The sequence below is a fragment of the Candidatus Accumulibacter contiguus genome (assembly GCF_012940005.1).
GTDB lineage: Bacteria > Pseudomonadota > Gammaproteobacteria > Burkholderiales > Rhodocyclaceae > Accumulibacter > Accumulibacter contiguus.
This window is the reverse complement of sequence record NZ_SPMX01000022.1, coordinates 57672-114438: the sequence shown is the minus strand read 5'-3', so window position 1 is coordinate 114438 and position 56767 is coordinate 57672. Positions and strand designations below refer to the sequence as shown.

Genomic DNA, 56767 nt, shown 5'->3' with positions numbered 1-56767 from the left:
CGCGGCCTGCCGGGATCGCGATTGCTATCGATTACGCTGCAGTAATAAAGGAGAGAAAAATTGAAGATCCTCGTACCAGTCAAACGGGTGGTGGATTACAACGTCAAGGTGCGCGTCAAGGCGGACGCGAGCGACGTCGATCTGGCCAACGTCAAGATGTCGATGAATCCCTTCGATGAAATTGCCGTCGAAGAGGCGGTGCGCCTCAGGGAAGCCGGTATCGCCACGGAGGTGGTGGTGGTTTCAGCGGGGGTGGCCAATTGCCAGGAAACCCTGCGCACGGCGATGGCCATCGGCGCCGACCGCGGCATTCTCGTTCAGAGTGATGGGGAATTGCAGCCATTGGCCGTTGCCAAACTGCTCAAGGCGGTGTGCGCGAACGAACAGCCGCAGATGGTCCTGTGCGGCAAGCAGGCGATCGACGACGACGCCAACCAGACCGGGCAGATGCTGGCCGGTCTGATGAACTGGCCGCAAGCGACCTTTGCCTCGAAGATCGTCGTCGCTGCCGGGCAGGCAACGGTCACGCGCGAAATCGACGGCGGTCTGGAAACCGTCGAAGTGCCGCTGCCTGCCGTGCTGACGGTCGACCTGCGCCTCAACGAGCCGCGCTACGCGACCCTGCCGAACATCATGAAAGCCAAACGGAAGCCGCTCGCGACGACCAACCCGGCGGCGCTCGGCGTCGATGTCACGCCGCGCCTGAAGACACTGAAGGTCGCCGAACCACCGAAACGCACGGCGGGTATCAAGGTGGCCGATGCCGCCGATCTGGTGATGAAACTCAAGACTGAAGCAAAGGTGATCTGACCATGGCCATTCTCGTTATTGCTGAGCACGACAATACCTCGATCAAGGCGGCAACGCTCCATGCCGTCACTGCCGCGACCCGGATCGGTGGCGACATCCACCTGCTGGTCGCCGGCAGCGCCTGTGCAGCCGCAGCCGGGTCGGCGGCGCGGATCAGCGGGGTGAGCAAGGTGCTGGTCGCCGACGCTGCCGCCTACGCCGAACAGTCGCCCGAGAATCTTGCTGCGCTGGTCGTGGCTCAGGCTGCGGCCTATTCTCACCTGCTGGCTGCTGCGACCACCAGCGGCAAGAACTTCCTGCCACGCGTCGCCGCCCTGCTCGACGTGGCGCAGATCTCCGAGATCATCGCCGTCGTCTCCGCCGACACTTTCCAGCGCCCGATCTATGCCGGTAACGTCGTCGCTACCGTCCAGTCGGCCGACCCGATCAAGGTCATCAGCGTGCGTGCGACGGCTTTCGAAGCGGCTGGCGAGGAGGGCAAGGCCAGCGTCGAGAATCTCGCTGCCGGCCCCGAACTGGCCCAGAGCAGGCTCATCGGCCGCGAGTTGACCAGGTCCGAGCGTCCTGAACTCACCGCCGCCAAGGTCATCGTCTCGGGTGGTCGCGGCATGGGCAGCAACGAGAATTTCCACAAATTGCTCGAACCCCTGGCCGACAAGCTCGCTGCTGCCGTCGGTGCTTCGCGTGCTGCGGTCGATGCCGGTTATGCTCCGAATGACTATCAGGTCGGTCAGACGGGCAAGATCGTAGCGCCACAGCTCTACATCGCGGTCGGCATTTCGGGTGCCATCCAGCATCTGGCCGGAATGAAGGACAGCAAGGTGATTGTGGCCATCAACAAGGACCCTGAAGCACCGATCTTTCAGGTCGCCGATTACGGGCTGGTCGGCGACCTCTTCGAAGTCCTGCCGGCACTGCAGGCAGCCCTCGGCTGAACCTTGCCGGAGACTGAGGCTGCGCGGTCAGCATGAACCTGCCGGACGGACTGCTCGACGGTCGCTGGACCTTGCTGGCCTGGCTGCTGTTCGCCGCATTCGCCTGGCTGGCAGCGAGGCGGGCGCCGTGGCGGGTGCTGGCCGATAGTACCCGTCTGCACGCCTTTCTGGCGATGATCGTCGCGCTGACCCTGCTCTGGCATCTGCAGGCCGGGGTCAAACCCGGCCTTTCGCTGCACCTGCTTGGCGCGACGCTGTTTACCTTGTGTTTCGGATGGCCGCTGGCGTTCATCGGCCTCTGCCTGGTCCTGGCCGGGGTGAGTCTGAACGGCACCGCCGGCGGCGAGGTTTTTGCGGTCAACGCCCTGCTCATGGCAGGGGTCGGCGTGGCCGTCAGCGAGGGGCTGCACCGACTGGTCGAGCGGTTGCTGCCGCGCCACATGTTTGTCTATATCTTTTGCAAGGGCTTCTTCGCTGCGGCGCTGGCCGTCATGGCTGTGGGTGTGGTCTCGTGCCTGCTGCTGACGCTGGCCGGAGCCTATACCAGCGACTATCTGATCGATGAGTATCTCCCGTATTTTGTTCTGCTCGGCTTTTCCGAAGCCTGGTTGTCGGGAATGTTCACCACCCTGTTTACCGTCTATCGGCCGGATTTGCTGGCAGATTTTGAGGATGCGTAGTTTCCCGAAAGAAAATGACTTCTCCACGTCAATCCTCTGCACACCACGGTGCTCTTTCCTGATGGCACCGCCAATCTCCGGCTTCCGGCCGGGCCTCTTGTCGGTGATCTGCGCCCTGCTCCTGCTGCTGGCGGTGCCCGATGCACCGGCACAGCAGCGGGCAGCGGGCCCCGCAGTGGCAGCGCAGCGAGAGCCGGACCCGCGGCCGGGAATCAGACAGCGCGTGCTACCGGAAGCCTCCAGCAGCGTCCAGGCGGAAACGATGATGCCCTTGCTCCTCAGCGAAGAGCTGTCTGCTCCGCCCGCGCCGAGCGACCTTGGCCGCCAGTTGTTGCGCCTCGAACAGCGAACGATCGAGATCCTCCGTGATCCGAACACCGACCAGCAGGCGTTGAGCGAAAAGCTGGCCTGGCTCGAAGCCAATGTGGCCGAACTGAGAAGGGCAGAAGTTCGCCTCGAAGGTCTGGCGGTAGCGATCCCTGCACCTGCTGCAGCCCGTCCTGCCGCCGCTGCGGCGGCCTTGCCGGAGGCAACGCCAGGAACTGCGCCGCCGCCTGCGGCCACGCCGGCTGCTGCAGGTGCGCTCGAACAAGGGATCCTGTATGCCGGAGTCGCCGCTTTGGTGGTGGTGCTGGTCTTGCTGTTCCGTCGTCCCGCTGTGCCAGAAGTTCTTCCGGGCAGCCGGAATGCTTCGTCGACACCGGAGCAAGGCGAGTCCGCTTTGTCGAGTCCGCCAAGGGCCGCAGCCGCACCGATCGGACTGCCACGTGAGACGCGTGCGGCAAGAGCGGCGGCAGCAACACCGGCAACACCCCCCACGTCACCACCGGTAGTGCCCTCACCCGCAGCAATCCCGGTGGTGGCGCCAGCCTTGTCGATTGCGCCCGAGATTGCAGGATCGGCGCCGATACTCGAACTGGCCGAGGTCATGCTGTCCTTCGGTCGCGTCAGCAATGCCACCAAAACCCTTGAGGAATATCTCGCGGCGCAGCCACAGGAGTCCTTGCGGCCCTGGATCCGCCTGCTGCAGATTTACCAGCGCAATGGCATGCGCGATGAATTCGAGGCATTGACCTTGCGGTTGAACCGGACTTTCAATGTCGAAGTGATTCGTTGGGATGCCGACGAGGCGCGCAAGCAGCTCCATCTGGTGGCACCCGATGCGCCCCGTGAAAAGGCAAGCACGCTGGAAGATCTGCCGCACATTCGCGATCAACTCATCGCACTCTGGGGAAAGCCGGAATGTTCCGGCTATCTGGAGAAGCTGCTGCGCGACCATCGTGATGGACAGCGCAGTGGTTTCACCTTGCCGGTCGTCGAGGAAATATTGTTCCTGATCGATCTCATGGCGGCCTGCGAAGCCGCCCAGCCGTCCACACAGCAACCATAAAAGGAGAAACACATGAGTGAATATTATGCCCCGATCCGTGACATGCAGTTCGTGCTCAAGGAGCTTGCCGGACTGGAACAGGTGGCGCAATTGCCAGGTTATGAAGAAGCGTCGCCCGAACTGGTCGATGCAGTTCTCGAAGAGGCCGCCAGGTTCGCTGCGGAAATCCTGTCGCCGCTCAACTGGCCGGGAGACCAGGAAGGCGCCCACTGGCACGACAAGACGGTGACCATGCCAGCGGGTTTCAAGGATGCGTACCAGTTGTTCGCCGACAGCGGTTGGCCGGCACTGGCCTGCGAACCGGAGTGGGGAGGACAGGGACTGCCGAAGCTGGTCGCTGCCGCCGTCGCCGAGATGTGGAAATCGGCCAATCATTCCTTCTCGCTGTGTCCGCTGCTCACTGCCGGCGCCATCGAGGCACTGGTGCTCACTGGCTCCGAGCAGTTGAAGACGACCTACCTCGAAAAAATGGTCAGCGGCCAATGGGCCGGAACGATGAACCTCACCGAGCCGAGCGCCGGTTCCGACCTGGCGGCCGTGCGCACGCGTGCTGAACCGCAGGCCGACGGCAGCTTCCTGATTTTCGGGCAGAAGATTTTCATCACCTACGGTGAGCACGACATGACGGAGAACATCATCCACCTCGTGCTGGCGCGGACGCCGACCGCGCCCGAAGGCGTCAAGGGAATTTCGCTGTTCGTCGTGCCGAAGTTCATGGTCAATGAAGACGGCAGCCTCGGCGAGCGTAACGATGCCTATTGTGTATCGATCGAGCACAAGCTCGGCATTCATGCCAGCCCAACCGCGATCATGGCCTTTGGTGACCACCGCGGTGCCGTCGGCTACCTGGTCGGCGAGGAGAATCGCGGTCTCGAGTATATGTTCATCATGATGAATGCCGCGCGTTTCGGCGTCGGCCTCGAAGGCGTCGCTGCTTGCGAGCGCGCTTACCAGCGAGCGCGCGACTACGCGCGCGAGCGCGTGCAGTGCACCGATATCGGCGTACGCGGTGGTCCGAAAGTGGCGATCATCAAGCATCCCGACGTACGCCGCATGCTGATGACCATGCGCTCGCACGCCGAAGCCACGCGCGCACTGGCCTACGTAGTAGCGGCTGCACACGACACCGCGCTCCGCCATCCGGACGCCGCCGAGCGCAAGCGCAAGCAGGCTTTCGTTGATCTGATGATCCCGGTAGTCAAGGGCTGGAGCACCGAGTCCGGTGTCCGCATCGCCTCGATCGGCGTGCAGGTGCATGGCGGCATGGGGTATGTCGAAGAAACCGGTGCCGCGCAGCACCTGCGTGATGCGCAGATCTCGACGATCTACGAGGGTACCACCGGCATTCAGGCCAACGACCTGATCGGCCGCAAGATGGCACGCGAGGGAGGCGCCACCCTGAAGGCGGTGATCGAGGAGATGCGCGCACTCGACGGCGATCTCGCTAGCCAGGCGGGCAGCCACTTCGCTGCCCTGCACAGCCGCTTGACGGCGGGCATCGACGCACTGGCAGCCGCCGGCGATTGGCTGGTAGCCACCTACGGGGTCGACATTCGTGCCGCATCGGCCGGCGCGGTACCGTTCCTGAAGCTGCTCGGGATCGTTGCCGGTGGTTGGCAGATGGCGCGTGCGGCACTGATTGCGCAAGCGAAGATCGACGCCGGCGAAAGTGATCCCTTCTATGCCGCGAAGATCATCACCGCGCGCTTCTATGCCGACCACGTGCTGTCACAGGCCGCCGGCCTGGCGAGCAGCATCTCCGACGGTGCCGAAGGCGTAAACGCCTTGCCTGAAGACATGTTCTGAGAGCGCTGACCGGCGCTGACATCTTCGTGTGGTCGGCAGGGTGCGAATATCCGTGATTCGCACCCGGCATCGCCCTCCGACCCGACCAAGGAATTGCCATGACACACCCACGCAAACTCGTCCAGACCAGCCTGATTCCGATTCGCTGGGGCGATATGGACGCCTACGGCCACGTCAACAACACCATCTATTTCCGTTACATGGAGCAGGTGCGCGTCGAGTATCTCGAAAAACTCGGCTTCCGGGTGATGCCGCGCGGCTCGGCGCCGGTGATCATCAACGCCAGTTGTACCTTCCTGGTCCCGCTCAACTACCCTGGCCTCGTCGAAGTCCGGATGTTCTGCGGACATCCTGGCCGCAGCAGCGTGCCGACGCATTACGAAATCCGCCTGCAAGGAGATGACACCCTTTACGCGACCGGCGAATCCAAGATCGTCTGGATGGATGTGGCGACCGGCAAGTCGGTGCCGATTCCGGAGCACCTGCGTGCCGAACTGCCGCCGTTCTGAGGACTCGGGGATGAACCCTGCAGCTCTCTGGCGCCCGAGCGCCGAACGTATCGCGGCGGCCAGGCTGAGCGCTTTCATCGCCGCAATCCACAGCCGCTGGCAGTTCGACTGCGCGGATTATGCGAGCCTCTGGCGCTGGTCGGTGGCACAGCCCGAGGCCTTCTGGACTTCGCTATGGGAGCAATGCGGCGTGCTCGGCGAGCGCGGCCCGACGGTGCTCGAAAACGGCGAATGGATGCCCGGTGCCCACTGGTTTCCGCAAGCCCGGCTGAACTACGCGGAGAACCTGTTGCGCCACCATGCCGCCAGGCCCGACACCGACGCGCTGGTATTCTGGGGCGAGGACAAGTGCCGGCGTCGCCTCTCGCACGCCGAGCTTTACGCGCAGGTCTCGCGCTGCGCGCAAGCCTTGCAGGCCGCTGGTATCGGCCAGGGCGATCGTGTCGCCGCTTACCTGCCGAACCTGCCCGAGGCGCTGATCGCGATGCTCGCCACCACTTCGCTCGGTGCGATCTGGTCGTCGGCTTCGCCCGACTTCGGTGTCCAGGGCGTTCTCGACCGTTTCGGGCAGATCGAACCCAAGGTCCTGCTCTGCGTTGACGGCTACTGGTACAACGGCAAACCGGTCGATTGCATGGCCAAAAACGCCGAAGTCGCCGCACAGATCGCCAGCGTCGCCAGGACGGTAGTCGTCTCCTACCTCGACGATTCTCCTGCGGTAGCGGCGATCCGCAATGGCGTGCGCTACGCCGACTTCATCGCACCCTTTGCCGCCATGGACATCGAATTCGCGCCGCTGCCTTTCGCGCATCCGCTGTTCATCATGTATTCCTCGGGCACCACCGGCGTTCCCAAGTGCATCGTGCACGGTCACGGCGGCGCCCTGCTGCAACATCTCAAGGAACACCAGTTGCACGGTGACGTCAAGCAAGACGACCGCCTCTTCTATTTCACCACCTGCGGCTGGATGATGTGGAACTGGCTGGTTTCCGGCCTTGCTTCGGGCGCGACGCTGCTGCTCTACGACGGCTCCCCGTTCATTGCGGCGCGCGGCGGCCAGCCGGGAGCGATCCTCTTCGATTACGCCGACGCCGAACGCATGACACACTTCGGCACCTCGGCAAAATTCATCGATGCGCTTGCCAAGACCGGTCTCAAGCCACGCGAGACGCATCGCCTCGAAGCCCTGCGGACGATCTTCTCGACCGGCAGCCCGCTGGCTCCGGAAAGCTTCGATTACGTCTATCGTGACATCAAGGCCGACCTGTTGCTGGCGTCGATTTCCGGTGGAACCGACATCCTCTCTTGTTTCGCGCTCGGCAATCCGATTCTGCCGGTGTACCGCGGTGAGCTGCAATGCCGCGGCCTGGGAATGGCCGTCGCGGTCTTCGACGACGACGGCCAGCCGATTCCGGCCGGCCGCGGCGAGCGCGGCGAACTGGTATGCACCGCGCCTTTTCCGGCAATGCCGATCGGCTTCTGGAACGACCCCGACGGCGCCAAATACCATGCCGCGTATTTCGATCGCTTCCCGAACGTCTGGTGCCATGGCGACTTCGTCGAACTCACTGCCAACGAAGGCATGATCATCTACGGTCGCTCCGACGCCGTTCTCAACCCCGGCGGCGTGCGCATCGGCACCGCCGAGATCTATCGCCAGGTCGAGCAACTGCCGGAAGTCGTCGAATCACTGGTGATCGGCCAGGACTGGCAGCACGACGTGCGCATCGTACTGTTCGTCAAGCTGCGCGAAGGACTGCTCCTCGAAGAAACGCTGCTCGACCGCATCAAGCAGCAAATCCGCCGCAATACCACGCCGCGCCATGTTCCGGCCAAGGTTTTGCAGGTCGCCGACATCCCGCGCACCAAGAGCGGCAAGATCGTCGAACTCGCGGTGCGCAATGTCGTGCATGGCCGGCCGATAAAGAACGTCGAAGCACTGGCCAACCCCGAGGCGCTGGAGTACTTTCGCGAGCGCGTCGAACTGCAGAGCTGAAACGCGATCGGCGGTGCGCGGGCAAGCAGCTGCGGGTGATGGTTACCCTGAGCCGGAACGGGACCCTGGCGTCGCCTGCCCTCCACTGCCTGCTCATCGGCCACTCCTTCCCGACGGTTGCCACGCGTGAAAATTCAGCAGGTCCTCCCAGACCTCGCGCTCTTGGTCATGTACGGGCTGTCCCGGCGTGTCGGGCGTGGCGGGGAGCGGGTGCTCGTCGAGCAGTGTCACCAGAACTCTCGTCGCTTCGGTGATCCGCAGCGGCTCATCGAAGGAGACGACTCCCGAGGGAAAAAGGGTGGCGCGCAGGGTGTTCAGCATAACGTGTTCTCCTCAGGGTTTGACCAGACAATGGGTGAGCCAGGCATCGTGAGTCGCATACGCGGCTTTCACATTAAGCAGGAGACCGATCCTCCACCAGAGTGTTCTGATCGGCAAGCATCGCAAGCCATTCGCCTGCCTCCTTGAATGGCCGCGGCGAGCGCTCCGCCCTGCAGCGGACGTAGGCACCTTCGATGGCCGTCAGGAGCAGCCCCGCAAAGGACTGGCTACGGTCAGCATCACCGAAATCGAGGTGGCTGGCGATCAGCGCCAGCCATTCGGAAAACGTTGCACCCAGAAATGCCTGGAGCCCTTGGAGATCGGCGTCGAGATCCAGGCTGACGGTGCCCACTGCGCAACTCTGGTAGAAATCGCCCTCTTCGACGCGCCGGGCAAATGCGCTGAACAGGGCCTTCACTTTGGCGCCCGGCTGGCGCTTGCTCGCCAGGGACTGATCGATGAAAGCCATCACCCGAGTGGAATAGACGGCCAGGGCTTCCGTAGTGATCTGCAACTTTCCCTGCGGAAAGAAGTGGTAGACCGATCCCTTCGGGGAGCCACTGACGCGGACGATCTCGTTGATTCCCGCGCCGCCGAGTCCGGAACCGCGCATCAGCGTGATCGCCGCTTCGATCATTCTTTCCCGGCTACCGAGTTGCGAATTGCCATCCATTCGTGTTGACTCTCTACCTAGACCAGTCTATATAATACAGCATGATTTCAGTGAAAGGAGCCGCCGTGAACGATACTGCCCCCGAAATCCATTCGCAGGTGAGCGAAGCGGAATGGTTACGGCGCGTGGACCTTGCTGCGTGTTATCGCCTCGTCGCCATGTTCGGATGGGATGATCTGATCTTCACCCATATCTCGGCCCGCGTGCCTGGTCCGGAACATCATTTCCTGATCAATCCGTACGGATTGATGTTCAGCGAGATCACTGCCTCCAGTCTGATCAAGGTCGATCTGCACGGCAACAAGGTAGGCGACAGCGCCTACGAGGTCAATCCGGCTGGGTTCACCATTCACAGCGCCGTTCATGCCGCCCGCGAGGATGTGCAGTGCGTGCTGCACGTGCACAGCATCAATGGCGTCGCAGTGTCGGCGCAGGCAGGGGGTGTGCTGCCCTTGTCGCAGCACTCGATATTCGTGCTTTCGTCGCTCGCCTACCACGACTACGAAGGCGTCGCTCTGGATGAAGACGAAAAGCCGCGGCTGGTACGCGACCTCGGCGACAAGCGCTTCCTCATGCTGCGCAATCACGGCTTGTTGACGGTCGGACGATCGGTAGCCGAAGCCTTTGTGGCGATGTATTTCTTCGAGGTCACCTGCATGATTCAGGTGCGTGCGATGAGCGGTGGGCAGCCACTGCGGCATATCAGCCAGCACATCGTCGACAGCGCCCAGACACAATGGGAACAGGTGACTCGCGGGGCGGGTGGGGGTCTGGCGTGGCCCGCGCTGCTGCGTAAACTCGACCGCGCCGATCCAGGTTATCGCACTTGAACACAAGGCACCGATTTCGCCTCAATCTGATAGGCGTTCTGGTCTTGGTTCTTGGTTTGACGGTTTCCGTCTGGGTCTTTCTGACCGGCACGGATGAGCGCAGCGATGTGATCGGCTACGAAATGGTCGACGGGAAAGCCTATCCAATCACCACCAGTGATTCCAAGCGCTATCGTCACGACCTGGAACGTTTTGGCGGAAAGTCGGCCGTTTTCGCCGATGATCTGGCCCGCTGGTTTACCAGTCTTTGGCATGGTAAACGCTTGGCGCTTACCCTGGCCGTGCTCACGGTTGGCATCGCCTTTGCGTGCTTTCGTGCTGCCGAGCGGATGCCGGCCGACCCAGGCGGCGAGGGCAAGAACAGTACTCAAGACTAGCCGCCGAGTACCGCCTGATTGCGTCCCTGCTCTTTGGCACGGTACATGGCCATGTCTGCGGCCGCCACCAGAATATCTGGCGCACCCTTGACTTCCGGAACGATAGACGCAACACCAACGCTGGCAGTCACGCATCCGAACCCGGACATTGCATGTGGCAATTCCAGATCCTGAAGTGCCTGGCAGACTTTCCGGGCCATGCTCAATGCCTGCTCAGCATCGGTCGCAGGCGCAATGAATACGAATTCTTCGCCCCCATAGCGCGCCACCAGATCTCCGGTACGGCATATTTTGGAAGACAAGACACTGGCCACCTGGCGCAGGCATTCGTCACCCGCCTGATGACCGTAGCGATCGTTATATGCCTTGAACCAGTCCACATCGAGCAATCCGAGAGCCAGGGGTTGACCGATGCGTGCTGCACGACTCCATTCACTTGCCAGCACTTCGTCGAAGCGGCGACGATTGGCGAGACCGGTCAAGGCATCGGTTGTGCTCAGGGCGGCCAGCTTGTTGTTGGCCTCTTCCAGTTCGAGAGTACGCTCGGAAACCTTTCCTTCCAGCATGGCATACGATTTCTGCAACTGTTCGGCCATTCGATTAAAGCCATTGGCCAGATCTTCGAGTTCGTCACCCGTGCGAACCGTAATGCGGTGGTCGAGAACTCCGCGGCCAATCAGCGTTGCGCCATCCTGCAGGGCATGGATGGGTTTGACCACCCTGCGCACCAGTGCCACGCAGGCAAACACGGTCAACAGCATGCCGATGAGCACCAGCGATCCGCTGCGAATGGCCTGGGCATACAAAGGGCGGTAGGCTTCGGCCAGTGGTTCCTCGACAAAAACGAACCAGCCAAGTTGTGGAATCGTTCCAAAGGCAGTCAAGACCGGCTCACCGTCATGATTGCGCGCTTGCGCAGATGCCTCTCCACCCTGCGCCTGGCCCTTGATCGCCGCTTGCACCTGCGGCAGTGCAGCCATGCTGGTGTTTCTCAGCACCAGGCCGATATCGGGATGAGCAATCAAGCGGCCTTCGGAGTCGACTGCATAGGCGTGGCCGGAGTCACCGACCTTGACGCGCGTGATTCCGTCGAGCAGAAATTCGAGGTCGACTTCAGCGACGGTGATCCCGGCTTCCTCTGGGCCGACGGCCATCGCTATGGTCATGTACAGACTTCCGTCGCGGAAGTAGATCGGGCTGCGGTAGGAACGGCCTGATTTGACTTGACGAAAAAATTCGGTGGTCGAAAGATCGCGCTTGCTGCCTACGATGTCTGCAGTGCGGCGGGATGTCCGTAGATATTCCTTGCCCTGATTGTCGAGCAGCAGAATTTCATGGATCGCCGCAGTACGCCGCAAGATCTGAATGTCGGCACTTCGTTGTTCCAGAGCGGAAACGCCGCGTTTTGGCATTGCCGCCACAGCGATCCTCTGTTCGATTCCAAAAAGGTATTCACCCAACCGGGTAGCTGCCGCTTCTGCTTTTTCACGCTGCAGTTTGATGACCGAAAGCTGGCTTTCCTGATAGGCAAAACTGATACCAAGCAGACCACTGAGAAGTAGCGAACCGCCGGTCAGCCCGCCAAAAATCAGGGTATATTTCCTGAAAAGGGTCGACCTTATCGGCATCGAGTAGCAGGGAATTGCGCGTCAGCGTACAGGCGGGAACTCAATCAAATGCTTTGTCGTTCGGATTCTTGTAGAGTTCGATCATCATCTCGCTGATCGGAAAGTTCAGATTGACGCCCTTCGGTGGTATCGGCGACAACAGCCATTTCCGGTAAAGCGCTTCCGCCTCCCCAGATTTCATGATCCTCGCAATTTCCTGATCCACGACCCTCTTAAAGGCAGGGTCATCCTTGCGCAGGATGCAGCCATAGGCTTCATAGGATTGAGGCCTGCCGGTCACGACCCATTCATCCGGCCGCCAGGCTTCCCGGATGGTGGCGTAGAGCAGGACATCATCCATCATGTATGCATCGGCCTGCCCGGCCTGCAGTACCGACAAGGGTGTGTCGCCGCGATCAAAGGTAGACACGATGTTGATGTGGAGGCCATGCTCGCTGTTCATCCTGCGCAACATCTTTTCGGAAGTCGAAGCCGCGAAGGTCACGACAGTCTTTCCTGCCAGATCCGGAAAATCCTTGATGCCGGAATTCTTTCGCGTCATCAGGCGTGATCCGGCGACGAAGATGGTATTGGAAAAGGCAACCATCTTTTGCCGTTCGGTGGTATTGGTCGTCGCGCCGCACGAGAGGTCGGAGACACCATTCTGGACGATCGGAAAACGGCTTTGCGTAGTAAAAGGGATCTGCTTGATCTGCAGCGCCGGCAATTTCAGCTCACGCTTCACGGCCTCGGCGATCTTCAGCGCGATGTCGTAAGAGTAACCCATGACGGTTCCATCACCAGTCATATACGTAAATGGCGATGTCGATTCATGGAAGCCGATCGCAATCGTTCTGGTATGGGCAATCTTCTGCAGTGTCCCGGATCTTTCTCCGGGAGCCGCATCGACGATGACGGGAAGGATGGTCAGCAGCACCGCAATCAGGGTATTTTTCACAGGCATCCTGCATCAAATTGTTGCGGACTTTGCGCAGACCGAGCTTGTTCCGAAACCACATGCGACCCGAATCGGCCAATGGAACCGGGATCTGCTCCGGAGCGGATGGACCACTGCCTACGCTCGGTCGTTGGTGTATCGCTTGAGCGTGAGTTGCGGAATATACCGTGTTTTTCTGCATGCGTCGCCGCAGCAGCGTCCAATGCCGACCGGGGGGTGATCACGGAACATCTCGACACCCCGGAATTGATCGAGCGGAGTTGCCTATCGTCGATGCATCGGGTTCTGAAAAGCTGCTCGGCACCCCGATTCAGGCCTACAATAAATGACCACCACCAAGGACAAATATATGGCTGGCTTTGAAGATTACGATCGAGGAACCCAAGAGATTGAACTCGAAATCGAGCGCAAGGGGATAGTTCTCGGCATCGACTGGTCGGATGAGGTGCAGGTACGCACCCTGGCCAGAGAGGCGCTCGATCACATGAAAGAAGACGTGAAGCTTGCGGCTTCGAGCCATGTGGATCGCCAACTGATGGCCAGAGTCGACCTTTTTGGCCTGGCGGCTCTGATGTTAAAAACCATGGCGGAAAGCGCCGACCAGGGCATCGAGAGTCACGGAGGCAGCGCGTGGAAAGCCTTCGCCAAGGCACTCTGGGCTGAAGCAGCACTTCGCAAGCAGCAATAAGGGACTTCGGACTTCGGCAGCGCCGGGCTACCGCCATTCGCCCCGCAAGCCGGCGACAACCTCCTGCAGGCGCTCGGGAGTTGCCGCTTCGGGGGCAACCGCCGCACCGACGACCAGCGCGATCTTCGAGAACAGGCCACGGCGCAGTGGCTTGCTCATCGCCGGTCCGTCCTTGCGGCTGAAGAAGCTGCCCCACAGACCCTGCAGCGCCATCGGAATGACCGGCACCGGCGTGCGTCCGACGATGCGCTGCACGCCTGGGCGGAATGGATAGAGCTCGCCACTATCGGTGATCCGGCCTTCCGGGAAAATGGCCACCAGTTCGCCCGCCGCAAGGGCTCTCGCCACCTCTTCGAAAGCCGCTTCCATCATCGCTGCGTCGTCCCTGGCCGGGGCAATCGGAATGGCGGACATGTGGCGAAAAACGAAATTGATGATCGGTGTGCGGTAAATGCGGTAATCCATGACGAAACGGATCGGCCGCCGGCTCGCGGCCGCGATGACGATCGGGTCCACGAAGCTGACGTGATTGCATACCAGCACGGCAGCGCCCTCCTCCGGGATGTTCTCCAGCCCATGCTGCCGCAGGCGGTACACCGAGTGCACCAGCAGCCAGGCAATGAAGCGCAGCATGAACTCGGGCACCAGGCTGTAGATGTAGACCGCCACCACCGCATTGCACAGCGCGGCAACGCCGAACAGTGCGGGAATCGAAAGCCCATCGCCGAGCAGGCCGGCGGCGGCCAGCGCGCCACAGACCATGAACAGCGCGTTCAGGATGTTGTTCGCGGCAATGATCCGCGCGCGCTGTGCAGGCGCACTGCGCAACTGGATCAGGGCATACAAGGGGACGATGAAGAACCCTCCGAACAGGCCGAGGGCAAACAGGTCGAAGAGCACCCGCCAGATATGGTGCAGGGCGAGCAGGCTGGCGAGCGGCAGCGGCGTCACGACCGGCAGCGGTGTCGGTGAAGCGAAAGCCAGGTCGATGCCGAAGAGCGTCAGACCAATCGAACCAAAAGGCACCAGACCGATTTCGACGTGCCCGGCCGACAAACGCTCGCAGAGCAGCGAACCGAAGCCGATGCCGATCGTGAATACCGCCAGCAACAAGGTCACCGAGGTCTCGTTGCCACCGAGCACGTTCTTTGCATAGGGCGGAAACTGCGCCAGAAACAGTGCGCCGTACAGCCAGAACCAGGAAATCCCGAGAATCGACAGAAAGACCGTCCGGTTCTGGCGTGCAAAGCCAATGTTGCGCCAGGTCTCGGAGAACGGATTGAGGCTGACCACCAACTCCGGGACGGGTGCCGGTGCTGCCGGGATGCCGCGGCTGCACAGGTACCCCAGTACCGCAAGCACCATTCCGGCGATGGCCACCCAGCCCGGATGCCCAGCTGTACCGGCGAGCAGGCCACCGGCCAGCGTGCCGATCAGGATGGCGACGAAAGTGCCGGCCTCGACCAGCGCGTTGCCGCCGACGAGTTCGTCTTCGCGCAGATGCTGCGGCAGGATCGCATATTTGACCGGCCCGAACAGTGTGGAATGCAGGCCAAGCAGGAACAATGCACTCAACAGCACTGCCAGGTTGTGTGTCGAGAAGCCAAGCAGGGCGACGCCCATGATGACGATTTCGAGCAGCTTCACCAGCCGCGCCAGCTTTGCCTTGTCGTACTTGTCGGCGAGTTGCCCGGCGGTAGCCGAAAACAGGAAGAACGGCAGGATGAAGATGCCGGCAGCGAGATTGGTCAACACCTCCGGCGCCAGCGTCGTCCAGTTCACCGCCTGAAAGGTGAGCAACACGATCAGGGCATTCTTGAACAGATTGTCGTTGAATGCCCCGAGAAACTGCGTAGCGAAAAAAAGGAGCAAAGCGGCGGGTGTTGAGCAGAGCAAACTGGGAACTCATGCATTCTTCCTGAAGTTGGTGAAGCGAATTCTAGCGTCAAAGCTTGCAGTGGGGGGTTTCCGCAAGCCCTGGGCAAGCGATCTCCCTGTTTCCTGATTTGCCTGTTCCTACAATTTCGTCGCAAGCATGACAATTCCAGCACCCAGATTATTCGCAAGCATATAATTTATATAGTATTTAAACCTGGCAAGGAATTTGCTTTTCATTTCCTGACTGCCATGCCCCACATATCCCCAACTTACATCCTCATCAACGACACGACCCTGCGCGACGGAGAGCAATCGGCGGGAGTCGCGTTCAGTCTCGACGAAAAGATCGATATCGCCTGTCGCCTCGACGCATTGGGAGTTCCCGAGTTGGAAATCGGGATCCCCGCGATGGGCGACGCCGAGCGCGCAAGCATCCGGGCAGTCGCTTCCCTGGGACTGAATGCAGGTCTGATGGTGTGGAGCCGGATGAATCGCAAGGACATCGTGCTGGCGGCAAATCTGGGTGCGGACCTGATCGATATTTCGGTGCCCGCGTCCGATCAACACCTGCATTCGAAACTGCAGCGCGATCGCAACTGGCTTCTCACCGAGATCGGCGAGCATGTACGGCTGGCGCGCGACCTTGGTTTCGGCGTCGGAGTCGGTGCCGAAGACGCCTCGCGCGGCGATCCGGATTTGCTGGCGGCAATTGCCGAAGCCGCGCAGACCGCTGGTGCTCGGCGCATTCGCTTTGCCGACACACTGGGCGTGCTGGATCCCTTTGCGACCTTCGAGCGAATCCGCCATCTGCGTTCGCTGTGCGATCTGGAAATCGAGATGCATGCCCACGACGATCTGGGAATGGCAACGGCGAACACTCTGGCGGCCGCCCGTGCCGGTGCGACCCACCTCAACACGACGGTCAACGGCCTCGGTGAACGTTCGGGCAATGCGCCACTCGAAGAAGTCGTGCTCGGGTTGCATTTATGCCACGGCGTCGAGACCGGTATCGATCTGGCGAAATTTCCCGACATTTCGCATCGCGTCGCTGTCGCTTCCGGGCGCCCCCTGTCCTGGCAGAAGAGTATCGTTGGCGAAGGAGCGTTCACCCATGAGGCAGGAATCCATGTCGATGGTCTACTCAAGGATCCGGCCAATTACCAGGGCTTCGATCCGGTACTGGTCGGGCGCCAACATCGAGTCGTTCTCGGCAAGCATTCCGGACCACGCGCAGTACAACGGATCATGGCGGGACTCGGCCATTACTTGTCGGAGATTGCGGCAGGCACCTTGCTGGAGCGCGTACGCTCTTTCATCGTCGAGAAAAAGCGCCTGCCTTCCGAGACCGACCTGTTGACGCTGCTGGAACGTATCGAAACTTTGGAAATCGAAGCGCGCGCTGCACGTGGCTTGCCCGATGTGCTGAGCACGGCGAGTTGCCAGGTCTGTTCCGCCACTGAGATGTGCTGCAGGGAACATGGCCATGGCCAATAGACTCGAGTTGCTGGAACTCGGCAACGACGCGCTGTATTTTGACGAGCCTTGCCCGCCCGCGGTGGCCGCGCAGATCGACTCGGCAGCGCGCCACTACGGCCAGCCGATTGCCGAGCAACGGCTGCTCTACGCCTATTTTCTGGCGCCGGAACAGCTCTCGGTGCTGGTCGCCATTTACCGCTATTACTTCTATCAGCATCGACTCGAAGATGCGCTGGTGATTGCCGAAAGGGCGCTGGAGGTCAGCGCACGGCGCCTGGATCTGGTGGGCAGTTGGCGCAGCCTGGGGCCGATCGCGCTGGGCCAGGCGGCGATGCGCTCGATGGGCATGCTGCGTTTTCATCTGCTCGCGCTCAAGGGCTCGGCAGTGATTCTGCTGCGCCTCGGGAGATTGAGCGAGGCACGTCTGCGGCTGGCAAAGATTGCGGAAGTCGATACGCGCGATGCCCTTGGCGTTGTGCCCCTACTGCGGCTGATCGATCGTCAGTGCCCGCCCATCCCGGAACCACTTCACTGAAACAGGAGAAGAGCATGGCTTGCGAAATCAACAGTTTCGAAGACGATCTCGCCGACCTCAACTCGGCGGAAGAATTTCTCGACTATTTCGGCATCGACTTCGACGTGCGCGTCGTCCAGGTCAATCGCCTGCACATCCTGCAACGCTTCCACGATTACCTGGCCAGGCAGGAAGCCGGCAAGACACCGGACTATAGCGCCTACCGCGGCTGGCTGGCACGCGCCTACACCGACTTCGTCGAATCCAGCGCGCAGGCCGAAAAAGTCTTTGCGGTATTCCAGAAGGCAGAAGGCTCGTCTTTCCTGCCCCTGTCCTCGCTGAGCGACTGAGATCGTGTTGCCGCGCTGGGATTACGGCGACGCGGTACGCCTGACGCGTAACGTGCGCAACGATGGCACTTTCCCCGGCATCCAGACCGGTGAACTGCTGGTACGACGCGGCCGCATCGGGCACGTGCGCGATGTCGGCACCTTTCTGCAGAATCAGATCATTTATTCCGTGCACTTTCTTGACGAGGGTCGTCTGGTCGGCTGTCGTGAGGAAGAGTTGATCGCGGCCGATGCACCCTGGATCGAAAGCCGCTTTGAGGTGCGCCAGAAGGTCCGTGCGACACGCTCGTTGGTGATTCGCGGCGAGATCCGGGTGGCGCTCGGCAGCCGTGGCGAGATCCTGAACCTCGAACGATCCGGAACGCACGGCGTCGTCTATCACGCGCATTTCGACTGCCTGCCGGGAACTCCCCTTCTGGTACCCGAGCAGGCGCTGGGTGAATGGGAGCGCGACGATGCATGAGCCAGGCGGAGTCTACCTGTCACTCAAGCTGGCCGAACAGTTGTTCGGCAAGTCGCTGGAGTCACTCGCACCCGATGAGCGGCAGCGAGTGCACAACGTGGCGGCCAGGCAGCAGCAAATCGAAACCCTGATTCTCGGGACACCACAAGCCGCGGCCGTGCTCCTGCCCGAGGCGTCGATCGACGCCAGCCTGGCGGAAATCCGCGGCCGCTACGGCGACGACGACGAATATCACGCCGACCTCGACCGTGTCGGGCTCGACGCCCTCTCGCTGCGGCGCGCCATCGCTCGCGACATGGTCGTCGAGGCGGTTCTCGAAACGGTCGCTGCGGGTTCCGTGGCAGTCAGCGATACCGACGCCGAGATCTTCTGGCACCAGCACAGGGATCGCTTCCGCCGTACCGAAACGCGCTTGCTGCGGCACCTTCTGGTGACCATCAACGAACGGCTGCCGGGCAACGAACTTCAGGCCGCTCGTGCAAGGATCGAGTCGATCCGCGCCCGCCTGCTCAAGGAACCGCAGCGTTTCGCTGAACAAGCGCTGAAACATTCGGAATGCCCGACGGCGATCAACGGCGGACTGCTCGGCAAGGTAGCGCGCGGCCAACTCTATCCGGAACTCGAAGCCGTCGCCTTTGCCCTCGGTGCTGCGACCTTGTCCGAGGTGGTCGAAAGCCAGCTGGGTTATCACCTGATCTACTGCGAAGCGATCCATCCCGAACGACGCCTGCGTTTCGCCGAAGCCCGCAATACCATCCGCGAATACCTTGAAGGACAACAGCGCAGCCTTTGCCAGAAGGCGTGGATCAGGAACTTGCGCCGTCAATCGCTCGTCGCCAAGCCCTCCTGAGGCCGAATCCCCCTACTCGTCGTCGTCGCTGGTGCTATCCCGACGCGGCACGGTTTGTGGATCGCAGGTGATGGGGCGGTAGATCTCGACCCGGTCGCCCGGCCTGAGCGCCATATCGGGCTTGACCAGGCGGCCGAAGACGCCCACTTTCTGCGTTTCCAGATCGATCGTCGGGAATGTCTGCAGGATGCCGGACTTGACAATCGCATCGCGCACGCTCGACCCCTCCGGGACTTCGATGGTGAGCCATAACTGCTGGCCCGCTTCCGAATAGGCAACTCCGATCTGCATGTTTCTTCTCCCGCTTATTTCCCTGGTTCAAGAGCCGCGCCACGGCGATCGCGTCCGTAGATGCGCGGCTTGATATAGCTGTCGATGACCGGAGTCAAGGAGTTCATCAGCAGTACGGCGAAGGCCACGCCCTCCGGGTAGCCTGCCCAGGTGCGGATGACGTAGGTCAGCACACCGCAGCCAGTGCCGAAGACGATCTGTCCGCGCGGCGTATTGGGCGAAGTCACATAGTCGGTGGCGATGAAGAAGGCGCCGAGCATCGCTCCACCGGACAGCAGATGCGTTCCGGCGTCCAGGTAGCGCGCCGGATCGACGGCGTGCAGGAGCGCCGCCGGAACGGCGATGCCCAGCAGCATCGCTACCGGGATATGCCAGGTGATGGTGCGCAGGCAGATCATCGCCACGCCGCCGGCAACGATCAGCCAGGAGGCCGTTTCGCCGAGGCTGCCCGGCCGGCTGCCGTACCAGGCCTGCAATGGCGCCTGCAGCAGGGAGTGGGCGAGGTCGACGCCGCGCGCCATCTCGGTCTTGGCAAAGCCGAGCAGCGAAGCGCTGGCGACCGCGTCGAAGGCGGGCTGCATGCCCTTGAGGGTGATCGCCAGCGCGGCAATGGGCCCCGGCGCAGCGGCATCGAAGATCGGCAGCGGCGCGACCCAGGCGGTCATCTGCACCGGGAAGGAAATCAGCAACGCCACCCGCCCGACCATCGCCGGGTTGAAGAGGTTCTGCCCGAGGCCACCGAAGACCTGCTTGCCGAGTACCGTGGCAAACAAGCCGCCGCAGACGCCAATCCACCATGGCGCCCAGGGGGGCAGCGACAGGGCGAGCAGCCAGCCGGTCAACCATGCCGATCCGTCACCGAGCACCGTCCTGGCGTCGCGCCCCATCAGGCGCAGACAGAAGGCTTCGCCGAGTGCCGCGGCAGCCACGCTGATCATCCAGAGATAGACGGCCGGCCAGCCGTAGAGCCAGAAGCCGAACAGGGTGGCCGGCACCAGGGCGGCCATGACGATGACCATGACCCGGCGCACGCTGTTCGACGTAGCCGCGTACGGTGCCGCAACCGGCTTCTCGATCGACCCCGAACTCATGTCGTTTCCTCTTCGGGTTTCACAGTGCCGGAGCGGGCCTTGGCGGCAGTGCGCTCGGCCTTGCGGCGCGCGGCCACCTCGGCCTTTTCCCTGGCATCGCGTTCGAGACGGGCGAGGCGAGCCTCGGCCAGACGTTTGCCTGCCTCGGTACGCAGGCGGGCGCGCTCGCGCGCTGACAGCTCGCCCCTGGCGTGGCTGAAGTACTGGACCAGGGGAATGTGCGACGGACACACATAGGCACAACAGCCGCAGGAAATGCAGTCGCTGAGCGAATATCCGACGGCGCCGTCGAGGTCGCCGGCGCGGATGTGCGCGGCCATTTCCAGTGGCAGCAGACCCATCGGGCAGGCACGTGTGCAGGAGCCGCAGCGGATGCAGGGACCGGCCTCGGGAACTGCCGCCTCGGCGGCGGTGAAGGCGAGGATTCCGCTGGCCCCCTTGACCAGAGGTACGCGACCATGCAGCAGGAGGGTACCCATCATCGGGCCACCGAGAATCAGCCGTGCCGGCACTTCCTTGAGGCCGCAGTACGCCAGAAGATCGTCGACCAGGCAGCCCAGCGGCGCAAAAATATTGCCCGGCTCAGCCACCGCAGCACCGTTGATGGTGACGATTCGCTCGACCAGCGGCTGCCCGAGACGAATGGCCTTGTACACGGCAGCGCAGGTGGAGACGTTGTGCACCAGTACCCCGACCTCTGCGGCACGGGCGTCCGCTGGCACTTCCTTGCCGGTCAGGGTCTCGATCAGTTGTTTGTCCGAACCCATCGGATAACGTGCTGGCACCGGCCGAATCTTCACTTCAGGGAAAGCTGCGGCAGCCACGGCCATCGCCGCCATGGCTTCCGGCTTGTTGTCCTCGATGCCGACCAGGGCATCGCGGGCGCCAATCGCGTGCATGATGATGCGCGCGCCTTCGACCACCTGTTCCGCAAAGTCACGCATGATGCGGTCGTCGCTGGACAGATAGGGTTCGCACTCGCCGCCATTGACGATCAGTGTGTGTACGGCCAGGCGCTTGCCGAGCGCAAACTTGACCGCCGCCGGGAAGGTGGCGCCGCCGAGGCCGACGACACCGGCTGCCGCGGTGCGTCGTGCGATTTCCTCGGGCGCCAGGGCAAAGGGATCGGCGACCGGGTCGGTCTCGATCCAGCGATCCGTATCGTCGGATTCGACGGTGATCGCGGCAAGACCCAGTCCCGAGGGATGCGGGGCAGTGACTTCACCGATGGCCGTCACGCGACCGGAAACCGGGGCATGAATCGGCGCCGAAATGTGGACCTGTGACTGCGCAAGCAACTGCCCTTTCAGAACTTTCTGCCCGACCAGGACCACTGGCCGTGCAGCCCCCCCCCACATGCTGCTGCAATGGCAGGTAGACACGCGCCGGTCTCGGCAGAACGCGCAGCGGGGCGTCCGCTGCCGGCCGCTTGTGGTCGTCGGGATGGACACCCCAGCGCGGTTCCTTGAAAAAGCGTTCGATCAGTCCCATGCGGGTTTCCTTCAGGTAATGGCGGGTTTTGGCCAGATCCAGTGCGGCACGGTGACGGGTACCGGCAGCAGCCCGATGGCCTCGGTCGGGCAGCGTTCTACGCAGGCGCCACAACCCGTGCAGGCTTCGCGAATGACGTTGTGAATCTGCTTGGCAGCACCGATGATCGCGTCGGTCGGGCAGACCTTGCTGCATCTGCAGCAACCGGTGCAGATCTCCTCGGCGACGAAGGCGAGCAATGGACCGTCATCCTGTACCGCCGAGAGGTCGATCTTGATCCCGAGTCTGGCGGCAATGGCTTCGGCGACGGCGCGTCCGCCCGGCGGGCAGAGCGTCGCCGCGGCTTCGCCGCGAGCCAGAGCGGCTGCCGCCTGCGCACAACCGACGAAGCCGCACTGGCCGCATTGCGAGCCCGGCAAGAGGGCCTGCAATTCGGCTTCGAGAGGGTTTTCCTCGACCGCCAGGTAGCGTGCGGCGACGCCGAGCAGCGTACCGAGGGCGAGCCCCAGAAAGGTCAGACTCAGGACGGCAATCCACATGACGATCTCCTTGTCAACCGGTGCTGATACCGGAAAAACCCATGAACGCCATCGCCAGCAGACTGGCGACGATGAAGCCGATCGGCGGCCCCGCGAACAGACGCGGTACCGGCGCCAGCGCCAGGCGCTCGCGCAACCCGGCAAAAATCACCATCACCAGGCTGTAGCCCAGAGAAGAGGCGAAGGCGAAGAGCGTGCTTGCCAGGAAATTCATGTGGCTTTCGACCAGCAACAGGGCAACGCCGAGCACGGCGCAGTTGGTGGTGATCAGCGGCAGGTAGATGCCGAGCATCTGGAATAGCGACGGCGAAACCTTGCGGACGGTCAGTTCGGTGAACTGGACGGCACTGGCGATCACTAGAATGAAGGTCACCGTCCGCAGAAATCCGAGGCCGTAAGGCGCCAGCAGATAAGTCTGAACCGCCCAGTCGGCCATCGACGACACGGTGATCACGAAGGTCGTTGCCAGCCCCATGCCGGCGGCGGTGTCGATGCGCGTGGTGACTCCCATGAACGAGCACAGGCCGAGGAAGCGGGCCAGGATCACGTTGTTGACCAGGGCTGCGCCGATCATCATCAAGGCATACTCTTTCATGATTCGCTCTTTCCGCCATCCGATTCACCCGGCTTCGCCCGGCGCAGAAAGCGTGGCGCCAGCTCGCCGCTTGCCGACAGACGCCGGGCACCGAGGCGCGCCATCCACAAGCCGCAGGCCAGACCGGTGGCGGCGGCAAGCAGGGTGGCGAGGTCGCCGCCGAACCAGGATTGTGCAATCCCGGCGGCGGCAAGCGCCGTCGTCAGCGGCAGACCATAGGCGATCAGCGCTGCCTTGACCAGAATCCGCGGCGCGATGCCGACGACGATGCGCTCACCGACCCCGAGCCCGAGCCCGTCCTGATGGGCAATCGAAAAGCGTCTGGCCTCGTTGCGTCTGGCCAGGCTGCCGATTCCCTTGCCGCATTGTCCGGCGGAGGCGCAGCTTCCGCAGGTCGACGTCTGCTCGGGTTGCAGCCAGAGCACGCCGTCCTGTACCTCGACGACGCGGACGATACCCTCGACGGTATTGCGGTCGGAAAGCCGGATCATGGTGATTTCCTTGTTCTGGTTCAGGCGACCGCGTGCGCGCCGCTCATCTGGATCTCCTTGCCGGCACGCAGATCCAGCAGGCGCTTGACGACGACCAGGAGACCGGTCACCAGAAAACCTCCGGGCGGCAGAATCATCATCAACACACCCATATCCGCAGGCAGCAGCCGCAACTCCATGAACTTGAAAAAAGGTCCAAAAAGTAGCGAGGCATCCGCAAACAGCGTACCGGAACCGGCAATCTCGCGAACTGCGCCGATCGCGGTGAGCGCGATGGTGAACCCCAGCCCCATGCACAGGCCGTCGAGAAACGCGGGGACGATCGGCGCCTTGGCGGCAAAGGCTTCCAGACGTGCGAGCGGCAGGCAATTGGAGACGATCAGCGGGATGAACAGGCCAAGCACCTTGTAGAGCTCGTGCATCCAGGCGTTCATCGCGAGATCGACCAGTGTCACCATCGTTGCGACGATGAGGATGAACACCGGAATGCGTACTTCCTGGGTAATCGCGTTGCGAAAAGCAGCGACCAGCAGACTCGATGCCGCCATCACTGCTGCGGTCGCCAGGCCCATTCCGAAGCCATTGGTGGCGCTGGTGGTCATCGCCATCGTCGGGCACATCCCCAGCAGCATGCTGAAGACGCCGTTGTTGTCCCAGAGTCCATCCCGGACGATGTTGGTATAGGCATTCGCCATTTCAGTTCGTCTCCAGCAAGCTCGCCTTGTGGGCGGCAAAGAATTCGAGGCCACCGCGGACAGCGGCGACGACGCCGCGCGGGGTGATCGTGGCGCCGGCAAACTGATCGAACTGGCCGCCGTCCTTTTTTACCTTCCAGCGCCCGGGCAGAGGATTTTGCAGCGACAGACCGGTGAAGCGGAGAATCCAGTCGCCCTTCTTCTCCTCGATCTTGTCGCCAAGACCGGGGGGTTTCATGGTGTGCCAGAGCACGCACGCCGAGCACCTGGCCATCGGCATCGACGCCCATCATCAACTTCATTTCGCCAGCGTAGCCACTGCCGTAGATCTCGTAGGCAACGCCGGTCACCCTGCCTTTCAGGCGGGCGCGATAGGCCGTGATCTCCCGCTCTTCGGCATTCTTCACGAGCACCGTGTCGATCGCCGGGTTGTTGTCGTGGCTGGCACCAGCAAGCACCTGACTCAGGGAATTCTGGCGATCCTCGAGGGCGCGCGCGGCGATGTCGTCGGTCGTGATCCTGTCGGTCACCGCCAGGACGATGCCGAAGCCCAGGCAGAAAGCGCCGAGGATGGCACCGTGAACCAGGGTTCGCGGTTTCATCGAGGACTCCTCTGGGGTGCAACGGGCGTCATTGCGGCCATGCCGGGAAGTAAGGTGTCGGGAGGGTTCATGATCATCTGGTCCATGCGTTGCCTGATGCCCCGCATATTCCGTGCCATGCTTGCTGCAAGTGCACACCAAAGCTGTGCAAGTGATCGTAAGCCCGCACCAGGATGGAAGTTTTTCTGCTGACAGCGGGCTGCGCGAGGCAGCCGAAGCCGACCCAAGCGATGTCGCAAATCCTACAAAACACGACAAGACGAGGTGAAAACCATTGCCGAATCAAGGTCGGCACGGAATCTGCTTTGTTCCGGGAGAACAGTTGATCCCGGGGATGACGCGAGATGGCGAATGAACAACTCAAGACAGCGGCCGCAAGCGCGCCGTGGATGGCGGACGCGCTCGCTCCGGGCCTCCCGCCGCAGGTGTTCCAGCACACCGTCAGCCAGGCCGACATGGCGATCTCGATCACCGACGTGCACGGCAACATTCTCTACGTGAATCCCGCGTTTACCCGCGTCACCGGTTACACAACCGACGAGGCGATCGGCAAGAACCAGTCGATCCTTTCCAACAAGACCATGCCGCCCGCACTGTACCAGTCACTGTGGCAGAAGATCTCGCAGGGCGAGGTGTGGACCGGCCGCCTGATCAATCGGCACAAGGATGGCAGCCAATATCTCGCCGAGTTGAGCATCTCCCCCATCGTCGATGCGCATGGGAAGGTTCTCAATTACCTCGGAATGCATCGCGACATCACCGAAGTCCATCGCCTGGAATACCAGGTCAGAAACCAGAAAGCCCTGATCGAGTCGGTGGTCGACGCAGCGCCGGTGGTCATCGCTCTGCTCGACGTCGATGACCGCGTCGTGCTCGACAACCACGAATACAAGAAGCTGCAGGCCGATCTGGGAATGGCGGAGCCGGCGCCGATGCTGATGTCGGCGATCCGTGCGAGTCTCGAACTCGAATCAGGAAAGGGGCGGCGCACCTCGGGCTACCTCTTTCTCGATCGCGAAGTGCGCATCGATCGTCCCGGCGGCAACACGCCGCGCTGGTTTTCGTGTTCCGGCAGTCGCGTGCGTGAGGACGACAGCACCGCCGATGCCTTCCTTGCCGGACGCCGTCGCGATTACCTGCTGCTGGTTGCGAAGGAGATTACCAGCCTGCGCGCGCAGCAGGAAAAAGTCCGTGTTGCCGCGCTGCAGGCAGTGATGGCCGATGAGGATCGCGTCCTGGCCTTGCGCGAGAGTCTCGCCGCGGCCACCTTCCGGATCGAGGGACCACTCAACATGATGGCCTCGGTGGTCGCCATGCTGGCGCGACGCAAAGGGGAAACCGACCCCATGTCGGTGGCCCTCGTGGAGGCCATCGCGGCCGGGCAGCAGGCTCTCGAAGAGCTCCGTTCGATGATTCCCGGCGAGACGCGCGAAGCGATCGGCCCGGTCAACCTCAACGAACTGCTGCGTGACGTCCTCGATCTCTCGACCAGCCACCTGCTCGCGGCCGGCATCACGGTGAGCTGGAAACCGCAGGCCATGCTGCCGGCGTTGCAGGGAGCACCGAACAAACTGCGCTCGCTGTTCAAGGCGCTGATCGACAATGCCATCGAGGCGATGAACGTGCGCGGCTGCCGCGAGCGCGAACTGACGCTGGCGAGCAAGGAGCGGCGGGGGGAAATCGAGGTGCTCATCGAAGACTCCGGGCCCGGCATCGACAACTCCCAACATCTCAAGGTCTTCGAGCCATTCCACACCACCAAGCGTGGCGGCGGACACCTGGGAACCGGTCTATCGTCGGCGCAGCAGGTGGCGGCTGACCACGGCGGCTACATCGAAATCGGACCCGCAGCAGTGCGCGGCTGCCGCGTTCGCGTTCTCCTTCCACTCCACCCGCGACCATGAGCGATACGCCTTCGTCGTTGTTGCTGCGCTCCCACTTCGAGACCCTGACGCGCGTCTCGCAGGTACTTTCCCGCTCGCTCGACTTTCATCACAGCCTGCGCGAAGTTCTGCGCACGCTGGAGATCACGGGTCACCTGAGCCGGGGAATGATCAGCGTCGTCGATCCGGGCGTCGGGGATCTTTTCGTGCACGCCGTGCATGGACTGGATTACGATGAATTCCGGTCGGTTCGCTACCAACCGGGCGAAGGTCTGGTCGGCACGATCCTCGAAGAACGCCAGACCCTGGCGCTGCCGCGCCTGGGCGACGCACCACGTTTCCTCGACCGGCTGGGTCTCTACGACCGGGAATTGCCCTTCATCGCCGTCCCGATCAGTGTCGGCGGAACGTTGCAGGGGGTGCTTGCCGTTCAGCCCGACGACCCGGATGATGGCCTGCTGCAGGAACGCGTACACTTCGTCGAAATCCTGGCCAACCTGATCGGCCAAAGTGTCCGCCTTTCGCTGGACACCGGCCACAAACCGCCCATCGAGGCACGCGACCCGTTACGCCGCAGTGCGCGCCAGCGTCCCGGTCTTGCCAACCTGGTCGGACAATCGGTGGCCATGTTGCGAATCTTCGAGCAGATCCGGATGGTCGCGAAATGGCCGACGACGGTCCTGATTCGCGGCGAGACCGGCACCGGCAAAGAGCTGGTCGCCAATGCCATTCATGACCACTCGCCGCGCGCACGCGGGCCCTACGTGCGTCTCAACTGCGCGTCGCTGCCGGAGAATCTGCTCGAATCGGAACTCTTCGGGCACGAGAAAGGCGCTTTCACCGGCGCGGTGAACTCGCGCAAGGGCCGCTTTGAAATCGCCGATGGCGGTACGCTGTTTCTCGACGAAATCGGCGAAATCTCGTCGGCCTTTCAGGCCAAGCTGCTGCGTGTACTGCAGGAAGGCGAACTGGAGCGTGTCGGTGGCGACCGGACGCTGAAGCTGGACGTGCGCCTGATCGCTGCGACGCATCGCGACCTGGAAAGCGCTGTCGATACCGGCGACTTCCGCGAGGACCTGTACTACCGCCTCAACGTCATGCCCATTTTCATTCCCCCCCTGCGCGAGCGACTCGAAGACCTGCCGAAGATCGCGAAACACCTGCTCGATCGTCTCGGCGGCATACAGCGCCGCCCGCTGCGCCTCACCGCAGGAGCACAGCGGCGACTCACGCAGCACCACTGGCCGGGCAACGTGCGTGAACTGGAAAACTGCCTGGAGCGCGCTGCCGTGATGTCGGACAGCGGCGAGATCGATGCCGACCTGATTCGTATCGACCAGTCACGCGAGCGAAGCAGTCGGCGTTCGCCGACTTCGCCAACGCCGGCCGTCCCGGCAGTTCCGAGGGCCGGCGTGCGCGAAGCCGGCGATGGCATCGAGCCGGGTGGCGAGCAAAGCGAACGCGAACGCGTGATCGCCGCGCTCGAGCAGGCCGGCTGGGTGCAGGCCCGCGCCGCCCGCCTGCTCGGCATGACGCCGCGGCAGATCGCTTACCGCGTACAGATCCTGAACATCGAAGTGAAGCAGATCTGAAGCGCAAGGCACTTCGAGAATGGATGGACGCATGCCCTTGGTGTTCGCTGCGGTCGATGCGGCTTGCGGCGCTCTTCCTCAGCGCCCCGTCATTCTCTCCAGCCGTTCGGGGTAGCGGGCGCCTTGCACCGTGATCCTGGAGGCGGCACCATCGATCTCACGCAGATCGTCGGCCGCAAGTTCGATGGCAACCGCTCCGATATTCTCGTGCAGGCGATGCAGTTTCGTCGTGCCGGGGATCGGAACAATCCACGGCTTCTGGGCCAGCAGCCAGGCAAGCGCAATCTGAGCGGGTGTCGCCTGATGCCGTTCTGCGATCCTGCCGAGCAGAGCAACCAAGGTCTGATTCGCCTTGAGAGCCTCCGGCGTGAAGCGCGGGAGGGTGCTGCGGAAATCGGAACGGTCGAAGGTCGTATTTTCGTCCATCTTGCCTGTGAGAAAGCCTCTGCCCAGCGGGCTGTACGGCACGAAGCCGATTCCGAGTTCCTCGAGGCTTGGGATCACTTCCTTCTCCGGAGCTCTCGTCCACAGCGAGTATTCGCTTTGGAGGGCGGTCACCGGCTGGACCGCGTGGGCGCGACGGATCGTTTGCACGCCTGCCTCAGAGAGGCCGAAGTACTTGACCTTTCCTTCCCGGATCAGATCCTTGACTGCACCCGCCACGTCCTCGATCGGCACGTTTGGGTCAACACGGTGCTGATAGAGCAGGTCGATGGTCTCGATCTTGAGCCGCTTGAGCGAGTTCTCGGCGGCCTGCTTGATGTGCTCCGGCCGGCTGTTCAGGCCCGGCGGACCCTTCATCCCGCGGGGGTCGAGCTCTGGACTGAGGTCGAACCCGAACTTGGTGGCGATCACCACCTGCTTGCGGAAGGGAGCGAGGCTTCGCCAACGAGTTCTTCGTTCAAGAACGGGCCGTAAACCTCGGCGGTGTCGAAGAACGTGATGCCACGTTCGACGGCGGCCCGGAGAAGAGTGCTCATCTCCTGTTTGTCCTTGGGCGGCCCGTAGGAAAAGCTCATCCCCATGCAACCGAGGCCGAGGGCCGAAACCTCCAGATTGCTCTTTCCAAGTTTACGCTGTTGCATGCTTCCTCCTGTGAGTGTGACGCGCGTCCAGCAGATCGCGGCAAGCGGCATCGTCGGGGACCTACTTCTGCCGCTTCATCATCTCCTGAACCTTCGGATCCTTCATCATCTCGTTGATGTTCACCCCGCCGACGTTCGGCATGATCACCTCGCCAGGTTTCTGACCGGGCTTGCAGGGGCCGATCCAGCGCGCGTCGAACGACATTTTCGTTTCGCTCGTACCGTGCATCGGCGGGCTGAAGCGGGTATGCATGTCGCCTTTGTAGGAGGAGTCAAACGAGCCGATGAACACGGCATCGGTCGTTGCCGTGCTGCTCTGCACCTTGCACACGGAATGGACGGTCACCTTGTTGCCGAGCGGTGTGATGTCGATGACGCTGCAGTTCTGCTTTTCCTTCCTGGCTTGCTGTTGCATCAGGTCGTCGGTGTTCTGGTCGATGCATTGCTGAATCGCGCCCATGGCCGGCATGCCGTCCATGCGCGTGTTGATCTCCCACAGACCAGCTTTACGTTTGGGCATTTCGGCGGCCTGCACGCTGCCCACGAGGCTGGCAGCGAGCAGTGCAAACAGCAGCAGTGGGCGGGGGCGGCGATTCGTGTCCGGGCATTTCATGATCGTACCAAACCTGTCCTGATGCCTTCGATCAGACTGGTCAAAGCCCCCTTTACCGGATCGGACTCGTCACCCGCCGGCAGCATGTCGATCAGGAACTGCAGCTGATCGACCACCGCATCCTGCTCGCGGTCGCTGCCCTGACGCTTGAGCACATCGCGGTAAGCGGTGACCAGCGCGCCGAGTACTGCAGGTTGGACGATGGCTGCCTGGGTGCGCCCGTCGTAGCAGGCCCAGAGTGCGTCTATCCTGTCCGCCTCGACTTTGGCCAGTGCAGGGAAGAAATCCCGATTCTTCGCAAAGCGGCGCCGGGCGTTTTCGGTGCCGGCTTGCAGCAGTCCGGCAAGCTGGCCCACACGCGCGTCGAAGTCATCGCGCCTACCCCTGGCAGCGAGCAGAACATTGCCGTCCAGAGCCTTGAACAGCGGGTCGTAATCCCATTCGCCGGTGCGTTGATGCGCGTGTTCCGAAGCGCGCCAGTAAGCGTCTCGCATCTCGACCAAGGACTGCTCGATCTTTGTACGCTTCCCGCCCAGCAAAATGGTCTGGGCGCGGCGTTTGCAGAGCGAAGCGAGCAGCGACAGACGCTCGGCGGTCACTCCGATGTCGATCAACAGCTTCAGGCGCGTCAAGGCTCGATCCATGAAGTCGGCACCCGCAGGGTGCTTTTCCTCCTCCCTGGCCGCGAGCAAGCTGGCGCCGTGGCGCGCTTCCAGGCTGGCGAGTTGCTCCAGCGCTTGCAGGCTGACCTGCGCGTCTTCCATGACCAGTGCGGCGCGGTAGTGGCCGATCGCGCGTTCGATGTCGCCGAGTTCAGCCCAGGCGCTGGCGAGTTTTTCCCTGACGCTGGCGCACTGGAAGTCAGGGCTGCGCGCAGCGTTTTCGATTGCCTCGATCTGCTTGCGATAGTAGCCCTGCTGTTCGCTGGTCGTCGCCTGGCGCAGACGGGAACCGAGCATGTCGAGGTCGGCAACGAGATGGCTGGGGTGGACGTAGTCAGCAGTCACATCGTCGGCGCTCGCACCGGGGAACTGGTAGCGCTCGTCGCCGTAGGCCTGGTAGGCGCCCCAGGTATTGCTGTGTGGATATCGCCGGTAGGTCTCGTTACGCGCCAGTAACAGCGCGTGGCCAAAGCGTTTTCCATCCAGCATGGCGGTGTAGAACGCCTGCGCAAAGGTTTCGGCGGCATGGTCGTCGACCGCCCAACCGGCGGCGATGACGGCCTTGCAGCCCATCTCGATGAACTGTGTGGCGAGGTTGGCAGCCAGTTCGCCCCAGCGCGGCTGCGCATCGGCCTGCATGTCGCCGAGATGGCAGCAGTTGATGAAGACAAATTCCGGCACGTGCCTGAGCTTGCCCACCTGCGCCGCGGTGAGACAGGTCTTCGGCCCGAGGACCATGCCGGTCAGGCCGCTGTCCTTGTCCCGGACGACCCCATGTCCGGCCAGGTGCATGAAGCGGTAACGATCGAAGAACAGGGCTTCGAAGACCTGCTGGGCAGTGGCGCGATAGAGATCCTTGAGCACGTACTGGTTGCCGGCGAAGGCCTTGGCAACCGTCCGCGCTTCGGCCTGGGCCCCAGGCAGTTCCATCAACCCGGACTGGGTGTCTCCGACGATGAAGACGCGGTCGCCGGTCACCGTCGGCACCTTTCCCCGACCATAGGCCGACGCAAGCTGGCGCACCAATTCGATGCGCGTCGCCAGCGGGTCGTTCTGATCCTCGTCGCGCATCAGTTCCCAGGGATAGGTGGCGGCGGCCGCATCGACCGACATCATCAGGGTGCGCACTTCGGCGACGGCTTCCTTCATTCCGTTTGGAACCATGAGTTCAAACAGGGCACGCGACAGGCCGGGCTGATCCTGGGTGGCGCTGGTAATTGAAGCGATCAGGCCGTCTACTGCCTGACGCTGGTTTGGTTCGGCAGCCACTTCGTTGCGTGCCCGGTCGGTGATGATGGTGAAGCGCAAACCGCGCCTGTCTTCGCTGATCGTTACCCGATAGGTGCCCGCTTGCCCGCCGCTGGCGACGCTGCGCGCACAATAACCGCCGGCACCACTGCGCAAGCGCCCGTCAAAGTGGATCGAGTCGGCGAACGGCGCATCGGCGGCCATCTCGCGCAGCGCTTGCACCGCGGCGATGGCGCGATCCTGCACCTCTTCGTACACGATCAGGCGGCCAATGCGAAACGGGGTGCCGGTGCTGTTCAGCGCTTCGTTGCTGCGCGTCACGGCGGACAACAGGCAACGCACGCCCACCTCGACCGTGAGGCCGGTGAAACCAGTGCCGACCAGCAGGGCGCAGACCGACAGTCGCGGCGCAGCGCTGTTGTCCACTCCCTGGCGCTGCTCCTCGCTACGCACGTACTCGAGCAGGCCGTTGCTCAGTGCCTGCGTGAGTTGCCCGGGCCGGATCTCGCCGACTGGCCCCAGACCGACGACGATGGCACCGGCCGGCCTGGCATCCGGGGTCGGATTGAGGAAGACCATGGCGTCGTCAGTATGGGCAGGATAGCGGCCGAGCTTCAAGGTGCGAGACATCGAGCCAGCGAGATGGCCGTCAAGGAAGCTGGCGCTGCCGCGCAGGCCGTCGTTGGCGTAGGCGCCGATGAGGATCGGCGATTCGGCGCTGGCCAGGCTGCCATGCACGACTTCGATGCTGGCGGGTGCCTCCGTCTTCGCCGTGGGGCGCCGCCCGCGGCGGGCGCCGCCGGTGGCCGCGGCGATGACTTCGTCGACGCTCGGATACAGGGAATTGCCTTCCAGGCTGCGCGGCTGGAACACCAGTGCGCTTTCGCCACGGGCGCCTGGGGGAACGCGCGACAGTGCGCTGTGGCGGGTATCGCCGGTCTCGATCAACTCCCGGTAAGCCTCGAATGCCTTCTCATGGTTGGCCAGGTCGCCATGCACGGCGTCGGTGTACCATACTGGCACGCCCGGCGGGATGCCCGTTTTCCAGGGCACGCGGCCATCGCCCTCAGCGATGCTGCCGATCTCGACCTGGCCGTCGACGATGCGCACGGCAATCGGCGTGGACGCGTGGCCGGCAACGTAGAGAGTGCATGCCGGGTCGAGCTCGGCGGCGCGCAGTGCGGCGATGGCCTGGCGCGCATTGTCGAGAGGCTCCTTTTGCGGTGGCAACCAGGACTTGCTCTTCTTCGAATCCTGGTCCTGCCCGTACCAGGTCTGCCAGACCGCGGCATCGAAGTAATCAACCCCATCGACCGCCCGGCCGTTATCGCCCGGCCACGGCAGGAGTTCCAGCACGCCCGGGAAATCACGGACGATCTCCAGGAACTCGCGCATATCGTGTTTCCAGTCGAACCAGCGCTCGATGATCTGGATGAAGTCGTCGCGCGCCATCAGCACGGCGGCGATCGAATGTGAGCCGGCGTTGGGCGTACCGAGCTGCAGCAGGCGGCTGCCGGGAATCGTCTTGAACCTGTCCCAGCGTCCCTGCAGCGCCAGGCGGGCCACCAGGCCGCCCATCGAATGGGCGACGATGCGCAGCGGCTGGCGACGCTTCTCGGCGTCGAGCATGGCCTGGTCGAGTTCCACACCGAAGCGCCTGGCCGCGTCGGTGATCGACAGGCGCCAGTCATAGGCGAAGGGCCGCACTTCATGCCGGTCGGCCAGGTAGCGCGCCAGTGTCTCGTAGTTGCGATCCATCCAGCCGTCCGGCGTCACCCCTGGCGCATTCACCTTCAGTTTGGCCATGTCGCCCGCCCACATGCTGAACGGATCGAACCAGATGCGGTTCGTACCGATCTGGATGTGACTGCCCATGATGCCGGGCAACAGGAAGACGATGGGCGCGTCCTTCTTGCGCTTGGGCGCTATGCCACCGCGGCCGATCTCGGCCGTGGACGGGCCTGGCAGCAGTTCGAACTGGCGATCGTCGCCCTTGAGCGCAGCCAGCAGCGCCAGCGCGCTCTCGTCGCGCTCGAAGTAGCTGAAGTGGGTGACCTGCGGCCCGCGCACGGGCTTCTGGCGAATGCCCTGCACGCGGATTGCACCGCCGCTCATCGACGGCGTATTGACCACCAGGTCGGTTTCGCCGCCATAGAACACCTCCGACAGGCAGTCGCCCAGCCAGGGCAGCAGACCGTCGCCCTGGTAGTCGCCGGCCAGCACATGCAGCGGGTGTTCGATCTGCACATCCGGTGCGTTGAGCAGGCTCACCAGTGGCGAGTCGGGCATCATCGCCTCGATGCCAGGGAGGATGCGCGCATCACTGCGTGCCTTGACCACCGCCAGCAGGAACTGTTTGAGCAGACCGTAGCTTCTGGCTAGCGGCAGCATGCCGGGAATGACCAGGCCTGCTGCATCGAAGCCCTTGCCGAGCAGATTGAGCATGACGCTGGCCCAGCGATCGAGTCGGCCAGAAGCGAGCGTCGTGCCGCGCGCCGGGCAGGCGACGCGCACGAAGCGCTCGACGCGGATGCGACGCTTGCGCAGTTCCCGGTTGAGTTCGCCCAGGTGCTTGGCCTCGGCGTCGAAACCCGCACGGCCCAGGCGTGCAGCATGCGCCTGGAAGCGATCGATCTCTTCGTCGGTGAACGGCTCCAGGTCGATCCGGTTGGCGCGCGCCAGCAACTCACCGATCATGCCGCCGCGCGAATGGCTCAGCAGGTGCAGGCACGCGCCCGTCGGCAGGGTCTTGACCAGGTCCAGAGCATTGGCGATCGGGCTCTCGGTCAGGCTGCGGTGCTCGAAGGCATAGAGGCGCGCGCCATAGGTGGCAAGCAGTTGCTCGCGGTACTTGTCACTGGCCCAGAGGCTCTTGAAGCTGCCCTCCGTAGACGAGGCCGTGCCGTGCAGGAAGATCAGCGTCGGCTCGGCAGATTCGGGCAGCGCGTCGACCTTGGCGAGCGCGAAGGCGTCGGTGGCGCAGCGGTAGAGTCCGTTGCGGTCGTCGAGTTGCGCATCCTGAAAAGTGCCGGCAGCGATCAGCGCAGTGACGCCGGCGGGGCCGCTCCGGTAGATGCGCAAGCCCTTGAGCACCCAGGCACCCAGACCGTCGCGCGCAGTACCCGCGGGCAGGCGCGGCCCCGAGAGGCGCAGCAGCTGCCCGACCTCGAGCGGCCCCGCCATGCCGTCGCCGCGCCCCACTGCCGCGCCCAGGTAGCGCTCGGCGTCCGCGGCGGCGACCAGAATGCAAGTGCCGTTGGCGAGTTCGAGTTCCAGTACGGCGTCGAGCGGGAGCGCCGCCGGCACGACACGCTGCGACTCGCCACGCGACATGCCATCGAGTTCGTAGACCTCGGCAGGCCATCCGGCCAGCGGGCAGTCGTCCTTCTTGAGCGTACCGTCGACACACAGCGTGATCGGGTTCTGGTCGTTGCTCATCTCCGTCTCCTTTGCTATCGCTTCCTCTCTGGATCACCTCTGTTGCAGATCTTCGCTACGGTTGAGGCTCCATCAGTGAGTCCTGCAAGACGTTCCGTTCACGCGGTGAACCATGCTGCAACCGCCGCTGGATTGGCGGAAATCATGTCGGATAGATACCATGTTGCTGGATCCCTGCCTGCATCGCCAGCAGCTTTGCGGTCAGGGGATTCTGCCCGGTGGTGTCGGTCGCTCCCCACTGCTCGTAATGGATGAGGTCGGCGATTGGCAGGCGCGGCAACCAGCCGGCCTTCTCGAGTTCAGGTTTGTCCTGGAAATGGGAAACATAGCCGATGCACAGGTAGGCCACCGGAACGATGTGGGCGGGGATGCCGAGCACTTCCTGCAGGGCGCGTTCGTGAAAGATGCTGACCCAGCCGACGCCGACGCCTTCGGCGCGGGCGGCCAGCCATAGATTCTGCACGGCACAGACGCTGCTGAACAAATCCATGCTCGGCATGTGCGTCCGGCCGAGGACGACTGGTCCACTGCGTGTGCGGTCACAGGTCACGCAGAGATTGATCGGCGCATCGACGATGCCCTGCAGCTTCAGACGACTGTAGATATCCCGCCTGCCATCGGGGAACATCTGCGCGGCTTCGGCGTTGGCTTGCTCGAAGAGGTCATGGACCCGCTGTTTGAGCGCATCGGAACGTACGAGCTGGAAGCTCCAGGGTTGCATGAAGCCGACCGAGGGGGCGTGGTGCGCAGCCATCAGGATGCGGCCCAGCACATCGTCCGGAACCGGTTCGGGCAGAAATTGCCCACGCACATCACGCCGGCTGAAAATCGCCTGGTACACCGCCGCCCGTTCGGCGTCGGCAAAAGCATGCGCCAGTGGCGCCTTCAAATTTTCCATGGTTTTACTTGCAGAGGCCTGAAAACCGGTCCTGCGGACTGCAGTCGCTCGGGCCGGGTTTGGGAACGGAGCCGGACTGGCAGTTGGCCAGGCGCTCCTTGACTTTGTCGGAGTACTGCCAGCCTGCGGCCAGAGGCGGCAGTGCGGAGCCGGGTTGCCAGGTCAGTGACCGCCATTTGGCGTGCCCGCGGTCCCGCAACACGGCGAATTTCTCGCAGAACTGGCCAGCGAAATCCTTGATGAACTGATTCCTCTGGGGATCTGCAAAATTGGCCGTGATCAGGTAGGAATCGACGGCCAGCGAGGGAGAACCATTCTCGGCAATGTTCAGCAGCGGGTAGCTGGATTTCCTGATTTCAGCTTTCCGGTATTCCTGCAGAATTTTGTCCGAATTGGCCTGTGTCGGGTCGAATTTCAGCAGCTTGAGGTTGGCCGGGACATTTTTCTCCAGCAGGCTGAGCGGCTGTCCTCCCACCAGCACCAGCACGTCGATCTTCGGATAGGCCTGGTAATAAGCCGGATCGCTCAAGGCCATCAAGGCCGAGCGGCGTCGTTTGGTGCCTTCGTCCTCGCCCGTGGCCGTGGTGTTGATGAAGGGCTGCACGACGTTGGGACGCTCCTGGAAAAGTTTGCTGTACACATTCAGGGCGGTGAGGTAGGTGCCACTTTTCTCCATGTCCATCCAGATGGGTTTTCCCCGGATCTGATGGATGAATTCGATGGGCTCGTCCTTGCGAACCAGGAAATGGATTTCTTCCTGGTACAAGGGCATGAACACCCGCAAGTTGGCCAGCAGTTGTGCGTATTCACGGCGTGTGGCCTGCGGGACATCGCTGGCGTCACGCATCCGCACGAAGGCGGAATATACGTCCGACTGGACAATCGCCAGCGTGACGCCCCGGGTCTGGCTCATGTCTTCCACATTGGCCCAGGAACCTTTGGAGTCCTTCACTTCCAGGCTTGGATTGACGAAATCCCGCAAATTGCTGCCGATGGCGTAATAGGTACCCGTCTTGCCACCGGTGACGATGCTTTCGGCAGCGGCAGCCATCGACAACAAGGCCGCCGAAATTCCGACGAGCAGGGTTTTGATGCCAGCAGGCCGTGCGGCATGTGAATTATTCATGTCGAATACCGGGAAAGGAAAAACAGGGTCATGGCGCGGAGCGGCACAGCCCGGCACGCTCGTCGGCGGGAGAGCAATGGCCACTGACCGGGCGGGCCGGGGTTTCGGTCTGGGGTGCCGGCGGCGGTGCTGGCGCGATCACTGCTGGCGTGGCCGGTGCCTGCATCGCTGGCGGAGGCATGGGCTCGGCGCTCTTCTCGCCGGCCAGAAAGAACCATGCGGCACCCCCGCCGAGCAGCAGCATGGCCAGCAACAGCCCGGCCACGAGCAAGGTCTTCGAGCCACCGCTCTGGGGACCGGTGTCGCTGAGCAGCAGGGGTTTGCCGCATTCATTGCAGACGAAATCCAGACCGCCCGGAACTTCGACCGTGGCGCGGGCGTCGGCCGTGGCGCAGTTGCCAAAGTTCGAGCATTTGCCGGATTTGGATTTCATGCTGGCCATCGGGGAGTTCCTCCTGGTTTTTCTGGGAAGTGGAAGAAACCGGCGAATCGGTTGTTGGCCTTGCTCAACCAGGGCGCATCAGGCGACTTCGCGTTTGAGAATGGCCAGGGCACGCCGGCCGGCCTCCAGAAAGCGGCGGTAGGTTTCATCCTGGATGTTGCCGCCGCGTGCGGCCTTGATGGCTTCGACCTCGCTCAGGATGGCCCGCTGCACCTCGCTGCGGCGGTCCTGGTGCAGGTAGCCGGCACCGGCCAGCGTCGCGTCGCAGACCGACTTGATGGTGTGCAGGTTCTCCAGGTTGATGCTGTCGGCGCTGGCCGTGAAGCTCTTGCCCAGGAGGACCGGATCGTTGTCTAAGCCGTCGGCATCCTTGGTGAGCAGCAGCACTTCCTCCGCGCCGGTGGCGGGATTCCTGCCTTCATGGATGAATCCCAGAGCCTTGGCCAGCAGCACGTAAGGCAGGGCCTGCTGCTTGACCTCGGCGCTGGAGGCCACGAACAGCCGCGGCCAGGCATTGCCGTCGCCCTCGGTGTGCAGTTCGAGCCGCGCGCGCGCGCCGCCGGTTTCGATGCGGCGGCGGTATTTTTCTTCCAGGAACTTGAGCGGCTTGAGGTAGCGCAGCGGGAACAGGTTGGTGATCGAGACCAGCGTGATTTCGTTGCGCCGGCCATCCGAGTCGATGATCTCCACATCGCCGGTTTTGGCTTCGCGCAGTGCTTCCTTCAGTCCCCGGGCAAACTCGGCCTGTTCAGGCGCTCTTGGCAGGATCACGGTGAATTTGCTCACCGCCGTGGGTACCCCCACGGGAATGCCGGGCGCTGCCCGGTGGATTTCCAGCGGTTCCAGCGTGACGAAGTTGCCTGCCCGGCTGACCAGCTCGCTCACGTAGCTTTTCAACTCCTGCGGGTCGGCGCCGTAGCGGTCGCGCAACTTGTCGATGATCGACACGCCGAGCAGCCGCTCCTTGGGGTTCTGCACCAGGTTCTGGTGGGCGATGCGCGCGTTGTCCTCGCACACCGTTTCGAGCACATCGAGAAAGGTCGATTCCGTCACCCGCTGATTGAACAGGGCAAAAGTCGAATCCTGCCCAATCTTTTCGGCCAGGGCGGAACGCACCCGGCCGGTCTGCGTTTTCTGTTCGGCTTCGTCCACCACCAGCCGGCGGCTGATCTGCTTGACCTGGACGGGGTCATAAAAGCGGATCAGGTGCTGGCGCAAATCGCCTGCATCGGTATCGGAAAGGCGCGCCTGGATACCGACATCGAACTTCTTCAGGGCCTGCTGCAAGGTGTTGGCCGCCCGGTCCACTTCACCTTTCAGGTCGGTGATTTCGGCGATCACCTCGATCAGCAGCGCTTTGGCAAAGCCCCAGCCTTCGGCGCGCGTACGGTACACATACATCTCCTGCAAATGCACACCATGCGCGTCCAGCAGGCTGTCCGGCGTTCCCAGCAGGTGCTTGGAGAACAGGCCCATGCTGGACCATTTGTGTGCATTGCCGAGGACGCGCGATTGCGCTTCTTCCTCTGCGTGGCGCGCACGCGCAATGTGTTCGTCACAGGCCTTCAGACGTTCGTCCAGTTTTTCGCTCAGCGCGATCAGCAGGCGGGATACATCCCAGGCGGACTTGGCGCCGACCTTCCATTCATTGACCAGTTCCTGCTCGATCCGCACCCGGATCTCGCGCGCCATGTCCTTGCGCGCTTTCAGCTTGGTGCGGTAGAAACCGGGGACGCCCAGCGTGCGGTAGTCATCCTGATAACGCTTCTCACACAACTTGGTGAGTTCGTCCAGCCAGGTGGCGCGCTCGCGCTCGCGCACCAGCGACTTGAAGTTGGGGATGACGGCTTCCCACTCGCCAGTAAAAGACTTCCAGCGCTTGTTGGCGGCATCTTCCGGCAGGATGCCCAGCGCCAGCGTCAGATGGTCGTCGGACAGCAGCCAGCGTAGCTGCGTCTCCTTTTGCTGCACAAACTCGTGAAAATCCTGCTTGCGCGGTTCTTCGATGAAGCCGGACGCCTCCTGCCAGTGATTGAAGCGCAACTGCAGCGCCGCCTGTCGGGCAAAGCTGTAGGTCAGGTATTCACTGATCTCTTCTTCGGGAATGGCCAGCCGCTTGATGCCGAACGTCAGAAAACGCTTGGAGCGCTCTGGAATGCGCCCCTGCGCAGCGGTTTCCGGCGAGCCATCGCCATTCTCCGCGTTCTCCATGCGGTCGAGCGAGGCCCAGTTGATGTTCTTCGCGGTCACGATCTTTTGATACAGGAAGTCAGCGACGATGCCGGGCACATCCCGGTCCACATCCACCGTCAAGCCGTTCTCGTTTTCGTTGCCAAAGACGAAGCAGCCGTTGAACGGGTCGCTCAGCGTCAGCCGCTCCTTCACGCCGGTGACGTCGTAGGGTTGATAGACGCCCACCGACATGGCGTTGAGTTCGGTCAGGGCGGCAAATCCGTTGGCGTGGTAGTTGCCGGTGTCCCAGTTGGGGTTCGGGTAGGCGTCGGGCAGCAGCGCGTAGATCAGGATGCGGAAACGCTTGGAGTCGGGATACAGATCCCGCAGCTGTGCCACTGCGTCGATCACGCTGCCGCTGCCGGTGCCGCCGGCCAGGCCGAGCACGACATGGAAGGTGACTTCGGTCTGGCCGTTCTGCTGCAGCAATTTGACCTGCGATTGCAGCTGTTCGCGGTATTTGTCGGCCTTGCAGGCAAACAGGAAGCGGCCCAGCCGGCGCTTCTGGCCACCGAGCGTGGCGCCGACGATGCTGTTGAGAATGTCGCGCCACTCCTGCGGGCTGCCCAGCCAGTGCTTGAGTCCCGGATAGCTGTCGAGATTGTCGAGCCGCGAGGTGAGATTGGCATCGGTAATCAGCAACTGGCTGGCCTTGGGCAACTGCACCGAGGTGCCCAGGGTTTTCCAGCTGGGGTCGTCGATCGACATCATTTCGCTGGACGAATCGACGTACAGGTAGCCGATGCCGATGTCGGCCAGTTTGTCGCCGCGGAATTCCTGGTACAGGCTCTTTCGCAGGGCCCGGATGATTTTTCCTCCGGTGCCGCCCAGCCCGATGACGAGGTGATTCATTCCGAAAGTTCCTCGTTGCAATGAGTCGAAAGTAAAATGATCACCGATGTGCCACGCTCCGCCGTGGGCGGCATCGGCGGAGCCGGGGGATCTGCGCAGTGGGTGTCAGATGGCCGCTTGCCACAGTCTCCAGCTGCTCGGGGGAGTATATGTCCACCCATCAACTGCGGTCAATCGTGAGAAGACCCGCACTGCCAAGGCTCTGTCGTATAATTGACCCGTTTTGGGTACCTTGCCCCACGCTCGTGGGGCGGGTGAAACGGGAAGCCGGTGAATCTGAATCTTCAGACATTCCGGCGCAGCCCCCGCTGCTGTAAGCCTGACGACTCCGCAATACGCCACTGTGCTCGCGCATGGGAAGGTGCTGGAGAAGATCGACGGCAAGCCAGAAAACCGGCCCAAATCAAACGTAGTGCCGTTCCCCGGGGTAAAGGGAGGGCTATGTGGATTCGCCGACAGCAGGTTTTCTCGGCTTTTCTTCCGACCCGCAGGTACCGCTCCCCCGCCTGGCACGGCTTGCCATTGCTCGCTGTGGGAGAGAAGCATGCACATCATGGAAGGCTTTCTGCCGGTCGAACACGCCCTGGGGTGGACGCTCGCTTCGGCCCCCTGCGTGGCCTATGGCTTGTGGGTCATCAAGAAACGTATCCGCGAACATCCGGAACAGCGGATGTTGCTGGGTGTTGCCGCCGCGTTCACCTTCGTTCTCTCGGCGCTCAAATTGCCGTCGGTGACCGGCAGTTGCTCGCACCCCACCGGCACCGGGCTCGGTGCCCTTCTCTTCGGCCCGACAGCCATGGCGCCGATTGGCATGGTCGTCCTGCTCTTCCAGGCGCTGCTGCTGGCGCACGGCGGACTGACGACGCTGGGTGCCAACCTCTTTGCGATGGCCATTGTCGGTCCGTTCGCCGCTGCCGCAGTGTTTCGTGTGGCGCGCAGCATCAAACTCTCGTTTGCCACCAGTGTCTTTCTCGCCGCCAGCCTCGGCGACCTGCTGACCTACCTCACCACCTCGGTACAACTGGCCTGGGCCTTCCCTGATCCGACGGGTGGTTTTGTCGCTTCCTTTGCCAAATTCGCCAGCATCTTTGCGATCACCCAGATCCCGCTGGCGATCAGCGAAGGACTGCTGACGGTGCTGATCTTCAATGCCCTGGCGCGCTTCAACGCCAGGGAACTGCAGGATCTGCAGCTCGTCGGGAACGACGAGGTACGGGTATGAAACGCCGGCAAAACCTGTTGCTGCTGGTCGCCGTGGTCCTGCTGTCTGCGCTGCCGCTGTGGCTGGTGCAGAAACCGGCGGCGAATGCCGATCATCCCGTCGAGCTCTTTGCCGGCGCTGACAACCAGGCCAGGGATCTCATCGGCGCCATCGATCCTGATTTCCAGCCCTGGTTCCAGCCACTGATGGAGCCGGCCAGCGGTGAAATCGCCTCCCTGTTGTTCGCCTTGCAGGCGGCGCTGGGTGCCGGCTTTATCGGTTACTACCTGGGTGTCTCGGTGACCCGCGAAAAGCTGCGCCGGGAAGCGGAAGAAGCCAATGGAGCTGCACCACGGTGCTGATCGAGCAGTCGGCCTACGCCAACCGCTGGCGGCAGGTTTCACCGGCGGCGAAGGGAAGCTTTGCGCTCGCGGGCCTGATCGCCGCTTTTGCCGCCGGCACACCGATGGTCGCTGCCAGCGTGGCGGCGATTCTCGCCGCCATCACGCTGCTGGGTGCCGGTGTCGCGCCAGCGCCTTACCTGCGCGTCGCCTCGCCAGCACTGGCCTTTCTGCTTCTCGGCAGTCTGTCACTGGCGTTCTCGCTGGGCGTCGATGAGCATGGCATCACGCTGCAACTGCTCCCGAACGGCCTGAACCAGCTGGCGCAGGTATTGTCCCGTTCGTTTGCTGCGCTGACGGCGCTGCTCTTTCTCGCGTTGACCACGCCGCTTCCCGATCTGATGAACCTGTTGCGCCGACTGAAGACCCCCCGAGATCGTGCTCGAAATCATGGTGCTCTGTTACCGGATGCTGTTCGTCTTCTCCGCGGCGGTGCAGGACACCTGGATCGCCCAGACGGCGCGCCTGGGCTACGCGACACCACGCCTGGCACTGCGCTCGCTGGGCGGTTTGACTGCCAATCTGACGCTGCAGGTGTGGCAACGGGCAAACGACCTGCATGTCGCGGCGCAGGCGCGCAACAACGAGGGTCCATTGCGTTTTCTTGCGCCGGTCTTTGCCCATGCCGGTCGCGACCTGGCCATCGCAATGACCGCTGGCAGTACGCTGCTTGCACTGGCGGTGGCGATGTCATGACGCGCTCGGCAGACGACCTCCTGCTCGAACTGGCGCAGGTCTGCTTCCGTTACCCCGATGGCAGCAGCGGACTGGACGACTGTTCGATCGCCGTCCGGCGGGGCAGCCGCAACGCCCTGATCGGCGCCAACGGTTCCGGCAAGACCACCCTGTTCCAGCAGTGCAACGGCTTGCTGCGACCACAATCCGGCGTTGTTTACTACGCCGGGGAAGCGGTGGATTACCGTCGCAGTGGCTTGCGCCAACTGCGCAGCAAGGTCGGCATGGTTTTCCAGAATCCGGATCGGCAACTGTTCTCGGCGAGCGTCCTCGAAGACGTTTCCTTTGGGCCACTCAACCTCGGTCTGAACGTCGCCACGGCACGCCAACGCGTCAGTGCCGCGCTGCAAGCCGTGGGCATGGCAGCGTTTGTCGACAAACCCGTACACAACCTGAGTTTCGGCCAGAAGAAGCGGGTTTGCATCGCCGGGGTTCTGGCCATGGCGCCCGAACTGTTGATCCTCGACGAACCGATGGCCGGCCTCGATCACGCCATGCAGGAAGATCTGCTGGCCGTGCTTGAGAACTTGCATGCGCGTGGCATCACCCTGCTGCTGGCGACGCACGACATCGATTTTGCCTACGCCTGGGCGGACCAGATTCACCTGATGGTTGCCGGTCGCTGTAGCGCATCGCTGCCGGCGGCGCATCTGGCGACGGCTGGCGAGGCCTTGTCGGCGGCAGGATTGCCTTTGCCCGGAGTGATCGAACTGCAGCACCGTCTGAAGAAACTCGGCGTCCTCCCGAGCGATGCCTGGCCGCGCAAGATCAGCGATCTGCTCGCTCTGCTGGGAACCCGCAGCTGCACGCCCCATTTCGAGAGGATGGTCTAACGATCATGACTTCTCTAGGCACCCTCGATCATGGAAGTCATGACCGTCTCCCTCTCCCCCGACCCCTCCCCCGCAAGTGGGGAGGGGAGATTCCTGAGTCGCTGACGCGACTTTCACATTAATGCCCGGAAAAGTCTGGTTTGTCGGCGCCGGCCCCGGCGACCCCGAGTTGATTACCGTCAAGGGCCGGCGTCTGCTCGAGGAAGCCGGCGCGGTACTGTTTGCCGGATCGCTGGTCGACCAGGCGGCGACGCGGTTCTCGCCGGCGGATTGCGAGATCCGCGATTCGAAGGACATGACTCTGGCAGAGATGACCGGCTGGCTGATCGAGCGTGCCGACCGGCACGCCGTCGTCGTTCGCCTGCAGACCGGCGATCCCGGCCTCTATGGCGCATTGATCGAGATGACGCAACCGCTGACGGCCGCCGGCATCGCCTGGGAAGTCGTTCCCGGCGTTTCCTCGGCGATGGCCGCGATGGCCGCAGCGGGCGAAACGCTGACCCTGCCGGAAGTCACGCAGACGGTGATCCTGACCCGCGTCGCCGGGCGGACGCCCATGCCGCCGGGCGAGGATCTCGAATCCCTGGCCGTGCATAAGGCGACGCTCTGCATTTACCTGTCGATCACTCTGCTGCACAAGGTGCAGGAAGCCTTGCGTGCCGCCGGCTGGGCCGAGGATGCGCCGATGCTGGTCGTGCACAAGGCGAGCTGGCCGGGCCAGGAAAAGATCATTCGCGGCACGCTCGCCGACATCAAGCAGAAATGCCAGGCCGCGAAGGTCGGCAGTCAGGCGATGATCGTCGCCAGCCCGACGCTGGGTGCTGCCGACTGGCCCGACCTGGTGCGCTCAAAACTGTACGACCCTGCTTTCACGCACCGCTTCCGCAAGGCGACCGAGACGAATCATGACTAATGAAACCACCTTCCTCCTCGTCGGCCACGGCTCGCGCAACCGCGACGGCAACAAGGAAACCCTGCATTTCGCGGCCCAGTGGCGCGAACGTCACCCCGAGTGGCGGATCGAGGTGTGCTTCATCGAGCACGCCGAAGTGCTGCTGGATGAAGGTCTCGACCGGGCTGCGCGTGGCGCGCGCAAGGTGCTGGTCATTCCCTTCATTCTCAACGCCGCCGGCCACGTCAAAATGGAATTGCCGGCGGCACTGAAGCGGGCGCGCGAGCGGCATCCACAGGTCGAATTCGCCGTCACCCGACATATCGGCATGGGTCGCGAAATCTTTGCCGTACTACAGATTCAGCTCGACCGGCTGATGAAGCAGCTGGCCGTGCCCGATCCGATGACCACCGGCGTCATCCTGCTCGGGCGCGGCTCCTCCGACATCGGCGCCAATGGCGAGCTGGCCAGGATGGCACGCTGGATATTTGAGGCCAACGAGCATGAACTGGTCGATCTCGCCTTTACCGGCGTCACCTGGCCGCGCCTCGAAACGGTGGTGCAGCGCCAGATCAGGCTGGGCATGATGCAGATTTGCATCATTCCGGTATACCTGTTTACCGGCGTGCTGATCGAGCGCATCAAGGCGCAGGTCGAGCGCCTGCAGCGGCAATATCCGCAGGTCGCTTTCGGCCTGGGCAGCCACTTCGGCTTCGACAAGGGCATCTTCGACCTGCTCGACGACAAGGTCTGCGGCGAGACCCCCGCAGGTGGCATGCTCGAATGCGATGGCTGCAAGTATCGCGAACTGGCCGAGGCCGAGCATCTGCACGAGCACGGCCATACGGCCCTGGCCGCTCCAGGCTGCGGCCATGCCCCGGTTCACGATCACCGGCACCCCCATGCACACGATCATGGTTGTGCCCATCCACACGACTGAGACTTCGGAGACTCCGGACATGACCACGGCCACCCCTACTGCCGCCAATACGATTACCGAACAGCTCACTGCCGCCGGCCGCGCCATCGAGCACGACTCCTTTGCCATCATCGACGCCGAGGTCGGGCAGCACGACTACACCGACGAACAGTGGCCACTGGTGCGCCGCATCATTCACGCCAGTGCCGACTTCGAATTCAACGGCCTGACTGCCTTTCACCCCGATGCGATACGGGCCGGTCTGGCAGCTGTCCAGAAGGGCGGCACGCCGATCGTCGCGGATGTCGAAATGATCTGCGTCGGCCTTTCGGCGCCACGCCTCAGGCACTTCGGCATGCGTACCCAGCACTACATTTCCGATCCGGAGGTCATCGAACTGGCCAGGGCCGAGGCCACGACCCGCGCCGTCCAGGCGATGCGCAAGGCGCAGCGGCTCGGCAGGCTCGACGGCGCCATCGTCGGCATCGGCAATGCCCCGACGGCACTGATCGAAGTCATCCGCCTGATCCGCGAAGAAGGAGCCAGACCAGCGCTGGTGATCGGCATGCCGGTCGGCTTTGTCTCGGCTGCCGAATCGAAAGCGCTGCTGATGACCTTGACCGATACCCCGTGGGTGGCGATCAAGGGCCGCAAGGGCGGTTCGACGCTGGTCGTCGCCAGCATGCACGCGCTGCTCGGCCTCGCCGAAGCGGCGCAGCAGAGCACCGCTTGAGCGACCTCGGGCAGGCGCTCGCTCCGGCCAGGGTCCGCAAGGGCGATGGCCGGCGCGCACGCGGCAACCGCAGCGGTTTCACTACCGGCGCCTGCGCCGCCGCCGCCGCACGCGCGGCAACGCTCGGCCTGCTCACCGGCGTGCTACCGGACAGCGTTCTCTGCCGTCTGCCGAATGGCCAGGAGCACCGCTTTGCGGTCAGCGGCGGGCGCTTCGATGGAGAGGGTGGAGAGCGGGTCGCGCATGCGGTGGTCGTCAAGGACGCCGGCGACGACCCGGATGCGACGCATGGCGCACACTTGACGGCCGCTGTCCGGCGGCTGCCGCAACGGGCCGGCGAGGTGCTTCTCCAGGGGGGTTTCGGGGTCGGCGTCGTCACCAAAGACGGCCTCGGCCTCGCCGTCGGCGGTCCAGCCATCAACCCGGTTCCGCGCCGCAACATCCGGGACAACGTCATTGCAGTCGCCGGCGAACTGCTGCTCCACGACGGTCTGGAGGTCACCATTTCCGTTCCCGGTGGCGACGCGATGGCGAAAAAGACGCTGAACGCTCGCCTTGGCATCATCGGCGGCATTTCGATTCTCGGCACTACCGGCATCGTCCGTCCCTATTCGACGGCCGCTTTCCGCGCCAGCGTCGTCCAGGCGGTCGATGTCGCGGCGAAGCAGGGTCAGACCAGGGTCGTCTTCACCACCGGCGGGCGCACCGAAAAATTCGCCATGCGCCAGTTGCCGGAACTCGACGAAGCGTGCTTCGTCCAGATGGGCGACTTCGTCAAGGCGGCTTTCCAGTCGGCGGTCAAACACCGCCTGGCTCGTGTCTATCTGGGTGCGATGGTCGGCAAGCTGACCAAGATTTGCCAGGGACTCAGCGTCACGCATGCCTGGAAGGCCGAGATCGACCGTGACATTCTCGCTGCATCGGCACAGGAAGTCGGTGCACCGCCCGATCTGGTCGAGGCGATCCGTGCCGCCGAAACGGCCCGCTTTGCTGCCGAACGCCTCGCCAACCTGGGCCTGAGCCTTGCTTTCCACCGTTCGCTGGCCGGCAAGGCCATCCGCAGCCTGAAAAGCGCTTACCCCGGCCCTTACCAGCTCAGTATTCTGGTCTGCGATTTCGAAGGACGCTTCATTTGTCGTCTGGAAGAAGATGAGCTGGCCTGAACCCTGCGCCCTGATCGGGATCCTCGATGACGGCTGGGCCGGCTTGTCCGATGCGGCGCGCCAGCGACTGGCCGTGTCCGAGCTGGTGATCGGCGCCGGCCGCACACTGGCACTGGTGCGTCCCTGGCTGTCGGCCACGGCGATGATCAGGGACATGGACGGCGCGCTCGGCGAGCTTCCCGACTGGATTCTGAGCGCCCGCGCCGCGGGCCAACGCGTCGCCGTGCTGGCCACCGGCGACCCGCTCTGTCACGGCATCGCTTCCTGGCTGAGCAGCCGAATCGGGCGTGACGACGTGGACATCCTGCCGAACGTGTCGACGCTGCAACTGGCCTTTGCCCGCTTCAAGACGCCCTGGCAGGACATCCGGATTGCCTCGTGTCACCGCGCCGATGCCGGCGAATGGTTTGTCGGCGCGACGCCTGCACACGGTCTGTATCCGCTGCTGCGGGCGATTGCCATGCACCCGCGCGTCGCGCTGTTCACCAGTCCCGAAAACAACCCGGCGCGACTGGCGAGGGCGCTGATCACGGCCGGCTATGGCGGCGAGGCGAGGATCTCGATCGCCTGCCGCCTGCAGATGCCCGACGAACGACTGTTTGCCGATCTTGCCGCAGACGAAGTCGCAGGCATGGCCTTTCCCGAACCGAACATCGTGCTCGTCGAACGGCCCGCCGGCACCGGTGGACCGGCTTTCGGTCTCGAAGACCTCGAATACCGGCAGCGATCGCCGGAGAAAGGTCTGATCACCAAGCAGGAAGCGCGTGCCCTTTCGCTCGCCAAGTTGCGCATCCAGCCAGCCGCGGTGGTCTGGGACATCGGCGCCGGTGCCGGTTCGGTCGGCCTCGAAGCGGCGAGACTGGCGCCCTTCGGTCATGTCTGGGCGATCGAAAAGAATGCCGCCGACGCTGCCAACGCGCGCGCCAATGCGGCGCTTTGGCGGATCGGCAATTACACCCTGGTCGAAGGCCGGGCACCGGCCGGGCTCGACACCTGGCCCGACCCGGACGCCGTCTTCATCGGCGGCTCGGGCGGCGAACTCGCCGCGCTGATCGAGCGGGTGCTGGCCCGTCTGAAAGCGGGTGGCCGGCTGGTGATGAACTTCGTCACGCTGGAGAATCTCGCCACCGCGACGGCGGTGCTCAGCGAACGCCATGCCGTCTGGGACCTCGTGCAACTGCAGGCCAGCCGCAGTCAGCCGATTCTCGACATGCACCGGCTGGCGGCGCAGAACCCGATCTGGGTGGTGACCGCCAGGCGGAGCGAGGACTGTGCGTGATCGATTCGACCGTGCTGGGGACTGCCCCGAGAAAGGATGTGAATCATAGTGTTGGGAGTGACCGATAGGCTCCCCTCCCCCCTCGCGGGGGAGGGGTTGGGGGAGAGGGGGGCATCCATGCCCTCGCAGAGGCCAGCAGGGCAGACTGACGGCTCTGGCCATGTACTTTCGCAAGGATTCGACCAATTAAAGGACCCTGAATGTCTGAACATACACGCTACGGCAGGCTGATCGGCGCTTCGCTCGGTCCTGGTGACCCCGGGCTGATCACCCGCCGGGCCTGGGCAGCGCTGCAATCCGGCGCCCGCTGGCTATACCCGCTGAAGAAAGCCGAGGAATCGTCGTATGCGCTGTCGATCGTCGAGCGCGGCGGTCTGACGGTGCCGGCCGATGCCGAACAGTTGCTCTTCCCGATGACCCGCGACCCCGAGATTCTCGGCCGCGCCTGGGTTTGCGCCGCCGAACGCACCGTCGAGCTGCTTGGCGAAGGGCGCGACCTGGTTTTTCTGGTCGAAGGCGATGCCTCGACCTTCGCCACCTTTGGCCACCTCGCCCGCGTCGTTCGCGAGCTGGTACCGGCCATCGAGGTCGAGACCATCCCCGGCGTGTCCTCGTTCGCCGCCGCCGCCGCCGCCGCCGACACCGTTCTCGCCGAGGAAGATGAGACCTTCGCGATCATCCCTGCCGCCTATGGCATCGAACTCATCGACCACCTGCTCGACGAATTCGACACTCTGGCGTTGTTGAAGGTGAAACCGCTGATCGATGAAATCATCGAACTGTTGGCGCGGCGCGAACTGCTCACGACCTCGGTGTTCATCGAAAAAGTCGGCTCGCCGAATGAACGTATCGTTCGCGATGTCACCAGCCTCAAGGGCGAAAAGGTCAATTACCTGTCGCTGATGCTGGTGCAGAACCCGAAACGGCTGCGCGGCGAACTGCGCCGTGGCTGCCGCCAGCGCCGGGAAACCGGCGCAGCGGCGCTGGCTGCGATCGATCCAGCCAGCAGGCCCTGAGCGATGCAGGTCGCCGTCCTGGCCATTACCCGCCACGGGGTCGCTCTGGCCGGCAGGATCGTCGCCGCACTACCCGGCGCCCGCCTGTTCGCGCCGGAGAAATTCCGCTCTGAAGCCGAAGCCGCAGCGCCAGACGCCGCCCGGTTCTACACCGGCAAGGTCGGTGATCAGATGCCGGCCTGGTTCGCCGCGGTTGACGCGATCGTCGCCATCGTCTCGCTCGGCGCCGTCGTCCGCCTGATCGCTCCGCACCTCGGCAGCAAGGAAAGCGACCCGGCGGTGATCGTCATCGACGAAGCCGCTCGGTTCGTCATCCCGGTGCTTTCCGGCCACCTCGGTGGTGCCAATGCACTGGCCGGGCACTTGGCCGGCGCGCTCGGCGCGACGCCGGTATTGACCACCGCTTCCGACGCTCGTCAGACGCTGGCCGTCGACCTGTTTGGCCGCGAACTCGGCTGGGTGTTCGAAGCGACGCATGCCGAATTGGTCCGCTGCAGTGCCGCGGTGGTCAATGATGAAGCCGTCGCACTGGTCCAGGAGGCGGGCAGCAGGGATTGGTGGGCAAACCACGCCAATGGCCGGCGGGGGCCCCTGCCGGCGAATCTGACGCTGTTCGATCAACTGGAGGACGTCGATGCCGACCGCTTCGCTGCCGTGCTGTGGATTGCGACGCGCGCGATGCCGGCTGAACTGGCCTCCCGACTGGCGGGAAAGCGGATCGTCTATCGCCCCCCTCCCGAAGCTTGAAGAGGGTTCCGGCTTCTGCCATGGAATACTCCGCGCTGGCTCCTTGCCGCAGGGCAGCGGCATGAAGGTCGCCCTCGGCATCGGTTGCGACCGTGGCACGCCGTCGGCGACGATCGCACAAGGCATCGCCGAAGCGCTGGCGGCTTGCGCTGCGACGCTGGCCGACGTGCGTGCGGTCGCCAGCATCGACCTCAAGGCCGACGAGCCCGGCCTGCTGCAGGTGGTCGAGGAAAATGGCTGGCGCTGTTCGTTTTATCCGGCAGCGGTACTCGCCGAAGTCGCGGTGCCGCATCCCTCGGAAACCGTTCGCCGCCATACCGGCACGCCGTCGGTCTCCGAAGCGGCGGCGCTGCTGGCGGCGAATGCCGAGCCGTCCTTGCTGCTGATCGAAAAACACAAGCTGCGCGGTCCCGATGGCCGCCATGTCACCGTCTCCATTGCCAGGATCCCCCAATGAACGCTCCCCTTGAAAAAACCGGCAAGATCATGCTCGTCGGCCTCGGCCCAGGCAGCAGTGAGCACCTGACCGCGCGCGCGCGCGCGGCGATTGCCGAAGCCGACACGGTCATCGGTTACGCCACCTACCTCCGTCTGGTGGCCGATCTGGTCAAGGGCAAGGAGATCATCAGGAAATCGATGACCGAAGAGATCGACCGTGCCATCGTGGCGCTGGAGCGTGCCCGCCAGGGCAGGAAGGTAGCGTTGATTTCCTCGGGCGATGCCGGCGTTTACGGGATGGCCGGGCCGACTTTCGAAGTACTGTTCCAGGCCGGCTGGACGCCGGACTCGGAGATCGAGGTCGAGATCGTTCCTGGCGCTTCGGCGCTGAATACCTGTGCGGCGCTGGTCGGCGCACCGCTGACCCACGATTTCTGTGCCATATCGCTTTCCGACCTGCTGACGCCGTGGCCGACCATCGCCCGCCGGCTCGATGCCGTCGCCTATGCCGATTTCGTCGTCGCCCTCTACAACCCCAAGAGCGGCCGCCGCACCCGGCAGATCGTCGAGGCCCGGCGTCTCTTCCTGCGCCATCGTCACCCGCAGACGCCGGTGGCCATCGTCAAATCCGGCTACCGCCCGAAGCAGAGCATCGAACTGACGACGCTCGAGCGCATGAACGAGTGCGACATCGGCATGCTGTCGACGGTGCTGATCGGCAATTCCAGGACTTTCATCCGGCACGGCCTGATGGTGACGCCGCGTGGCTACGCCAACAAGTACGCCGTCGAAGCCGGGGAAAGCATCACCCGTGCTGGCGAACAGGCTGGTCGCTCGCTGTCCACCGGCCTCGAAGGCTGGATGGCGAGCATCCAGGCCAGCGGCAAGAGCGCCGCCGAACTGGCTGTCGAATATCGCCTGCCGGAAGACTACATTGCCGCAGTGCTGGCGACCGGGATGCAGGCTCAACAAGAGGCGGAAGGTGCAGACAACGGAGTTCAAGGCGAAGGTGGGCCCTGCGGGCCTTGCGAGCTTAGGCTTCACAAATGACACTGCGACTGGCCGGCGCTACCCGAAAACCGAAAAATCGTATATATTGCACTGCAACAGGCACACCGGGAGGGTCTGCCACAGCTCGGCTTCCAGCCGTGCGGCATCCCTCGACTGGCGTTGTCTCACACCCCGGCCACGGCCAGCATGCGCAAACCAGAGCGATCGCCCCTCTTCGCAGAAGACCCGGCGCGACGCTTGCCTGCGGGCTGCGGCGGAGTCTTGAAGCCCCTTACCGAGCTGCTGCGGCAGACACCAGGACCATTTCATGAAACCAGCCAATCCTTCCCTGTTGAGCAGGATCTCCCTCGCCTTTGGCACCTTCTTCTCGATCCTTTCCGATGGCCAGTTTGCCGCGCGCGTGCAGGCGCTGCGCTTCGGAGAACAGCGCGCCGAACCTTCGGCAGCGGCGCCGGCACCCAAACCGGTCGTCGTGCCGCTCCGGGAAGCCGCTCCCGACGGCGCACTGCAACTCCTTGGCCTGCTGCAGCGCGAGGCGCGCTTCATCGACTTCATTCAGGAGGATGTCGCCGCCTATGCCGACGCCGACATCGGCGCTGCGGTACGCGTCGTGCATGAAGGCTGTCGCAAGGTGCTGCACGACAACTTCACGATCCGCCCGGTCCGCGATGAAGCCGAAGGCAGCCGGATCACGCTGCCGGCAGGCTTCGACGCAGCGGCGATTCGCGTCACCGGCAATGTCGTCGGCCAACCCCCCTTCCACGGCAGCATCACTCACCGCGGCTGGCGGGTGGTCGAAACCCGCCTGCCCAAGTTGAGCGGCAGTCATCAACTGAACATCGTTGCCCCCGCAGAGGTGGAACTATGAGCGAGCCAAAATTTTCGATCGGAATCGATCTGGGCACCACGCATTGCGCTCTCTCCTACGTCGATATCGGCGCCTGCGATGGCGAGCAGGTCGTGCAGGAGGTGCTGCAGGTGCCGCAGTTGACCGCACCCGGTTCAATCGAGGCGCTCGGCCTGCTGCCGTCATTCATTTACCTGCCGCACCCGAGCGAGCTCGCCGACGGCGATCTGGACCTGCCGTGGACCGATGAACTGGACTATGCGACCGGGGAAATGGCGCGCAGCCGCGGTGCGGCAACGCCGATCCGCCTGGTGTCGAGCGCCAAGAGCTGGCTCTGCCACGCCGGCGTCGACCGGCGCGCGGCAATCCTGCCCAACGACGCACCGCCGGAAGTGGCGCGCCTGTCGCCGCTCGAAGCCTCGCTGCGCTATCTCGGACACCTGCGCGCCGCCTGGGATGATGCGCAGCCGGAGGCCCCTTTCGTCGAGCAGGAGATCGTCGTCACGATTCCCGCCTCTTTCGACCCGGCGGCCCGCGAACTGACTGCCGAAGCGGCGCGTGCCGCCGGCTGCGAGCGCATGACCCTGCTCGAAGAACCGCAAGCGGCGCTCTATAGCTGGATTCAGCAGAGCGCCGGCGGCTGGCGCAAACAGGTACGGCCCGGCGACATCATCCTGGTCGTCGATGTCGGCGGCGGCACCAGCGACTTTTCGCTGATCGCCGTGCTCGAACGGGAAGGCAACCTCGAACTGCATCGTGTCGCCGTCGGCGAGCACATTCTGCTCGGCGGTGACAACATGGACCTGGCGCTGGCCTATGCCGTCGCCGGCAAGCTGGCCGCGCAGGGCAGCAAGCTCGACGCCTGGCAACTGCGGGCGCTGACGCACGCCTGCCGGGGTGCCAAGGAAACGCTGCTCAGCGATCCCGATCTCGCTGCCGTGCCGCTGGTGATCGCCAGCCGCGGCGCCAAGCTGATCGGCGGATCGATCCGCAGCGAACTGACGCGTGCAGAACTCACCGCAACGCTGCTCGAAGGTTTCTTCCCGCCAGCAAAGATCGCCGATCGCCCGCAGGGCCGTGGACGCGGCGGCCTGACGCAGCTCGGCCTGCCCTACGCGCAGGATGCTGCCATCACCCGTCACCTGGCCGCTTTTCTCGCCCGCCAGGTCGCCGCGACCGCCGATCTCGAGGGTTTCACCGGCGAGTTGCCCGAAGACGCGACCTTTCTGCATCCGACCGCCGTGCTCTTCAACGGCGGCGTCTTCAAGTCCGAACTGCTCGCCGAGCGCACCCTGACGACGGTCAATTCCTGGCTCACCGCCGAGGCCGCCCCGGCCGCACGCCTGCTCGAAGGCGCCGACCTCGACCTCGCCGTCGCGCGCGGTGCCGCCTATTACGGCTACGTCCGGCGCGGCCAGGGCGTGCGTATCCGTGGCGGCACGGCGCAGGCGTACTATGTCGCGGTCGAATCGGTGATGCCCGCGGTACCCGGCCTGCAGCCACCGGTGCAGGCGCTGTGCCTGGCACCGTTCGGCATGGAAGAAGGCAGCGAAGCCGCCTTGTCGGAGCTGGAATTCGGCCTGGTCGTCGGCGAGCAGGTGCGCTTTCGCTTCTTCGGCTCGTCGGTCCGCCGTCAGGACCAGGTGGGCACCCTGCTCGACGATTGGGAACCCGAAGAACTGCAGGAACTCGACGAGATCCAGACCACCCTGCCCAGCGAAGGCCGTGCCGCTGGCGAGGTGGTGCGCGTCAGGCTGCATGCGCGCATCACCGAAGCCGGCACGCTCGAACTCGAAGCCCTGCCGCACGATGGTCCGCAGCACTGGAAAGTCGAGTTCGACGTGCGCGCTGGAGCCAGCGACTGATTGCGTCACCCGTCAATTAGTATGATGTCGATCTTCCCTGAACCTCGAACTCACGCTCCGATAACGCATGACATGATGCCGGTCGCCGACTATTTGATCCGCATGCGCGATGGCACGATCAAGCAGTTCAACCCGTTTACCGGTACCGAGGTCTGGACGGTGCCGGGTCGCGGCCATCGCCCGCTCGGTGAAGACAACCATGCCGGCGCACCGCTCGATCCCGCCAGGCACGGCAAGCACTGCACCTTCTGCGAAAGCCGGCTGTTCGAGACGCCGCCGGAGAAAGCCCGTCTCGTACGCACTGCCACCGGCTGGGAAACGATCAAGGGGCTGTCGGCCGAAGAGACCGTGAATACCGATTGGGCATTCCGGCGGGTGCCGAATCTGTTCGAGATCGTTTCCTGCGATTACTGGCAAAAGAATTACGACTACACGCTGCCGGTCTCGCTGCAGTCGCGCAAGGACAACTACCTCGCGAGCGAGCGCGGCTGGCGCCATGTGCTCGACATCGTCAACACGCGGATGCGGCTTTGCGGGGCCGACGAGGCGACGGTCCGCGCCACACCGATCGAGGAGAAGATCGCGATGGCCAACGCGTTCTTCGGCGGCGGCCATGAACTCATCATCGCCAACCGCCATTTCATCGACGGCGCAACCCATGCCAATCAGCTCGCCGGTTCCGGCTCGATGACGCCCGAGGAGCACTACCAGTACTTTCGCTTCACCATCGAGGCGCTGCGCGAAATCTACCTGTCCAACCGCTACGTGCGCTACGTGGCCGTGTTCCAGAACTGGCTGAAACCGGCCGGCGCATCGTTCGATCATCTGCACAAACAACTGGTCGCCATCGACGAGCGCGGGGTCTCCAATGACATGGAGATCCGCCTGGTGCGGGCCAACCCGAACATTTACAACGAGGAGGCGGTCAATTACGCGGCCTACCGCAATCTGGTGTTCGCCGAGAACGACCATGCGATCGCCTTCGCCGGCTTCGGGCATCGGTTTCCGACGCTCGAGGTCTATTCGAAGAGCGAGCGCAGCCAGCCGTGGAACCATTCGGTCGATGAGTTGCGCGCCGTCTCGGATCTGGTGCACGCCTGCCACGCCGCGATGGGGCCGGGCATCCCGTGCAACGAGGAATGGCACTACAAACCGCCCGATGCCGATGTGCCGATGCCGTGGCGGGTGCAGATCAAGTGGCGTGTCTCCAACCCCGCCGGGTTCGAGGGCGGTACCCTGATCTACGTCAACACCATCGACCCGGAATCGCTGCGCGACAAAGTCGTGCCGCGGATCTTCGAGCTGAAAAACCAGGGCAAGATCGCGCTGATGAAAATCGCATTCGAGTGCGACTGCGTACCCAACTGCCTCAAGTACAACCCTGCAGTCCGCCTGCAGCAATCGCGCGACGGCGAGTTCCTGCCATTGTCGGGCGACGCGCGCAGCGAATCCTAGCCGGAGCGATGCTCCAGCCATCGAGACCGCCAGGGCACGGTGAAAACCACGGATACGCGCCAGATGTCGTGTGCCATCAGCTAGAATGGACGGCATCGGATTCGTAGCAGGGAGGCTTGCCAGTCCTGCGCGAGACCGCGGACTCTGGCCGCTTGCCGGCCATCAGCCGTCGCCTCGCCGGCGCGGCCCGCCATCACACTCAGGAGGCCTCAGTCATGTCGGCGCATGCCTATCTCTCACAGTTGCAACTCGCGC

51 protein-coding genes, 5 pseudogenes and 1 riboswitch (1 of these 57 running past the window's edge) are annotated in these 56767 nt (G+C 63.4%); of the genes and pseudogenes, 35 read left to right on the top strand and 21 right to left on the bottom strand.

Going from position 1 to position 56767, the window contains the following annotated elements:
• The first annotated feature begins 60 nt into the window (after positions 1 to 60).
• From E4Q08_RS09795 to E4Q08_RS09765, 7 genes are all read left to right on the top strand, one after another.
• Positions 61 to 810, top strand: coding sequence for an electron transfer flavoprotein subunit beta/FixA family protein (locus tag E4Q08_RS09795; protein ID WP_169070253.1), 750 nt, complete (start codon positions 61 to 63; stop codon positions 808 to 810).
• Positions 811 to 812: 2 nt separating this feature from the next.
• Positions 813 to 1745 (top strand): electron transfer flavoprotein subunit alpha/FixB family protein, encoded by a 933-nt coding sequence (locus tag E4Q08_RS09790; RefSeq protein WP_169070252.1) that lies wholly within the window; start codon positions 813 to 815, stop codon positions 1743 to 1745.
• Between the two features lie 32 nt (positions 1746 to 1777).
• The gene (locus tag E4Q08_RS09785; protein WP_034914258.1) at positions 1778 to 2425 is read left to right on the top strand and encodes an energy-coupling factor ABC transporter permease; all 648 of its coding nucleotides are present in this window, start codon (positions 1778 to 1780) and stop codon (positions 2423 to 2425) included.
• A 61-nt stretch (positions 2426 to 2486) separates the two neighbouring features.
• A complete protein-coding gene (locus tag E4Q08_RS09780) occupies positions 2487 to 3815 on the top strand; it encodes a hypothetical protein (protein ID WP_169070251.1) in 1329 nt (442 codons plus the stop codon).
• Positions 3816 to 3827: 12 nt separating this feature from the next.
• The gene (locus tag E4Q08_RS09775) at positions 3828 to 5621 is read left to right on the top strand and encodes an acyl-CoA dehydrogenase C-terminal domain-containing protein (protein ID WP_169070250.1); all 1794 of its coding nucleotides are present in this window, start codon (positions 3828 to 3830) and stop codon (positions 5619 to 5621) included.
• A 98-nt stretch (positions 5622 to 5719) separates the two neighbouring features.
• Positions 5720 to 6130 (top strand): acyl-CoA thioesterase, encoded by a 411-nt coding sequence (locus tag E4Q08_RS09770; protein WP_169070249.1) that lies wholly within the window; start codon positions 5720 to 5722, stop codon positions 6128 to 6130.
• A gap of 10 nt (positions 6131 to 6140) precedes the next feature.
• Positions 6141 to 8126, top strand: a complete 1986-nt coding sequence (locus E4Q08_RS09765) for an acetoacetate--CoA ligase (RefSeq protein ID WP_169070248.1) — start codon at positions 6141 to 6143, stop codon at positions 8124 to 8126.
• A 93-nt stretch (positions 8127 to 8219) separates the two neighbouring features.
• Here E4Q08_RS09765 and E4Q08_RS09760 read toward each other — a convergent pair whose 3' ends face one another.
• Positions 8220 to 8447 carry a hypothetical protein gene (locus E4Q08_RS09760; RefSeq protein ID WP_169070247.1) on the bottom strand — a complete coding sequence of 76 codons (228 nt, stop codon included), beginning with the start codon at positions 8445 to 8447 and terminating at the stop codon, positions 8220 to 8222.
• A 73-nt stretch (positions 8448 to 8520) separates the two neighbouring features.
• Complete coding sequence (locus E4Q08_RS09755; RefSeq protein ID WP_169070246.1) at positions 8521 to 9120, bottom strand: TetR/AcrR family transcriptional regulator; 600 nt, start codon at positions 9118 to 9120, stop codon at positions 8521 to 8523.
• 65 nt (positions 9121 to 9185) lie between these two features.
• On the opposite strand from E4Q08_RS09755, the gene E4Q08_RS09750 reads away from it, so the two are divergent.
• Both E4Q08_RS09750 and E4Q08_RS09745 read left to right on the top strand, forming a co-directional pair.
• A complete protein-coding gene (locus E4Q08_RS09750; RefSeq protein ID WP_372703604.1) occupies positions 9186 to 9950 on the top strand; it encodes a class II aldolase/adducin family protein in 765 nt (254 codons plus the stop codon).
• Positions 9947 to 10327 carry a hypothetical protein gene (locus E4Q08_RS09745; RefSeq protein ID WP_169070244.1) on the top strand — a complete coding sequence of 127 codons (381 nt, stop codon included), beginning with the start codon at positions 9947 to 9949 and terminating at the stop codon, positions 10325 to 10327. Before E4Q08_RS09750 ends, E4Q08_RS09745 begins: the two co-directional genes overlap by 4 nt.
• Here the strand turns inward: E4Q08_RS09745 and E4Q08_RS09740 are convergent.
• Entirely contained in the window at positions 10324 to 11955 is a 1632-nt protein-coding gene (locus E4Q08_RS09740; RefSeq protein WP_169070243.1) for a sensor domain-containing diguanylate cyclase, read from the bottom strand. The genes E4Q08_RS09745 and E4Q08_RS09740 overlap by 4 nt on opposite strands.
• A 40-nt stretch (positions 11956 to 11995) precedes the next feature.
• Positions 11996 to 12892: a transporter substrate-binding domain-containing protein gene (locus E4Q08_RS09735; RefSeq protein WP_288132270.1), complete on the bottom strand. Its 897-nt coding sequence runs from the start codon at positions 12890 to 12892 to the stop codon at positions 11996 to 11998.
• A 325-nt stretch (positions 12893 to 13217) separates the two neighbouring features.
• Here E4Q08_RS09735 and E4Q08_RS09730 point away from each other — a divergent pair, with 325 nt between their 5' ends.
• The gene (locus tag E4Q08_RS09730) at positions 13218 to 13580 is read left to right on the top strand and encodes a hypothetical protein (protein ID WP_308240094.1); all 363 of its coding nucleotides are present in this window, start codon (positions 13218 to 13220) and stop codon (positions 13578 to 13580) included.
• Positions 13581 to 13607: 27 nt separating this feature from the next.
• Here the strand turns inward: E4Q08_RS09730 and E4Q08_RS09725 are convergent.
• A pseudogene (locus E4Q08_RS09725) lies at positions 13608 to 15489 on the bottom strand (MFS transporter).
• 218 nt (positions 15490 to 15707) lie between these two features.
• Between E4Q08_RS09725 and nifV the strand changes: the two are divergent.
• Genes nifV through nifM form a run of 5 tightly spaced genes read left to right on the top strand, consistent with a single transcriptional unit; the run spans position 15708 to position 19111 of the window.
• The gene (gene nifV / locus E4Q08_RS09720) at positions 15708 to 16952 is read left to right on the top strand and encodes a homocitrate synthase (RefSeq protein ID WP_169070241.1); all 1245 of its coding nucleotides are present in this window, start codon (positions 15708 to 15710) and stop codon (positions 16950 to 16952) included.
• Complete coding sequence (locus tag E4Q08_RS09715) at positions 16942 to 17469, top strand: hypothetical protein (RefSeq protein ID WP_169070240.1); 528 nt, start codon at positions 16942 to 16944, stop codon at positions 17467 to 17469. Before nifV ends, E4Q08_RS09715 begins: the two co-directional genes overlap by 11 nt.
• Positions 17470 to 17483: 14 nt before the next feature.
• Positions 17484 to 17798, top strand: a complete 315-nt coding sequence (gene nifW / locus E4Q08_RS09710; RefSeq protein ID WP_169070239.1) for a nitrogenase-stabilizing/protective protein NifW — start codon at positions 17484 to 17486, stop codon at positions 17796 to 17798.
• A 4-nt stretch (positions 17799 to 17802) separates the two neighbouring features.
• Positions 17803 to 18261 (top strand): nitrogen fixation protein NifZ, encoded by a 459-nt coding sequence (locus tag E4Q08_RS09705; protein ID WP_169070238.1) that lies wholly within the window; start codon positions 17803 to 17805, stop codon positions 18259 to 18261.
• The gene (gene nifM / locus E4Q08_RS09700; protein WP_169070237.1) at positions 18254 to 19111 is read left to right on the top strand and encodes a nitrogen fixation protein NifM; all 858 of its coding nucleotides are present in this window, start codon (positions 18254 to 18256) and stop codon (positions 19109 to 19111) included. Before E4Q08_RS09705 ends, nifM begins: the two co-directional genes overlap by 8 nt.
• A gap of 12 nt (positions 19112 to 19123) precedes the next feature.
• Here nifM and E4Q08_RS09695 read toward each other — a convergent pair whose 3' ends face one another.
• From E4Q08_RS09695 to rsxG, 9 genes and pseudogenes are all read right to left on the bottom strand, one after another.
• Positions 19124 to 19402 (bottom strand): RnfH family protein, encoded by a 279-nt coding sequence (locus E4Q08_RS09695; RefSeq protein WP_169070236.1) that lies wholly within the window; start codon positions 19400 to 19402, stop codon positions 19124 to 19126.
• A gap of 14 nt (positions 19403 to 19416) precedes the next feature.
• Positions 19417 to 20493 carry an RnfABCDGE type electron transport complex subunit D gene (locus tag E4Q08_RS09690; RefSeq protein WP_034918623.1) on the bottom strand — a complete coding sequence of 359 codons (1077 nt, stop codon included), beginning with the start codon at positions 20491 to 20493 and terminating at the stop codon, positions 19417 to 19419.
• On the bottom strand, positions 20490 to 21875 hold the full coding sequence (rsxC, locus tag E4Q08_RS09685) for an electron transport complex subunit RsxC (RefSeq protein ID WP_308240093.1): 1386 nt from the start codon (positions 21873 to 21875) through the stop codon (positions 20490 to 20492). The genes E4Q08_RS09690 and rsxC overlap by 4 nt, the downstream gene beginning before the upstream one ends.
• A 19-nt stretch (positions 21876 to 21894) precedes the next feature.
• A pseudogene (locus E4Q08_RS25705) lies at positions 21895 to 21984 on the bottom strand (hypothetical protein); the annotation flags it as partial.
• Positions 21985 to 21995: 11 nt separating this feature from the next.
• A complete protein-coding gene (locus E4Q08_RS09680; RefSeq protein ID WP_211203374.1) occupies positions 21996 to 22523 on the bottom strand; it encodes an RnfABCDGE type electron transport complex subunit B in 528 nt (175 codons plus the stop codon).
• A 13-nt stretch (positions 22524 to 22536) separates the two neighbouring features.
• Positions 22537 to 23118: an electron transport complex subunit RsxA gene (rsxA, locus tag E4Q08_RS09675; protein WP_169070235.1), complete on the bottom strand. Its 582-nt coding sequence runs from the start codon at positions 23116 to 23118 to the stop codon at positions 22537 to 22539.
• Positions 23115 to 23609, bottom strand: coding sequence for a SoxR reducing system RseC family protein (locus E4Q08_RS09670; protein ID WP_169070234.1), 495 nt, complete (start codon positions 23607 to 23609; stop codon positions 23115 to 23117). The genes rsxA and E4Q08_RS09670 overlap by 4 nt, the downstream gene beginning before the upstream one ends.
• A 20-nt stretch (positions 23610 to 23629) precedes the next feature.
• A complete protein-coding gene (locus E4Q08_RS09665) occupies positions 23630 to 24304 on the bottom strand; it encodes an electron transport complex subunit E (RefSeq protein ID WP_169070233.1) in 675 nt (224 codons plus the stop codon).
• 1 nt (position 24305) lies between these two features.
• Positions 24306 to 24906, bottom strand: a pseudogene (gene rsxG / locus E4Q08_RS09660) (electron transport complex subunit RsxG).
• 344 nt (positions 24907 to 25250) lie between these two features.
• On the opposite strand from rsxG, the gene nifL reads away from it, so the two are divergent.
• Positions 25251 to 26810 (top strand): nitrogen fixation negative regulator NifL, encoded by a 1560-nt coding sequence (nifL, locus tag E4Q08_RS09655; RefSeq protein ID WP_169070232.1) that lies wholly within the window; start codon positions 25251 to 25253, stop codon positions 26808 to 26810.
• Entirely contained in the window at positions 26807 to 28381 is a 1575-nt protein-coding gene (gene nifA / locus E4Q08_RS09650; RefSeq protein WP_169070231.1) for a nif-specific transcriptional activator NifA, read from the top strand. Before nifL ends, nifA begins: the two co-directional genes overlap by 4 nt.
• Positions 28382 to 28459: 78 nt before the next feature.
• On the opposite strand, the pseudogene E4Q08_RS09645 reads toward nifA, so the two are convergent.
• The 7 genes and pseudogenes from E4Q08_RS09645 to E4Q08_RS09615 form a co-directional block, all read right to left on the bottom strand.
• Positions 28460 to 29466 (bottom strand): annotated as a pseudogene (locus tag E4Q08_RS09645) (aldo/keto reductase).
• 61 nt (positions 29467 to 29527) lie between these two features.
• Positions 29528 to 30079, bottom strand: coding sequence for a DUF3617 domain-containing protein (locus tag E4Q08_RS09640; protein ID WP_034910580.1), 552 nt, complete (start codon positions 30077 to 30079; stop codon positions 29528 to 29530).
• The gene (locus E4Q08_RS09635; protein WP_169070230.1) at positions 30076 to 35427 is read right to left on the bottom strand and encodes a CHAT domain-containing protein; all 5352 of its coding nucleotides are present in this window, start codon (positions 35425 to 35427) and stop codon (positions 30076 to 30078) included. Before E4Q08_RS09635 ends, E4Q08_RS09640 begins: the two co-directional genes overlap by 4 nt.
• A 142-nt stretch (positions 35428 to 35569) precedes the next feature.
• Positions 35570 to 36325, bottom strand: coding sequence for a 5,6-dimethylbenzimidazole synthase (gene bluB, locus E4Q08_RS09630; protein ID WP_169070229.1), 756 nt, complete (start codon positions 36323 to 36325; stop codon positions 35570 to 35572).
• A gap of 4 nt (positions 36326 to 36329) precedes the next feature.
• Positions 36330 to 37451, bottom strand: a complete 1122-nt coding sequence (locus E4Q08_RS09625) for a TAXI family TRAP transporter solute-binding subunit (RefSeq protein WP_169070228.1) — start codon at positions 37449 to 37451, stop codon at positions 36330 to 36332.
• 28 nt (positions 37452 to 37479) lie between these two features.
• Positions 37480 to 37893 carry a hypothetical protein gene (locus E4Q08_RS09620; protein WP_169070227.1) on the bottom strand — a complete coding sequence of 138 codons (414 nt, stop codon included), beginning with the start codon at positions 37891 to 37893 and terminating at the stop codon, positions 37480 to 37482.
• 78 nt (positions 37894 to 37971) lie between these two features.
• The gene (locus E4Q08_RS09615) at positions 37972 to 40977 is read right to left on the bottom strand and encodes a tubulin-like doman-containing protein (RefSeq protein ID WP_169070226.1); all 3006 of its coding nucleotides are present in this window, start codon (positions 40975 to 40977) and stop codon (positions 37972 to 37974) included.
• Positions 40978 to 41185: 208 nt separating this feature from the next.
• A riboswitch (cobalamin riboswitch) is annotated at positions 41186 to 41393 on the top strand.
• Positions 41394 to 41521: 128 nt separating this feature from the next.
• Here E4Q08_RS09615 and E4Q08_RS09610 point away from each other — a divergent pair.
• The 18 genes and pseudogenes from E4Q08_RS09610 to E4Q08_RS09530 all read left to right on the top strand — a co-directional run.
• Complete coding sequence (locus tag E4Q08_RS09610) at positions 41522 to 42199, top strand: energy-coupling factor ABC transporter permease (RefSeq protein ID WP_169070225.1); 678 nt, start codon at positions 41522 to 41524, stop codon at positions 42197 to 42199.
• A complete protein-coding gene (locus E4Q08_RS09605; RefSeq protein ID WP_169070224.1) occupies positions 42196 to 42540 on the top strand; it encodes an energy-coupling factor ABC transporter substrate-binding protein in 345 nt (114 codons plus the stop codon). Before E4Q08_RS09610 ends, E4Q08_RS09605 begins: the two co-directional genes overlap by 4 nt.
• A pseudogene (locus tag E4Q08_RS24615) lies at positions 42534 to 42893 on the top strand (energy-coupling factor transporter transmembrane component T family protein); the annotation flags it as partial. The gene E4Q08_RS09605 and the pseudogene E4Q08_RS24615, both read left to right, overlap by 7 nt.
• A 64-nt stretch (positions 42894 to 42957) precedes the next feature.
• Positions 42958 to 43275 (top strand): CbiQ family ECF transporter T component, encoded by a 318-nt coding sequence (locus tag E4Q08_RS24610; RefSeq protein ID WP_308240096.1) that lies wholly within the window; start codon positions 42958 to 42960, stop codon positions 43273 to 43275.
• Positions 43272 to 44147, top strand: a complete 876-nt coding sequence (locus E4Q08_RS09595) for an energy-coupling factor ABC transporter ATP-binding protein (protein ID WP_169070223.1) — start codon at positions 43272 to 43274, stop codon at positions 44145 to 44147. Before E4Q08_RS24610 ends, E4Q08_RS09595 begins: the two co-directional genes overlap by 4 nt.
• A 121-nt stretch (positions 44148 to 44268) precedes the next feature.
• A complete protein-coding gene (cobM, locus tag E4Q08_RS09590; protein ID WP_169070222.1) occupies positions 44269 to 45060 on the top strand; it encodes a precorrin-4 C(11)-methyltransferase in 792 nt (263 codons plus the stop codon).
• Positions 45053 to 45979, top strand: a complete 927-nt coding sequence (locus E4Q08_RS09585; RefSeq protein ID WP_169070221.1) for a sirohydrochlorin chelatase — start codon at positions 45053 to 45055, stop codon at positions 45977 to 45979. Before cobM ends, E4Q08_RS09585 begins: the two co-directional genes overlap by 8 nt.
• Before the next feature lie 19 nt (positions 45980 to 45998).
• Entirely contained in the window at positions 45999 to 46691 is a 693-nt protein-coding gene (locus E4Q08_RS09580) for a precorrin-8X methylmutase (protein ID WP_169070220.1), read from the top strand.
• The gene (locus tag E4Q08_RS09575; protein WP_169070219.1) at positions 46688 to 47854 is read left to right on the top strand and encodes a cobalt-precorrin-5B (C(1))-methyltransferase; all 1167 of its coding nucleotides are present in this window, start codon (positions 46688 to 46690) and stop codon (positions 47852 to 47854) included. Before E4Q08_RS09580 ends, E4Q08_RS09575 begins: the two co-directional genes overlap by 4 nt.
• Entirely contained in the window at positions 47841 to 49133 is a 1293-nt protein-coding gene (gene cbiE / locus E4Q08_RS09570) for a precorrin-6y C5,15-methyltransferase (decarboxylating) subunit CbiE (RefSeq protein ID WP_169070218.1), read from the top strand. The genes E4Q08_RS09575 and cbiE overlap by 14 nt, the downstream gene beginning before the upstream one ends.
• Before the next feature lie 200 nt (positions 49134 to 49333).
• Positions 49334 to 50149, top strand: coding sequence for a precorrin-2 C(20)-methyltransferase (gene cobI / locus E4Q08_RS09565; protein WP_169070217.1), 816 nt, complete (start codon positions 49334 to 49336; stop codon positions 50147 to 50149).
• A 3-nt stretch (positions 50150 to 50152) separates the two neighbouring features.
• Positions 50153 to 50896, top strand: coding sequence for a cobalamin biosynthesis central domain-containing protein (locus tag E4Q08_RS09560; protein ID WP_169070216.1), 744 nt, complete (start codon positions 50153 to 50155; stop codon positions 50894 to 50896).
• 61 nt (positions 50897 to 50957) lie between these two features.
• Positions 50958 to 51353: a cobalamin biosynthesis protein gene (locus E4Q08_RS09555; protein ID WP_034918979.1), complete on the top strand. Its 396-nt coding sequence runs from the start codon at positions 50958 to 50960 to the stop codon at positions 51351 to 51353.
• On the top strand, positions 51350 to 52384 hold the full coding sequence (gene cobJ, locus E4Q08_RS09550) for a precorrin-3B C(17)-methyltransferase (protein WP_169070215.1): 1035 nt from the start codon (positions 51350 to 51352) through the stop codon (positions 52382 to 52384). The genes E4Q08_RS09555 and cobJ overlap by 4 nt, the downstream gene beginning before the upstream one ends.
• Positions 52385 to 52652: 268 nt before the next feature.
• Positions 52653 to 53213, top strand: coding sequence for a DUF2760 domain-containing protein (locus E4Q08_RS09545; protein ID WP_034918967.1), 561 nt, complete (start codon positions 52653 to 52655; stop codon positions 53211 to 53213).
• Positions 53210 to 55057, top strand: coding sequence for an Hsp70 family protein (locus E4Q08_RS09540; RefSeq protein ID WP_034918969.1), 1848 nt, complete (start codon positions 53210 to 53212; stop codon positions 55055 to 55057). The genes E4Q08_RS09545 and E4Q08_RS09540 overlap by 4 nt, the downstream gene beginning before the upstream one ends.
• 72 nt (positions 55058 to 55129) lie before the next feature.
• Positions 55130 to 56512 (top strand): DUF4921 family protein, encoded by a 1383-nt coding sequence (locus E4Q08_RS09535; RefSeq protein WP_248594808.1) that lies wholly within the window; start codon positions 55130 to 55132, stop codon positions 56510 to 56512.
• A gap of 225 nt (positions 56513 to 56737) precedes the next feature.
• Positions 56738 to 56767, top strand: the beginning of a protein-coding gene (locus tag E4Q08_RS09530; RefSeq protein WP_169070180.1) for a hypothetical protein. Its footprint extends 1083 nt past the window's final position; the window shows 30 of its 1113 coding nt (coding positions 1-30); it begins with the start codon at positions 56738 to 56740; its stop codon lies beyond the right edge, outside the window.

Bases quoted from the DNA above. Each gene is read 5' to 3' on its own strand.
- E4Q08_RS09535 (WP_248594808.1), top strand. From the start codon at position 55,130: ATGATGCCGGTCGCCGACTATTTGATCCGCATGCGCGATGGCACGATC.
- nifL (WP_169070232.1), top strand. From the start codon at position 25,251: ATGGCGAATGAACAACTCAAGACAGCGGCCGCAAGCGCGCCGTGGATG.
- E4Q08_RS09635 (WP_169070230.1), bottom strand. From the start codon at position 35,427: ATGAGCAACGACCAGAACCCGATCACGCTGTGTGTCGACGGTACGCTC.
- E4Q08_RS09695 (WP_169070236.1), bottom strand. From the start codon at position 19,402: ATGCAGATCGGAGTTGCCTATTCGGAAGCGGGCCAGCAGTTATGGCTC.
- E4Q08_RS09740 (WP_169070243.1), bottom strand. From the start codon at position 11,955: ATGCCGATAAGGTCGACCCTTTTCAGGAAATATACCCTGATTTTTGGC.
- E4Q08_RS09715 (WP_169070240.1), top strand. From the start codon at position 16,942: ATGGCCAATAGACTCGAGTTGCTGGAACTCGGCAACGACGCGCTGTAT.
- E4Q08_RS09555 (WP_034918979.1), top strand. From the start codon at position 50,958: ATGAAGGTCGCCCTCGGCATCGGTTGCGACCGTGGCACGCCGTCGGCG.
- E4Q08_RS09775 (WP_169070250.1), top strand. From the start codon at position 3,828: ATGAGTGAATATTATGCCCCGATCCGTGACATGCAGTTCGTGCTCAAG.
- E4Q08_RS09730 (WP_308240094.1), top strand. From the start codon at position 13,218: ATGACCACCACCAAGGACAAATATATGGCTGGCTTTGAAGATTACGAT.
- E4Q08_RS09585 (WP_169070221.1), top strand. From the start codon at position 45,053: ATGACTAATGAAACCACCTTCCTCCTCGTCGGCCACGGCTCGCGCAAC.
- E4Q08_RS09755 (WP_169070246.1), bottom strand. From the start codon at position 9,120: ATGGATGGCAATTCGCAACTCGGTAGCCGGGAAAGAATGATCGAAGCG.
- cobM (WP_169070222.1), top strand. From the start codon at position 44,269: ATGCCCGGAAAAGTCTGGTTTGTCGGCGCCGGCCCCGGCGACCCCGAG.
- E4Q08_RS09790 (WP_169070252.1), top strand. From the start codon at position 813: ATGGCCATTCTCGTTATTGCTGAGCACGACAATACCTCGATCAAGGCG.
- E4Q08_RS09680 (WP_211203374.1), bottom strand. From the start codon at position 22,523: ATGTGGATTGCCGTCCTGAGTCTGACCTTTCTGGGGCTCGCCCTCGGT.
- E4Q08_RS09665 (WP_169070233.1), bottom strand. From the start codon at position 24,304: ATGGCGAATGCCTATACCAACATCGTCCGGGATGGACTCTGGGACAAC.
- E4Q08_RS09580 (WP_169070220.1), top strand. From the start codon at position 45,999: ATGACCACGGCCACCCCTACTGCCGCCAATACGATTACCGAACAGCTC.
- E4Q08_RS09765 (WP_169070248.1), top strand. From the start codon at position 6,141: ATGAACCCTGCAGCTCTCTGGCGCCCGAGCGCCGAACGTATCGCGGCG.
- E4Q08_RS09760 (WP_169070247.1), bottom strand. From the start codon at position 8,447: ATGCTGAACACCCTGCGCGCCACCCTTTTTCCCTCGGGAGTCGTCTCC.
- E4Q08_RS09690 (WP_034918623.1), bottom strand. From the start codon at position 20,493: ATGAGTTCGGGGTCGATCGAGAAGCCGGTTGCGGCACCGTACGCGGCT.
- nifM (WP_169070237.1), top strand. From the start codon at position 18,254: ATGCATGAGCCAGGCGGAGTCTACCTGTCACTCAAGCTGGCCGAACAG.
- E4Q08_RS09620 (WP_169070227.1), bottom strand. From the start codon at position 37,893: ATGGCCAGCATGAAATCCAAATCCGGCAAATGCTCGAACTTTGGCAAC.
- E4Q08_RS09625 (WP_169070228.1), bottom strand. From the start codon at position 37,451: ATGAATAATTCACATGCCGCACGGCCTGCTGGCATCAAAACCCTGCTC.
- E4Q08_RS09545 (WP_034918967.1), top strand. From the start codon at position 52,653: ATGAAACCAGCCAATCCTTCCCTGTTGAGCAGGATCTCCCTCGCCTTT.
- E4Q08_RS09560 (WP_169070216.1), top strand. From the start codon at position 50,153: ATGCAGGTCGCCGTCCTGGCCATTACCCGCCACGGGGTCGCTCTGGCC.
- E4Q08_RS09605 (WP_169070224.1), top strand. From the start codon at position 42,196: ATGAAACGCCGGCAAAACCTGTTGCTGCTGGTCGCCGTGGTCCTGCTG.
- bluB (WP_169070229.1), bottom strand. From the start codon at position 36,325: ATGGAAAATTTGAAGGCGCCACTGGCGCATGCTTTTGCCGACGCCGAA.
- cobI (WP_169070217.1), top strand. From the start codon at position 49,334: ATGTCTGAACATACACGCTACGGCAGGCTGATCGGCGCTTCGCTCGGT.
- E4Q08_RS09610 (WP_169070225.1), top strand. From the start codon at position 41,522: ATGCACATCATGGAAGGCTTTCTGCCGGTCGAACACGCCCTGGGGTGG.
- E4Q08_RS09785 (WP_034914258.1), top strand. From the start codon at position 1,778: ATGAACCTGCCGGACGGACTGCTCGACGGTCGCTGGACCTTGCTGGCC.
- nifW (WP_169070239.1), top strand. From the start codon at position 17,484: ATGGCTTGCGAAATCAACAGTTTCGAAGACGATCTCGCCGACCTCAAC.
- nifV (WP_169070241.1), top strand. From the start codon at position 15,708: ATGCCCCACATATCCCCAACTTACATCCTCATCAACGACACGACCCTG.
- E4Q08_RS09615 (WP_169070226.1), bottom strand. From the start codon at position 40,977: ATGAATCACCTCGTCATCGGGCTGGGCGGCACCGGAGGAAAAATCATC.
- E4Q08_RS09770 (WP_169070249.1), top strand. From the start codon at position 5,720: ATGACACACCCACGCAAACTCGTCCAGACCAGCCTGATTCCGATTCGC.
- E4Q08_RS09595 (WP_169070223.1), top strand. From the start codon at position 43,272: ATGACGCGCTCGGCAGACGACCTCCTGCTCGAACTGGCGCAGGTCTGC.
- E4Q08_RS09640 (WP_034910580.1), bottom strand. From the start codon at position 30,079: ATGAAATGCCCGGACACGAATCGCCGCCCCCGCCCACTGCTGCTGTTT.
- E4Q08_RS09670 (WP_169070234.1), bottom strand. From the start codon at position 23,609: ATGATCCGGCTTTCCGACCGCAATACCGTCGAGGGTATCGTCCGCGTC.
- cbiE (WP_169070218.1), top strand. From the start codon at position 47,841: ATGAGCTGGCCTGAACCCTGCGCCCTGATCGGGATCCTCGATGACGGC.
- E4Q08_RS09540 (WP_034918969.1), top strand. From the start codon at position 53,210: ATGAGCGAGCCAAAATTTTCGATCGGAATCGATCTGGGCACCACGCAT.
- E4Q08_RS09780 (WP_169070251.1), top strand. From the start codon at position 2,487: ATGGCACCGCCAATCTCCGGCTTCCGGCCGGGCCTCTTGTCGGTGATC.
- nifA (WP_169070231.1), top strand. From the start codon at position 26,807: ATGAGCGATACGCCTTCGTCGTTGTTGCTGCGCTCCCACTTCGAGACC.
- rsxA (WP_169070235.1), bottom strand. From the start codon at position 23,118: ATGAAAGAGTATGCCTTGATGATGATCGGCGCAGCCCTGGTCAACAAC.
- cobJ (WP_169070215.1), top strand. From the start codon at position 51,350: ATGAACGCTCCCCTTGAAAAAACCGGCAAGATCATGCTCGTCGGCCTC.